The following is a 54,538-nucleotide window of genomic DNA, read 5'->3' on the forward strand; positions in this document are numbered from 1 at the left end:
GCAGCCGACAGCCTGCTGATTAACGGAACAGAAGATGATGAGAGCGTTCTTCAGCAGCTTTTCAGCAAAAGACGTCAGGATACACTTCAGTTAAAAGAAATCAACCGGCCAAAAATCCCTCTAAAAGATACGATACCCGCTAACCGGAGACCTCAGAGCCCTTCTCCCAGGAACTCCAGAAATAATAAAGCTAATAATTGATCTAATATCTAATTTTGAATCATGAGGATAGAAATTGACGATAAAACTTTTGATATAATGCTCGAATATGAGCAGATCAAAAAAAGGATCAGACTCCTTGCCATTCAGTTAAATGTTGACTACGAAAACCGCATTCCCGTATTTATCGGAGTTCTGAACGGTAGTTTTATTTTTCTGGCAGATCTGATAAAAGAAGTTGACATTCCTTCAGAAGTCAGTTTTGTGAAAGTTTCTTCCTATAAGGGCGATAAAAGTACCGGAAGAGTCAAAGAAGAAATTGGTTTACAAATGTCGCTTAAAGACCGGGATGTAATTATTGTAGAAGATATTGTAGATAGCGGACATACCATGGAATACCTGCTTAACATGATAAAAAAAGAGGATCCGGCTTCGGTAAATGTTTGTACCCTACTGCTAAAACCCAACTCTGTAAAGACTAAATTTGATGAAATAACTTACATAGGTTTTGAGATTCCGGATGATTTCGTGGTAGGATACGGATTGGATTACAATGGTCTTGGCCGTAATCTTAAGGATATTTACAAGGCAGTTTAAGACATAAATTGTACTTTTGTTGGATATTTAAATAGAAACCATCTTGATTTTGCTAAAACCCGCAGGGTATGATTATCAAGTTATGATTGCCCTGCCGGCAGGCCTACCTGCGGTAGGCAGGCCTGTCTACCGACAGGTAGATTCATCACCTTTAAAAAACAAAAAATAAATAAATGAAAATGACCATTCACAAGGAAGGCTATACCTCGATCGCGTTATGCATTCTCTTTATTTTTGTTCTGAACGCTCTTGTTCATTACTATCTGCCTGATGTAGTTTGGTTCACCTGGATCATCTATATTTTATCATTTGCATTGTTTGCGATTGTACTTCAGTTTTTCAGAAATCCGGCGATTACTGTCATTAAAAACGAGCAGCATGTGATCTGCCCCGCTGATGGAAAGGTTGTTGTAATTGAAGAAACCGAGGAAAATGAATATCTGAAAGACAGGAGGATACAGGTATCAGTATTCATGTCGCCGATTAATGTTCACGTCAACAGAAATCCTGTTTCAGGAATCTTCAAATACTATAAATATCACCCGGGTAAGTTTCTGGTAGCCTGGCATCCAAAATCATCTACAGAAAATGAAAGAACCACGGTAGTGATAGAGAACAAAGCAGGAGTTTCTGTTCTGTTCAGACAAATTGCAGGCGCACTTGCCAGAAGGATTGTTTGTTATGCACAGGAGGGTAAGCAGGCAGTTCAGGGGGAAGAATTCGGATTCATCAAGTTTGGATCCAGAGTGGATGTTTTCCTGCCATTAGGTACAGAAATAAAAGTAGGATTGGGTGAAACCGTAAAAGGTGGAATCACCGTTCTGGCACACCTAAAAAATAAATAATAAGCAATTATCATGAAAAGATTAACAGCAATTTTAAGCATTGTATTTTTAGCCAGCAGCCTTTCAGTATCTGCGCAGAATGAGCCTAAGAAAGAAATGAAAAAAGGTGAAAAGATGGAATGTAAAATGGGTAAGGGCTGCAAAATGAGCTGCTGCTCAGGTAAAGAAAAAAAAGAGGATAGCAGCACTTCAAAAAAGAACTGATTAGTTTATAAAAAAGCCCCGTTATGTTATTCATGTCAGGGTTTTTTATATTTCTAATTATTTAAGGCAAAATCACCTGCATTCGCTTATATTTCAAAGCAAAATTGAGCCTTTATTAAATCCCCTTCTTAACCTTTCCTCCCTCTATCGCCGGGAGGGCTTGTCACTTTTATAGGCTAAAAGTAACCAAAAGCCTTTTTCAATCCCTAGGTGCCTTTGGCCACAAACCAACCGCACATCAAAAAACAGTGATCGCTGTCTTTGGGGGATATTGCCAAATGAAAGCATCCCACATATGATCCCAAAGCCCAATGCTCGGTATTGCTTTTTGATTGAATCTAACTCTGTTTTTTTGATTTTGCTGGCACTTGGGATTGAATTGTCCTTCGGTACCTCATGTATGATATGAACGTTTATTGGAATCGTGCTTCGGCTGACAACCATTCATCACTTACAGGTATTGAATCTTGCAGAGAATGGCCTTCCGGGATTTGGCAGTAAAGGCGCGTTTTATCCTTTCTTCTAACGATCATACCGCACAGGCATCAAGCAATCCGGAGAAGTGTTGCAGAAACATTCATACCTCACTTGCATAAACACGTCTTGGAGTGCGCTAACAGGATAAAATGTGGATTTACAACAAATACCGGACAGCCGCGGCGTTACTCAAGTTTTTTATGTCTTTTAATTGCTTTCGTGGACTCGCCGCTAAGGGCAGCTCGGCATTGATTCTTTTCAGCTGAAGGAAAAGAATTAGGCCCAGCGGCCATGAGCGAAAGATTTTCATCATGATTAGTCATTTGCATTTAACCGGAAAACAGTAGATTTTATTCAGAATTAAATTTGATAGCCCGACGTCGAAAGTATCGTATATGAAAAATATCATAGACATTTGAACCCTTCCGGGTAAATCTACTACCCAAAAATTCCTTAGAATACTTGGATTACGCTAAAGAGATAAAATGTTCATCTACAATACCGTGACAAAGTCTTGCACGAAATATTGCAACAAGATTCTGAATTATATGAAATACTGAAAATGAGGCAATTTATTATTCTCCCTTTACCGGCTTCCCATCTGCATACTCATGATAAACAGTTTGTGTCGGGAATGCAAACTCTGCTTTATTTTCTGCAACTATCTGCATAATCTTATAATTGATATCCTGACGGATGCGCATATAATCGTTATAATCAACAATCTCTATAAAATAAAGCACCTGAATATTCAGGGCTGACTCGCCAAAAGAATCGAAGGTAACCAGTGTATCATTACTGGTTGAATCATGTTCATTTACATAGGTTTCAATCTGCTTTGATATTTTAAGCATGACATCAGCCGGAGTATCATATTTGAGGGAAATATTGAACTTCATTCTGCGAAGATTTCTGAGGCTTAAATTTTCAAGCGGACTATCCACCATTTTCTTATTGGGAATAATCACCAGGGTTTTATCCAGAGTACGTAAGAGCGTGCTTCTGAAACCCACCTTTTCAATAGTGCCTTCAAATTTATCAATCCGCACCAGATCGCCTACCACAAAGGGCTTATCAGCAAATATGGTGAATGAGCCCAGAAGGTTTTGCAGCGTATCCTGAGCAGCAAGTGCAACTGCGATACCCCCAATACCCAAACCGGCAATAATTGTAGCTACATTCAGATTAAATACAGCCCTGAGAACTACAAAAACTCCAAAAATGATGGTTATGATCTTCGATAATTCCTTGATGAAAGGAACCATCTGATCGTCTGATTTAGATTCTGTTAATGAAGCCTTGTAAAGGAAAACATAGGCCATAAAATCGATAATCCGCAGAACAATCCAGAATAAAGCTATAATGAAAAACAGTAAAAACAGCTTATCAAGTACCTGAATAAGAGTCAGTTCGTAAACCGAAGGAAGCTTATTAACAAGGGTAGTCCGTTTAAATATGACTTCCTGAAGCGGATAATCCAACTGATTAATTGAAAGATACAGGACAGAGAAAAGAATAAGCAATTCGACCGGACGCAGCAGAAGATCAACAAAAATTTTAGGATCAGTATCAGGGTGCAGACGCTTAAACAATCTGAACATCAGACTGCTCAGCAGCCTTGAAAAGATCCGCTTCAGCAAAAGTCCAAAGATCAGGATAGATGCAAAAAGAATATAGTTATGAAGACTGTTCCCTAAAAATTGTTGTGCAAAAATCTCTGTGTTCATAAAAGAAATAAACAAAATTCTGTTTGATAGTTAATAAAGTACTGAATTATAATTGAATTCCGCAAAGAGCTGAATCCATACTTTTCAAAAATGAGCGCAAAAAAAAAGCCCCCCGGATAGAATCCGGGAGGCTGCAATCTTATAAATAAATTACACTCTTTTAGATTTGATACGAGCAGCTTTACCGGTTAATTCACGCAGGTAGAATAATTTCGCTCTGCGAACCTTTCCGTGATTGTTTACCTCAATCTTCTCGATATTTGGAGAGTTTACAGGGAAGATACGCTCTACACCAACTCCGTTTGACATTTTACGAACAGTAAAAGTCTCATTTACACCAACACTATTACGCTGGATAACTACACCCTGATAAATCTGGATACGTTCTTTATTTCCTTCGCGAATTTTATAGTGAACACTTACCGTATCACCGGCCTTGAATACAGGAACTTGCTTTTTAACTACTGCCTGCTCTTCAACAAATTTTACTAAATCCATGATTTTAAGCTCTTAAAGTCGATTTTTAGCCCGTAAAAATCGGACTGCAATATTAGGAATAATTTTTTACTTAAAAAAGTAAGTTTGAATATTTTAACTGATAAATTTATTTAGAAGGCTCTGTATCCAAAGTAAATAAGGGATTATTACCTTAATTGAATACGAAATATATTCCATTCTTATAATCTCAGGTCTTACCAACAAAACCTAAAATTATTCCAGCAAATCAGGCCTTCTCTTTCTGGTGCGCTCCAGCGCCTGCTCATGCCTCCATTCATTAATAGCTGCCTCATGTCCGCTCAACAGAATATCAGGCACCCTGTGACCTTTCCAGTCGGCCGGACGGGTATAAACCGGTGCATCAAGCAGGTCGCCCTGAAATGAATCTGATAATGCTGAGGTCTCGTCGTTTAGCACCCCCGGCAATAGTCTCACGATACTGTCGACCAGAACTGCTGCCGGTAATTCACCTCCAGAAAGCACATAATCACCAATAGAAATTTCCCTGGTCACAAAAATATCCCTGATCCTTTGGTCAATTCCTTTATAATGCCCTGCCAGAATAATCACATTCTTCTTATCCGAAAGTTCATTAGCCATTGTCTGGTTCAGGGTTTCGCCATCGGGAGTCATAAAAATCACTTCATCATAATCCCGTTCCGATTTCAGTTTTTCTATGCAATTTGCAAAAGGCTCAATTCCCATAACCATTCCACTACCGCCACCATACTGGTAATCGTCAACCGATTTCTGCTTATTGGTTGAATAATCGCGGAGGTTATGTACATGAATTTCTGCAAGTCCCTTTTTCTGAGCCCTCTGTAAAATAGAATGGGCAAAGGGACTGTCAAGCAGATCAGGTAATACAGTAATAATATCAAAGCGCATTCTGCAAAGATAGAAAGGAGAATTGAGTATTGAGATATGAGTATTGAGATATGTGAACTGAGTGCAAATACTAAACCGCTTCAATTTCGAGTAATAAAATTTAAGAAATTCTGAAAGAGGAATTGACATAGCGGGATAGATAAGCACGCTTCATTTATGAAATAAATGAATGTTGGAATTAGTCTTTGATTTGGCGTCTTGGCGAGCAAAAAAATAAAACAGTGAGTAGAAAATAACATGTCATGGGTAACACGCTACTCAAATCTTGCATTATCTGTAAATTAGGTAGCGTTGAGAAATCCAAAACCTATAAGCACTACGCTGCATCCATTCAATGGCCTGGAATCGGTTAGGGCCCCATAGGTTTAAGGTCTTTTCTTCATCTTGTTGATCCAGATGAGTGTTCCTGTTACGGGCAAACTGGTAGCAATCAGGCAGGCCAGAAAATAAATAATCTTTGATAACTTACCGTAAACATCACCAACATGCAAAGCCTTGATGGAAGCGGAAACCCGTTCATTCAATGGTTTTTCTGAAAAAATCTCGCTTTTTATAAGTACTGAAGTATACTGATCCAGATAAATTTTATCTGATGCAACAGGAGCAAAAAAGCCAGTTTTTGATTTATTCACCAAAACCGCATCAGCAGAGTCGGCAGGAAGGCTGATCAGCAAATCGCCCTCGTAATCAAGTAACTTATCAGCCGACTGAATATAATCTGCAAGCAATACTGATTTTACACCCTGAATGGAGGCAATATCTGATTTCGGCGTTTCTGGTTTCAAAGCATCTTCAGACTGGTAAGTTCCCAGCGACTTCCTCAAACCGTTTCTGTACCATTCGAACGACCATTGCGGTCCGGTAATACCCATCAGGAAAAGAAAGATACAACTGTAAAATCCAAGACTGTTATGGAGATCATGGTTTATTCTTTTCCAGTTAGCATCCCATTTAATTTTCAATCCCTGCTTCCACGACTGTATTCTTCTGGGAAACCAGATCACAATCCCTGTTATTACACCGAGTGTAAACAAAATTGTGGCTGTTCCGGTAATATAACTGCCCAGTTTCCTGTTGGGCAATTCCCCGATCAGAGGTTCTTCAATCCTGTCGAGCAGAAGCCAGCGATGAAGGCTGAACATGATCTGCATAAAATCAGTAAGTCCATTTTTATCCTTACCGCTGCCCAGAATTTTTCCGGTATACGGATCTACCATGTACTGAATTCCTCTGGAAGGAGGACCAGCCTTTTCTCCTTTAGCCTTATCTTTAGCTCCACCACCACCGTCCGGCTTATTCTTATCGTTCATCCCACCAGGCTTACCTTCTTCAGGCATTTTTACGGTTAAAACATAAGGCCGGCCAGGATCTGCAGGAATTTTAACTGATAATACCTTTCCGCCTGTTTCACGCTTTACAGCATCAATCAGTTTTTCTGCAGAAAGTTTCTCTGCTCCGGCTTTATAACTCACATGATATAATTCGGGTGCAGAAAGTTCTTTGATCTCTGTGTTAAATACGTAAACCGTACCGCTTAAACAGATCAGTAATACAACGATACCACTTGCTAAACCAAGCCAGAGATGAATGTCATTAAAAAGTTTACGCAGTTTTGGCCAGGCTGAGTGGTTTTGTCTTTGCTTCATATTTAGTTGAAGGAATATTTATTGATCAGAATTTATAAGAAAGTGTAGTTAAAAACTGACGGGGAGGTATAGGGTTTACGCTATAATTCTCGTGAACATAATAGTTGAGTTCGTTGGTAATATTTGAGAGCTTTGTCAATAACGAAAATCTTTTCAGTGAATATCCCATAGAGAAATCAAAAGTGGTGAATCCCGACACCGGGATCAATCGGGTTCCAATCTGCGTCTGCCCCACGGTATTATTCCATCCTGCATTCCGCTCGCCAATGTAATATGCTGAAGCACCCAGTTTCAGGCCTTTAAGTTTAGAAGAATTGAAAGTATAGAACACAGTTCCGTTTGCGGTATGCGCCGGATTGCTTACCAAACGCTCTCCTTCAATATAGCTTCCTTTACGTCCGGAAGTTTTGGTATACCGCATATAATTAAAACTGTAACCGCTCATAAAATACAATCCCGGAACAATGGTTCCTGCCAGATCAAGCTCAGCACCGTCGCTGGTAGTCTGGCCGGTAAGTTCCCTGATATTGGTATTGGTATTTATGGTTACTCCATCAGCCAGAAACTGTGCCTGCTGAGCCAGATTATTATTGACGATTTTGTAAAGGGAGAAGTTGGCAGTTAATTTACCCTCCAGAAAATCATTTTTTATCCCCAGTTCAAACTGATCCACAATCGATGGTCTCAAAGCCTGATCATACACGTCAATTCCGGTATTCACTGTAAAATTGTTTGAATAACTCGCAAATAAGGCTGTGCTGGCATATGGCTGATAAACAATACCTAATTTAGGCGAAAGAGCCTGATCTGCTTTTGCGGCAGTAGCACTTTTAGCTTTGGTGCCTTTAATCAGATTATAAACATCAGCAACCATCGCCTTTTGGTATGACCATCTCAGGCCTGCCATCACTTTAAATTTTTCTGAAAGGCTGATCAGATCCTGAGCATAGTACCCAAGACGATAAGTAGGAACCTCCGTTCTCAAAGAATCCTTTGCAAAGGGCATATCAACACGTGCCTGATATTTATTCGGATCAAGCAGGTTTATCTTATCGTATGATGTTTTTAAATTAAAGGTATGACTTGTATTCAGATAACTGTCGGCATCAGTACCAACCAGTACCTGATGAGCAATTTTACCGGTATTCAATTTGCCGGTTAAATTTGCCTGAGCAGAATAATAATCTTCTGCCGTGTTTGATCTGGTTAAATTACGGCTCCAGTCGCCAAGGGCATCCGCCTGAATACGTTCTGTGGAATAATAATCGCGTTTAAAATTCTGAAATGAGCCGATCACATTAAGCTTCCAGTTTTTATTGATCTGATGATCCACATTCGCTGAAACAGTACTTTGATTTACCCTGTTAAAAGCCCACGGAGCATTAAAAAAGCTCGAACGGGAAATTGTAGTCGGAATCTTTCCGTCTAAAGACCCGATTCCAAAATCAGGGGTTAAACTGTATTTCAGATAATCTGCCTGAAGCAGGATATTGGTCTTCTCTCCAAGCTTATAAAGAAGAGAAGGATTTACATAATAGCGATCAGACTTCACTCCATTTCTGAAGCTTTCATTATTCTCATAAGTTCCGATCATCCTGAAAGCCAGATTTTTTGTGATTCCCCCGTAAATATCCCCAACCGGTTTATACGAATGATAGCTGCCTCCCCTGAGAGAAATCTCTCCTCCAAAATCAAATTCAGGACGTTTGGTTACCAGATTAACGATTGCTCCGCCGCTCACGTTTCCATATAGCATGGCAGCACTTCCTTTCAGCACTTCCACCTGTTCCAGTGTGCTTACTTCAGGAAGTGAAGCGGAGTTAAATCTCGAACCATTTTTAAAATAGTTATTACTTCCAAGACTGTAGCCACGGGCAAAGAAATTTTCTGAAGTTGAACCCCTGCTTGATCCCATGGCCACACCGCTCACATTCCTGATCACATCACTCAGCTTTGAGGCCTGTTGGTCGCTGATTACCCGGCTGCTGACAATGCTTGTGCTTTGAGGCAAATCCATCGGTTTGATTCCTGATTTTCCAATGGCAGGAACCTGCAGGTTATTTCTTCCTGCCGTAATTACAACTTCTGCCAGATGCTGTGAACTCTCTGAAAGAATAAAGTCGATTTCAGCTGTTTCTCCTTCATTTAAAGTGACAGATTTTTCCAGAGTTTTTAATCCCACAAAAGAAACTTTGATGATATACTTTCCTGCGCGGATATCAGGGATAAGATAAGTTCCGTTATCCGCGGAGATTGTACTCTTATTTAAACCCTTTATTCCAACATTCACGTAAGCCGCAGCCTGTCCGTCTGAACTGATAATCCTGCCCTTCACAGACGAAGAATTAGCTTGTGCCATTAATTTATGAGAGCCAAAATTGCCCATAAGGACCATTAAGGCCAGTAAAAGTATTGTTCCGGAGAGTTTCATTTTTATTATTTTTATTTAGACTGATTTTAAATACTGGACAAATCTATCAATCCAAATTGAAAAACAAAAATTATTTAGAATTATTCTAATTAAGATCGGAATGATTATCCGGAATGATTACATGTATGATTTTAAATATATAATTATCAGATATTTACGCGTTGGGTTTAACCAAATCAGAAACCCAAATAATAATTTGAACCGATCCAATACATGTTTCCGCTTGGAATCTGATAGAAAAAGTTAAAGCCTGCATGAAAACCTGCTATTGCACAGGCATTTTAGAATAAATTGGACCAGCATGGTGATAGCAATAACCAAAGAGGGACATTCGCTTTGCGTTCAGAGTGGCAAACTGCTGAGCAAAGCAAAAAGGAATGACTTAAAAAAATAACACAGACTAAGGGTAATACCTTTCAACTAACATAAACACAGAAAAAAAGCATTTAAAGCCTGGCAGCGATAATTGATGCTGCCAGAATAACCTCTTAGAAACCGGTTGTTGTAGTAATAGTAGTAGTATCTACCGTACCTCCGCTACATGGAGTAGTTGATACATTCTTCTTAAACATAAAGACCATTTTTGATTTGATCAGCTTGGTCGATTTTTTCGTCTTTTTCATAATTTACCATTTAGTTTTTCAGAAGTTAGAAAGACCATTTTGAAAAAAGAAATTTATTACACCAAGGTAGATTAGCTGTAGATGAACTTGTATATTGCAGCTAAATGGATGAAAATTCAGATCTAAATACTGAGAGGTTTTGGTCTAATACTCTAAAACATATATTGGGATGGGCAATTTTTATTACCTATGAGATAACCTATATATATCTTATGACAGGGAGTGCCGACCTTAATAATTACGCACTGAATTATACCTTAAATATCCTCCTCTTTTATTTTAATGCACATGTTCTTTTTAAATACACTACGGGTAAATTTAAGGGGGCGGCATTTATGACTATCTTACTTGTAATGCTTGAGATTATTCTCTTCGTCATGATTAAATTCCCCATAAATCAGCTGATCCTGGGTGAGGAGTTCATGCCAAAATCAGCTGATGAATTTAAAAAAGCAGCCTTTAGTAATGCCATGCGTACCTTCTATATTTTAGGTTTCAGCACTGCATATTGGTTTGCCATGCAAACGATAAAACGAAACCGCAAGATCAGCGAACTTGAAACCCAAAAACTTATTGAACAAAATGAAAAAATAACTTTACAGAAAAACTTACTTCAATCCCGCAATGCCTACCTGCAGGCTCAGGTTAATCCGCATCTTCTCTTTAACACCCTTAATTTCATGTACAATGCCTCGGCAAAAGTTTCAGAAAAACTGGCTGAAACGGTGATGAATCTTTCTGATATGATGAGGTATGCACTTACTACGATCGATAAGGATGATAAAGTCTCATTAAATAAAGAAATAGAGCATATTCATAATTACTTTCGCCTGAATCAGGTACGCTTTGATGAGAAACTGAATATTGATTTGATTGTGCAGGGAAACCCCGATGGTTTACGTATTATTCCCCTGGCCCTGATCACCCTGGTAGAAAATGTGTTTCAATATGGTAATTTACATGAAGCTCAGCATCCGGCCATAATCAAAATCAATATTCAGGATGGAAAGTTAGAGCTGGATATCAAAAATAAAAAGCGGGCTAACCGGCGTATTCATGGCCATGGAACCGGAATTCCAAATCTTAAAGAGCGACTGGATATCTATTATCACGGCCGCTACTCGCTTGATATACAAGATGAGGAAAGTACCTATGCTTTAAACCTTAAATTAACTTTAAATGAATAAAATGATGTTTACCTGTTATATTGTCGACGATGAACCTCATGCCATTGAAACTCTGGCATCTTATATTAAAAAAGCTCCCGGACTGGAATTACTGGGTTCATCAACCAACCCTCTGGAGGCTCTTGAACTGATCAATACATCTGTTCATCCGGATATTACATTTCTGGATATAGATATGCCCCAACTTTCAGGCCTTGATCTTGCCGGATTGATCAGCGATCGCACAGCAGTAATTTTTACCACAGCCTTTCCGGATTATGCACTGGGTGCCTTTGAAAAAAATGCTGCCGATTATCTGCTGAAACCTATTTCATTCGAGCGCTTTCTAAACTCAGTAAAGAAGGTTAGCGGACATATTAAAACGCAGATACCGACTCCTGAAAATGATCATATTTTTATTAAAACCAATATAAAGGGTAAGGTAACCCGACTTAATTTAACAGACCTTATTTACGTTGAATCTATTAAAAACTACGTGATCATCTATACCGCTGATGAAAAGCTCATTACTTATTTAACAATGAAAGAACTTGAAGCTGCACTCCCTTCTGAAAGATTTTTCAGGGTTCATAAATCGTACATTGTCAATGCAGACAGAATTAAAACCGTGAATGGTGTTAACATTCTGCTTCAGAATAATATTCCGATTCCCCTCGGGCAGATATATAAAATAGCTTTACAGGATTATATTAATGCAAAACTGGTGAGTTCATCCCGTTTGACCTGATCCCATTTCTGGCTTGTTCTGACAGGTAATAGCGAAGACACAGATAGTAAATCACGAGTTCCTTTTTACGCTGCTCTGTACTGAAAATACGATTCATGTGCATGTGCAGTAAATCAGAGGCGAATTTTGCTTTGCGCGAAAATTCATTTTCGTCAAATTCGGTGTCAAGTGCACAGAGGTTCTTTTCAAAGGTTCTGAATTTATTCCTCTCGGCAGCAGTCAGAAAGCCCTGACCGACAGACATCAGTTCACGAACCTCACGCTGATGTTCACGATATTTTTTATTCAGATCATCCCGTAATAATTTCTCATGCCCATGTTCACTCATCAGATTATTACAGATATTTTCAAGAAGTTTAATACGGTAAGGTAAATGAATGGCAAATGCATTCAGTATTAAATCTGCACCAAGTATAGCAAATCCAACAGTACGTTGTTTCTCAGGGTCATTATCCAGATGCATTGCCACCAGTTCGCTGCTGTACATAAATGAACACTCGGCGCTTTCCATAGTTTTTACTCCGTAACGCTCAATTTCCCTCTGATAAGTATCCAGCAGAACACGCGTAATTATTCCGCTATGGATTAAAGGCTTCAATAACTGGTTGAACAGGCCCGGCATTTCACGAATAGCTTCCTTTGTCACTTTCAGGCGAATACGCAGGTGATCGCCCTGATCATCGTATCTGATAAAAAACCATTGCTCAATGCTACCCTTCTTCAGATATTTTTTAATTAAAGGATACAGTTTTCTTGTCAGCAAATAATCAGCATTCTGCGGGGCACAGTAAATCTTAAAATAAAGCCACTCATCTCCGGGTATAAAATCTCTTTGTATATTTTTTAAATCACAGGGGGAAACACCTCCATGGGTATAGCTTGTTCCCTGACAGGTCAGACTGGCTATAAACTGATGGACAAACACTTCCTCCTGGTCATTTCTTAGGACTGCATTCTTCTCATCCGGCATATAGAATTCCTCCAATCTGATCTCATCCAAATTTCCAGTTTCTGATAAAAACAATTGTATAGCTGAAGGATCATCTCTGTCAAATACCAGATATCTGTCGGCATTACTCAGCGCAAAAAACCGGTTGATCCCCCGTCTTTCTGCTAACTGTCTGAACTTCTCATAAGCAAGCTTATCCGTAGGATCGGGGAGATCTTTCTTTCTTAATAACCATTTTGCCGGACTCAGTATGCATTCTTTAAACTCAATGCGGGGATAATAATCAAGACCCGGCAAGATGTTTTCTACATGAAATCCAAGATTGTATGCAAGACCCTGATATTGCAGATCACAAAGAAACCGGAAAACCGGAAGCTCACTTCTTTTATGATTATAGGCTGTACTTAAACGCGGTATAACCCTTTTATTAAGACGTGCAGAGCGAATGATCACTTCTCCGCGATAAACTGACACGTACAGATCATTCAAACTGATTATCTGTTCCGGCGGAAGAGTAGAATGAACAAGAATTGGAATCTCATAGTCTCTGATATGTGCACGGGTATTAATATTTGCCGCATGCTCATCCGTAAAATAAGCTATTTCCGCAAAAATTACCTCTTTGTTTTGCAGCTGTTCAGCTTTTGCCAGTTCCCTTGCCTGATTCCGAACCCGTTCGTCAAATGGAGTAAACCTGCCTGTTAATGAGGTAGAGCATACCCCGCCGGCTTCCTCAATAAAAACCTTACCCTCAACCATCCTGAACATCACTGAAATACCCGGAGCATATTTTTCTGAAGCGTGATCAGGCAGCTCCTTAAGATCCTGTTCTGTAATTAAAACAGATTGATTTTCTTTAGCCGACCATAATATCTTACGCATCAAAAATTCCTGCACCGGCCCCCATACTATCTGCTTCTCTGCTGAGCTTGTTGAAAAGCTTATTCCCTTTAATAAATCAACATTATCCAGGCTTTGTTCAAGTTGACCGTAACCGATACCTCCTTCAGGGTCTAATGCAAGGAGTAAGGGTATTTCACGATCTTCAAAACGTGCAGTATATTCCTTTATGAACCGGCTGATTGATCCGACTCGTACACTTTGCCGCATTATGCTCAGACAGTCAAGTCCGCTCAGTATGATCTCCTGATAACGCTGATCCAGAGATCCTTCCACGTCCCTCTGAAAATTAACATAGAAAGGATGCCTTATATCCCCGCAATAATTCAGAAACGGGCCTACGCACTTATCCAGTTCAGCCACATTCACCTTTTCCAATGACAGAGGCTCATCAATGGCAGAGGCAAAATCAGCAAGTTCAGAGCTTCCGGATAGTTTAGCGAGCCGGTTCAGATACCCTTCACCGGTAATGTTTGCCTGCAAAGAGTTTAAAAGCAACTCTTCAACAATCATTCCCTGAAAAAGCTCTTCTGCTTCTTCATCTGTTGTCTGTCCATTTAAAAAAGCGTGAAATTCACTTTTTCTGATTCCTCTCTGAGCCCTTCGCAAGAGCCTGCAAAGCAGCTGATCTTTCTCAATAGCAGCGATACCACGAGCTTTCTGAGTACCTTCTCCATCCTCTATTGTTTTAATATACCTCAGTTCTTTCCCAAAGGTGTACACCCCGGGATTTGAATAATAAACCAGATGATCGCTTTCTATCATACCCTCAGCGATTCCGCTCAGAGCAGCACTCAGCCTGAAATCAGTCCGGATATGCAGTTTCTCATCGGCATCAATACGTATTCCATCCCCGTTTTCTGACCAATCCAGTACAGAAAATGCCGAGCACATTCCAAAAGGTGTAGGTCTGTAGCACATTCGGTTAAAATATTTGAACAGACTCTGACAGATGCGTTCACTCAGCCGGTCGCAGCGAAAATCTTTTGATTTAACCTGTTGATAAAGTTCAATACTGGCAAAGTATAAAGCTGAACGAAAAAATGAAGTATCCAGCATCTCCTGCAGCTTCCCCATTCCAAAAGCATTCGCGCTGAAGGATGGCGACCTTAAGAATAAAGACGTACTGAACCGATAGGGAAGCATGGTCTAATATAAACCATGATCAAAGGAAAAAACAAATCATGAAATTCTAAAAACAGCCTTTTTGAGGTCATTTAGGCTGTTTTTATCGTTCGCATACCGCCGTTCATCTATCCGATCAGGCTATGTAAATAGCGAATAAGATTGTATGAACTTTTTAGGTTAATAATGCCTGAGAGTTTAAAACTTCCGACATAACAAAGCATCAGACTCTTTGCAGAAGTACAGATTTTAACAAGTCAGGAGTAAGTGGTTTATTCAAAAAGAATTTTACATTCTTAAAAGTAAAGGCTCTTCTTTTTTCTTCCGGATCGATAGATGAAGAAACCATGATAACATCCGTATTAACTCTTCTTTCCTCCAGTGCCTGAAGAAACTGCCAGCCATTCATAACCGGCATATTAATATCCAGCAAAATCAGATCCGGCAAGTTCACTATCATAACATCAAGTGCCGACAAAGCCTCTGTAAATGTTTTTACCGTAATATGACTCCAATGATTAGCCAGCATTTTTTCATGAATCATATTCACAATAGGGTCATCATCAATAAGCATAATGGTATCGATTTTTTTTTCAGATAATTCCCTGATTTCCCGTTTTGGAGTATTATCTTTTGTAATTAAATCATTTAAAGCATAAATAATAGAATCCAAAGACTCAGCCTGCAGGCTGATATCTCTCAGCAATTTTTTAATAACACCGGGATCATAATCCAGGCCGTTAGTTTCATTAATACTTTGAGAAAGACTAAGAATATTACTGAGCGGGGCACGTAATTTATGTGATGTTAAAAAAGAATACCTTGATAAAGCCCTTTGCTTCTGTCGAAGCAAGGCCCTGTTCCTGTAATTATTTTGAATGACAATCAGTATATATGGTATGCTTTCGTCAAAGCATACAGGGTTCATGGTTAATTTTAAATTAAATGATTTTCCACTAGGGAAACTTAGAATTCGTTCAAAAACCAAATGTTCTGATTGAAGACAGCAAGACAAAAGGGTAGGAAAATCAGATATTAACTCTTTTGGGATAAATTGATCTAATGGCTGATTACAGGCCAACTTTTTATTATATAGACCTTCCCAAACTGATGAAAGATTTTTATTAAAACTTATAATCAGCTTAGAAGGATTGATAAGAAGATAATAATCCGGGCTCTTTAAGAATTCCATAGGAGATAGGTGTCATCAAATAAATTGTAACAGAGCTTCCTGCAATTAATTTAATTTACAGGAATATTTTTATAATAATGCTTTTAAATTGGCGTATATTTTAGATTAACCGATAATACAATCCTGCGTAAAAACAAAAACTATCAATACCCAAATACGTATTCAAATAAAGATAAAAAATAAACGTTATGCAAGAAATTCTGTCAAAACAAAAAATTGGCTTGAGAATACGTGGACTAAGAATTGAAAATGCCTTATCGCAAGAATTCATAGCAAAAACAATGGGATTATCACGTAGCAATTACTCTCAGATAGAACTTGGGAATCAATTTCCCTCATACGAAGTTCTTGTAAAGATTGCTATTTTTTATAACAAAACCTATGACTGGATAATTCATGGTGAAGATTTTGCAATAAAAACAAGCAAAATCGATAAATTAAAAATGGACAAGCTTATTTCAACTGACTTTCAGAATGCGTTAAAGGGAACGGATGCAGACAAAATTTCCCTGGTCAAGAATTCTGATTATTATGACTATGTATGTTCAGCAAAAATTCAGAAATATATAGACCAGCTAAGCACGATAGAGATCCCAATCGGGAAGAGGGGAAAAAAGGATAATCAGCCTTTATTCCGTGCATTTGAAGTAATTGATAACGGAATGTCAGGAGTACTGCAAAACGAGGATATCATTATTTGTGAAAATATTACCAAAGTGTCGGACTTGAAATTCAATGATATTTATGTTTTAATTACTCAAGAGGATATTATCATCAGGCGTGTGGTTAAATGCCTGGAAGACAATAAAATTTTAATTTGTAAAGCAGATAATATGAGTTATCCTATCCGGATAATTCATCTGGATAAACTACAGGAAATATGGCATATCAGAGGAATTTTTTCTACAAAATTTACCGGAATTGTAGAGAAAATTGAACATCAGCTTGAAAAGTTTGAAAAGTCTATTACAGATTTAAAAAAAGAAGTTCAGCAAATAAAGAAAAAAAGATCAAAGCTGTAAGCTGAGCAGTATCTCTATGCAGTTTAATCGGTCTGCTTTTTTGAGAACACCTTAAACCAGATGTTTTATACCCACCCGGGTAAGGACAAAGTGTAATGGCAGAGTTGATATCTTTCAACCCTTTCCCGCCATGCCCAAATATTCGTTTCATCTACCGTATTTCTCTTTGTAAATAGACTAAAAGTCATTTGGTGTAATACCTTTTAATGTGTCCTGATGGGCTTATAAATTCGTCCCCTTCTTAATAACAGGAATTATAGCAGATCAGACTGACCATTAATACCATTGAAAAACAGTTTCAGAACATCATGAACAAGAAAGGATTTCGCCATTTCTGCATGAACAATCTCTCGTTCCGTCCGGTCTTCCCTGTCTGAATCAAAAATTCCTCTGTTAAAATCAATCATTATTTCTTAATTAAAACAAAGCCCTGCCATGGATTATGAAACTTACCAAGAGAAAACAAATTATTTACTCGAAATGATCACGAAAGGTCGCCTGATATCTTTATCGGAGGCTGCCGGTAAATTCGGATGTGCCACCAGAACAATCAGTCGAATGCTAGCCCGTTTGCGCAGACAAGGCCATCCTATCCACTATGACCGGTCACTCAGAAGATTTGTATTAAAGGATCAGAAGTCTGCAACAGACTTCTGATCCTTCAGATTCATTTACACATATTTCAGGCCGGTTAATATTGATCACCTGTTCTTCAACTGCTATTCAATATATCTTGCCACCTTATAAACAGATTTTACCAACCGACGTTTTCTGTACACTCCATCACCTTCCCGACTACCGGAACTATTTGTATTACCTTCAACCGTAATCAGCCAGGGGTCTTTCCACTGATCTACAAAACCGGCATGGGCAATACGGTTCTTTTCAGGGAAAAAGAGAGCGAAGATGTCGCCGGTATCAGGAATGATCTGATCGCTATCTGCTTGCCTCTTACCGCTTATTTGTCCGGCAGGATAGGCCTGGGCTTTACTCCAAATGATCTTAGATGAAGGAAACAAATCCGGGGTCCAGCCTGAGCGGGGATGATCAACCCCGGCCTGCCCGTAAACCCAGCAAATAAATGCAGCGCACCAGGGCTGTCCTCTGCTCAAATCCACATATCTCAGGTATCTTTCAACCTCCTTACCTGCATTAATACCCTGTTCCCGAACACCCACTTCCGAATCATAAATCCTCTTAACTGCCTGTTGTCTAAGGCTCCTGTTGCTTACAGGTTGTCTGTTGTCATTAGATAGCCCTCGGGTAACAACTAAATAATCGCTGCCAAAGTGGCTACAAATGAATACAGTAACAAGAGATAAAAGCCCAAATAAATAATTACTTTTTGCCATGCTGATAAGGATTTAAAGTTTTGTTCAAATTGCTCTTCAGAATAATCGGCCAGTACCGGCCAGATGATATTGATAAGCCACCAGGTCACTGCCTTAAATGCAAGCAGCGACAGAATAGCCATAATCACCGCGCTCAAAGCGCCGGGATCAATGGGAGCAGATGTAATGTCGATCCATCTGGATAACCAGGGGAAACACAGGAACAAAAGCAGGGCTGAAAAAATACCAAGATGTTCCCTTTTAAACATACTCTGCTGAATCTGCAAACTTATAAGCTCTTTCATATCAGTTCTCTTCTAGTTCATCCTCTGTGTTGCTTGTCTGATCTTCTTCCTCATTTTGGGAAGCACCCGAGCTCTTAATCATCAAACTTTTAAACAGTCTGATCAGCAAACGGGTCAGCTCAAGAATCTTCTCCGGACTCACACGACCTTTCAGGTCCTTTAACGAAAACGCATCTTTAAGCACCCCGAACAAATGGCCAAACTCTGCAATAGACAGAAAGCCCAGTATCAAAGCGATATGCCAGCGGTTCAGACAGGAATTCTCCTTTTGAAGAAAATTGTTGATCGCAATCTGACCGGCTCTGCGATGAGCAGGAAGCTTTTCAACAATGAGCTGTATAGCCTGACGTTTAAACTCAGGCAACATTTTATTGTAAACTGTGATTTGATTTTTCATGATTTAAAATTTGAGTGAATAATGGTTTAAAGAACCGCTCCGCATGCGGAGCGGTTCATGCAAATCAGCCGCTTAGAGGATTACTTTCTCCAGCACAGTCCGGTTACCCGGAAGATCAATAGCCGTAAAAATGATCTTCGAACCCGAAACATCTGCATTTACAGCTGTACAGGTATAGATCCAGTCAAGACCGTTCAGCGACTGTACCGCATCTCCTTCTTCCAGCAGACTGTCATCCGGATTCATGATCTGAACTTTTACCTCATTGACCCTGAAATCGTCAATTACGCTCACACTGATCTCATCACCAATTGCACCAGTGTAAGTCGAGAAATTCACGTCCTCATAAAACTCAGGAGCCAGCTGGTAATCCTTAAAAGCCCTGTTGAAAGCACTTTGCCCCAGCCTTGCCACAGCCTGATAAGCCGCTTTCATCAGTGGATCAAGAATTGCATTTTTGGCATACTGAGCCGCCTTTTTAAAGCGATTCTGTATGTCCAGCTGTACCACAGTTGGCGGTTTGCTGAAAGGCCTTGGCCGGTCAGCTACAATCGTTTTGTTGGCTCTCTGGCGGAACACCAACAGATCACCGATCAGGCCGCTTAGCCCGTGGGTGACTACATTGTTTTTAGATTTTGCCATCATTAAAATTTTAAATGGTTAATAATTAAATTTCAAGCCTCCTCATCTGTACCGGTACGCGGTGCTTGAGGTCAAACCTAAGTGTAGATTTTATAACTTCCTAACAATCAGATAGTCATGATCTAATTTGAACCCTTATGATCTCATTTGACACCATAGTATTGAGCAGAACAAGGTTGAATTCACAGCTTTTTGATCAAAAAAGAAAGGGATATTTGGGGGAAAAGTCAGAGCTATAGTTAGAATAGTATTGGAATAGTGTTAAAGTATAGTCAGAGTTTTCGGACTGATATTACATCGTCATGTCTATTCGGCAAGCCTCATTTATTGGAAAATTACTATAAAGCATTACCAGACCTTAGCAATCCACTTCAACTATGTTTTAATGACTAATACAGAATTAAGTCTCATGAAATTTTCTGGATCATGTGTGCGGTTTCTAAACTATTATAACTCATGAAACATCCCGCTCGGCCGCTAGGCCTATTTCCCTTTTTTCTTGATAAAAAAGGAAACAATGCCGAACCGCCTTAGCGGTGAGACCACGAAGGCCTATAAAAACAATAAAAAATACTGAGTAAAATCAAGAAATGACCCCTCTCAAAGATCGGGGCAGGCTTCGCTTTCCACCGCCGAGGGCCATACTCCCGGCCCGCCGTTCTTTCATCCCTCCGCACAGAAATTCTGATTCAATGCTTATCAATTTCCTTTGAAGATGATCTGAAGGGTACTAAAATGAGCGCCAGATGCTTAGGAAAGTTCATCCATCAACGGCTGCGTGCAGGCAATGCCGCAAAAAAAGTACTTGAACGTTCGTGCAATTGCATAACTTCTATAATTCTTACCCTTGTTGATTTTGTACGGCAAATAAACTAATGCATTCCATTTGTGAACTGCGTCATGTCGACGAGCGAAACCGATTTTAAAGTAATTACTGAATATTCCGCGAGGAGAGATCTTTTGCTAAAAGAGAAGGAATTGACATGGAAGGCAAGGAATTTTTCTCCACAAAAGAAGAATACCCATATCCTGTTTTCATACAAAGTATAATGACCTCACTATCACTTCTTCTTTGAAAGTACTTTCTGCACATCCTCCGTGTCATACAGATCCTTTCTCCCCAGAGTTTCCGGAATAAGAATCCGGTCCTTTTTTAAACGATATAAGGTTGATTTACTGATGTGGAACATTTGCTTTATATCACAGGAATCCAGCCATTTTTTTGGTCCGCCCCGTTCAAGCAGCATATCCAGTGTCTGCTGAATACGCATTTGCCCTCGCTCAAGCTCCATAAGCTTCTGAAAAATCTGCTCCTGGTCCATAAAAACCCTGTTAACAGTTTCAAGTTCATGGGGTAAAAATTAAAGCGAGCGTTTATCTGATCAAAGAAAATAGTTCATCGCGACAAATTTTGTCTGCATGACAAAAGAATTTTGTTTCTGTTTTAAAAAAGAAATTAAACTCAGTCGGATCATGGATACCGAACTGCTCTTTCAAAAAATCTATGCATTCAGCTCGCCCCTGCAGGAGGAGAAAGAATTACTGATCTCCCTGCTGAAGGAGGAGGAGTATCCGGCCGGAAGGTATATCCAGCGCAAGGGTAATCCCGCTGATAAACTCTGGTTCATCAGGAGCGGATTTATTATGGGCTATTACCCTTCTGAACCGGTACATCAGGTTTGCCTTTTTTCAGCAAAGGGTGAATTCGTTACCTCTGCTTCGGGTTTCTTTCTTCAGAGTTATTCTGCCAAAAACCTGATCTGTAAACAGGAAAGCAGCTTATTATGCATCCGGTACAAGGAGCTGCAGGAACTCCGTAAAATTCCGTCCCTGTCCAGGGCTTATGAAGGTATTATGGCTCAGTACCAGGCAGAGGGAATGCGCAGAATAAGATCCGTTTTATACGATCCGCCAGCCCTGAGACTGCAAAAACTGCTGAATCGGTATCCGATGATTCCGGATGTTGCTAAACCGATAGAAATCTCTTCTTACCTCGGTATCAGCCGCCGCACCTTATACCGGCTTTTATAAATCCCGCCTTGTGCCATTTGGCAAAAAAACAATTCTCTTTCATGCTGAACTTTAACCTAAACCAAACAGGCTCATGAAAACAAGATTCTTTAAGCCGGAAAGCTATGTACAGCTTATTTCCTGTCTGCTCATCCTATTATGGGTTTATGCAGCAACAAGTAAGCTGATTAATTATGAACAGAGCCGTATGCAAATGATGAATCAGGTATTCCCGGATTCGATAAATGGGATATTACTTTGGGCTGTTCCTTTAATAGAACTACTTATCTCAGGACTACTGTTGTTTCACGGAACCCGGAAGGTTGGTCTTTTTCTATCAGCAATTCTATTATTCCTGTTCAGCGGCTATGTTTTACTGGTTATGCTGAATGTATTTGGCCGCATCCCCTGTTCCTGCGGGGGGATTATTGCTAAGCTCGGTTGGGGTCAACATCTGGTATTTAACCTTATTTTCCTTGGATTAGCGCTAATTGGTTTCATGTTTTATGATAAGGAAGGAGGCGGTATGGGAAAGGATTTATGAGTGAAGATGCTTGAGGCTGTAAAGCAAGAGCTTAGAGCAAAGAGAGAATAAACAATAATTCAATTATCAAAGTTTTTTGTTTGCTTTTTGATGTATAAAAGCATTCATATTATGAGAAAAATAAATTTTGGAGTATTGGCTCTTATATTGGGGCTAACACTTGCCATCACAGGTAGCGCGTTTAAACCAGTAGCGCAAAGTGAATGGGGGTTTGATCAGGCTACACAGCAGTATTACGACCTTAATAACTTACCAACCGGCGCTACATACAATTGTAATCTTTCAAGTCAGATTTGTACAGAGATCTATGATGGGGATCCAAATTCAGGCGGAACTTATATCAGGGATGAAAAAGTAGATGGCACGTTTGTATTAGTACCGTAGTAGAAAATAAAAGGAGGTTTCGGCCTCCTTTTATTGTTATTGTTCATTATCTGTTATTCTGTGGCCATCCATAAACTTCAATCTCATTCGCCGGAATAGAAAAAGTGTACCGCAAACTTCCCGGCAGTAACTGGTATAACTGACCATTGCTTTGTCTTTGTAAAGTTACCTGGAAAGAAGGATCATCATTTAACCGGCGAAGATCCTGCCATCGCAAGTCCCGGCCCACGAGCTCTTTACGTCTCTCATCCAACACTATTTTCAAAGCCTCAGCCGGTGTTCCAGCAGTCAGTGGCTTAAATGTGCCCTTTTTCCAACGCCTCTCTAAAAGTTTATTCAAATCCTGTACTCCCTCCTGTATCTTGCCGGTACGGACTTTTGCTTCAGCAGAGATGAGGTAAACTTCATTAACACTCAGACCTGAAAAAGTGGAACCAGGGTTAATTGGACCCGCATACGACCCTTTAAAAGTGAACTGGTTATTGCCCCTGCTTAAGAAAAATAAGCCTTTCCTTAAATCATCGGCATGATACATTTTATATAATGCGGGATCAACAAAAGTTAATGCAGAACTGAGATAGCTGTAACTAAGAAGTGGTGCATAAAAAAGAACCTCGGCATTGCTATTAGGCAATACCACCGGAAAAGGTTTCACAGAAGCAATGCTATACTCGTTATAATCAATCAATGCGCTTTTTAGTTCAAGAGAACTTGCTGCATATTTAGCGGCCTGATCATAATCTTTCATCGTTAGCGCAGTGCGGGCAAGTAAAGCCAATGCAGCTGCCCGGTCTGGTCTGGTTTTCACTTGCTGGGTAACTGGTAAAAGCTTAGCCGCTTCCTGCAGATCTTTTAATACAAGATCATAACCTTCACGTTGCGAATTCCTGATTAGTGATTGCTTGATTTTTGATGAAGTGGATATTGGAACGCCCGGAAGCTGGCCTGATTTAACAGGATCAAAAGGGTCGCTGAATAACTGAAGAAGATTAAAATAGGCATAGGCTCTGAAAAACAGCGCTGTGCCCCGGGCCGTATTCCAGCCGGGTTCTTTTTTATCTTCAGCTGTTAAATCGTCTAAGCCCTCGAGTGCTACATTACTGTAAAAAATATGCTGATATGGTACGTTCCAGTCAAGCAAGGCTGTACCTTCTTCAATTTCTTTGGCCCAAATGTAGGCGTTTCGTTCTACCGGAGTTCCGAATGCATTATATCCTGCATCCGTGATGTAAAAATCATCCGAACTTAAAAAGCCTATCCCAGGTGTTCTGTTCATTAACTGGTAATTATCGAGCAAAGCCTGTAATTCAGTAAGTCTTTGAGGAATCAGCAAGGCTTTATCTGACTTCTTATCCAGAAAATCCTTATCGCAGCTGACCAGCATCCCGGCCAGCAAGAGAAATAGTTTAAATTTTATTTTCATTTGAATGATCTTAAAGGGTGAATTTTAAACCAGCCGCAATAGTTTTTGGGAGAGTGCCGTCCTGGTAATCGGGGTCATAGGGTGCATTGCTTGCTTTCCATAATAGTCCCAGATTATTTGCATAAATGTATAGCTGAACTGACTGGAAAGGCATCTTTGGCAAATGCCTCTTTTGCAAAGAATAGGTCATCTGGAGGTCCTGCAAACGTATGTGATCACCACGCTCTACCAGCGTTTCAGAAAACTGGTAAATAAAATCCCGGTTAACGTTTGTGGTTAAAGACACCGAAGGGACTTGTGTATACTGTTCATCGCCTGGCTTTTGCCATCGTTGTGCAAAGTCACTGTGCCTGCCCAAGCCCATATTATTTCCATAAATAATGGAATTCCGGCGATAATAGTATCCGGTACGATAACTTATATTGGCAGAAAGGGTTAAACGTTTCCAGCCTATCTGATTTCGCCATGATCCAAAAAAAGAAGGCCTTGCCGGACCATGATATAAAATATCATCAGCTTTCAAACCGGCCATAATTCCATTGTAGTTTTTGCTTATCTGCCCGTTAAAATAACTCCTTGGATCTCCGTTTGCAGGATCAAGCCCTGCTGAGCGCAGACTGTAAACTGCATAAAGAGGGTGCCCTTCAAAAGGAAGATTCCCACTGGTTATTCCATCCCCGGATTGCAGGTAAGAACGTAAGGGTGCAAACACTTCATAAGCTGTCACCTTTTCATTCACAAGACTGACCCAAAAGGTACTCTGTATGCTAAAAGTTCTGCTGTTATATATATTCGCATTGAGCTGTGCGTCAAGACCCTTTGTCAGGGTCGCAGATGTGTTTCCCCTGAACTGAGTAATCCCTGAACTTGCGGGAACAATCACACTGCCTATTAAATGCTCACCTCTTTTAGTATAAACTTCTATAGTTCCAGTTAAACTATTATTCTTCAAGCTAAAATCCAGACCTGCATTCCAGATCTTCACCTTTTCCCAACTCAGGTCTGGATTTGGTGGATTTGTAATCTGGGCATAAGGCAATCGAGTCAGACCATTACTGCCACTATTAAATAATGCGGTAGTATATGCTGTTACACTCTTATCTATATTACCATTATAGCCGTATGTACCACGTAGCCTTAAAGAGGAAAATAAATTCGGAAAAGGGAAAAAACTTTCCTGTTCCAGGTTCCAGCTTAGTCCGGCTGACCATAATGGTAAGGCCCGCTGATTAGCTGAAACTCCAAATAAATTACTCTTATCTATACGGGCACTGCCAGACAAAGTGTACCGTTTGTCAAATAGATAGGCCGCGTTTACAAACCAGCTTATAAAACGGTCTGTACGGTCTGTCTCATTATCAACATAAGGGATTGACCTTGTGCTTGTAGGTAAGTTAAACCGTTTAAAGCTTGTTACATAATCAATCCGAATACCTGTTGCATAATCAGAATTATAACCATAAGTACGCGATAAAGCACTTTGATTATTCAGATCTTTCATTTCATATCCAGCTATTGCATTAAGTTCATGCCTGTCATTCCACCGCTTCTCTGTACTGATTTGCGTTCGCAAGGTATGGCCAGTTTGCTTGTATACATTTCGATCCAATATCCCACCGGCTGGTATGTTTCTGATTAAAGTTCCATCAGGAAGAATTTCAGTAAACTGGTTTACTAAATCCCTCGCATCAAAACTTTGATTTTTTTGCAAATATTTCTGCAACTGATTGATTTCGCCATATTGGTATAGAACTGAAACATTTGCCCATGGCCTGACCTGGTACCGCAGGCCTGAATTCCATCTTACATCATTCATCCTGGTACTATTATCAAAGGCATTTAATTCATCCAGGGGCCGGTACTGCCAATCCAGAATACCTGTGCCCCCTACGCTTTGAAGATATTCTTCCCTCAGGTCTTTGGTTACAGACAGTGAATTCCCCTGATCGTCTGCTAAGCGGGCATAAGGATATATGGCTTGTCCTGCAGACCATATTAAAGTGCCCGGATTATTTAATCTGTTCAGGCCGTTGACATAATAAAGAGAAGCATCCCATTTCAGTTTTTGATTCAAAAATAACATCTGATGCTTCAGGCTGGCGGTTATACGTCCATCAGTATTTCCAACCTGTGCCGCTCTTTGCCTATCATGTCCTGCAGAAAAGTAAAATGACTGGTTATTGCTTCCGCCCTGCAAATTAACTGCGTATTGCTGATTAATAGTGGACTGGAAATAGTAGCGATCCAGCTCGTTTCTGACATCATAGCTTTTTAAAGTATTTAATGACGTGTTTAATTCAGCATCTCCTATTTTACCATCCCTGCGCGCAATCAGTAATTCCACCACGGGCGAAAGTGCAGGTCTGGCCAGTGAAGTTTCTGAAGCATTATAAAACCCGCGACTGAATAAGGTACGTTCTGTTTCAATAAAATCATTAACGCTCATCTTTGGCGCTTCGAACAGATCGGGTTTTTCCCCGATAGTTAAATTGTTGTTGAATGACCATTGAAGCTCTCTGTTAAAATTTCCTTTTTTAGTTGTGATCACAATAACGCCGTTTCCGGCACGGGCACCCCAGATAGAAGCTGCAGCGGCATCCTTCAGAATGGTTATACTTTCAACATCATTCGGATTCAGGGAGTTAATATCTCCGTCATAAGGAAAGTTATCGATTACAACCAGTGGTTTGGCATTTGCAAAAAGCGTGCTTTGCCCCCTGATACTGATATCATTTGAGCCTGAACTGCTCCTGCCACGGTTAAAAATTAATCCGGGTGCTACATCTTCCAAACGGCTTAAAATATCAGAGCTAACCCTGCGGTTGAGCAGCTCTTCATTAAGATGAACGAAGGAGCCTGTGGCCCGTTCTTTTACCAGATTTTGATACCCGGTGCTGACTGTTACTTCCTGGATAAAAAGGCTGGCTTCTTTAAGACTGATTATGAGATCTGATCTATTTAAGGCGTCAATACCGAGAACCTTTTTTTCATAACCTATAAAGCTAATTTCTATTTCAGTCAGTTCTGAAGATGCATTTAGCTTAAACATCCCATATTCATTTGTCTTTACTATAATTGCAGATGGAATCAGTTTAATACTGGCGCCAACCAGTGGAAATCCATCTGCAGCAGAAATTACCTTCCCGGTAATTAACTGCTGGCCCTGCATATGCAAGCTCATACAAAGCATGACGGTCATGATAATATACTTTCTCATATTATAAGTTCTTGCTTGTTTTTTCTTTGATTACCAGGACTTCTATCATTCGATTTGCAGGCTTAAGGCTAAGCCCATACGGCACAATTGCTTTGTTGATACTTTCAGGATCTGTCAAGTCTGCCCGAATCTCCAAATCAACAAAGCCTGTAATACCCGTAGCATCAAGAAGAGGCAGTTTGCTTTGTTGCAAATAGTGACTATCAAGGCGGCCAATAAAATGGTTCCAGTTTCCATTCTGTAAAAGCGCACCAGAACGGCTCATCTCGTTCACAGACTTTCTTCCTCTCAAAGCTGAAATATTTTCACCCTTACCCTCTAATACAAGAACTGGTAGCAGGCGTTTTTCTACAGTTACCTGAAGGCCGGGAAAGTATAGATCCAAATCCTGGCGCATGGCAGTAAAAGCAGTAGAAGGGTCAACATCAGGAATAATCAGTTCATAGCAGTATACATTACCCTCACGCATCCATTGTAAATATGCATTCCCTTCTTTATCGCTATGAAATGCTGCCGGTTCATTTACCTCAAGAATCACCTTGTTCGTATTCAGAAAATTTTTGCCTTCACCATAAGCAAGACTAAATAAGCTCAATAAGGACTCATTACGAACCGTGATCCTTGTACCTGTACTGTCTCTGTAAAACTTATATCCCGGCCATAGTCCTTCAGTATAATTGCTGATAAGCCGATGGTATTTAAGAGAAGAGCCACTACCTCCATTTAATTCAATAAATAAGGGTCTTTTAGGATCGTACGCCACCGGTTTCATTTCCTCTTTAGTTACTAAGCGCTGGCTTTTCCCTACTATCACCCCCTTAATTCTTTCAGCAGTTACCTGATCATAGCTTGTTATAGCAATCACCTTGCCTTCGGGGCTAATCCATACAAAATGCGGTAAGCTTCTATGAGGAAACATGGCATGCAGCACCTTATCTTGAACTACATCAGGTAAGCTGAATGATTTCTTCTGCTGAAGCTTTGCAAGGAAGGGTTCTACTATATTTGCAGCCTGGTAGGTAACGGGCAGGAAAACTACCTGCCCTTCAAAAGCTCTTTGTAAACTATCCATTCTGGGAATCATAGCTATACATGGAGCACACCAGGTTGCCCAGAAATCCAGGATCAGCAGCTTTCCCTTAAAATCTGAAAGCTTTGCACTGCTGCTTTTATAGTTAATAATGTTGTTAATGGTAATGTCAGGCACCTTATCCCCGATCTTCAGGGGCTTGGTCTGAGCCTGAGCAGCACTGCTTAAAAAAAAGCAATGCGCGGCCAGGACGATGAATTGTATCGTTTTTTTCATTTAATAATTGATTAGTGGTTATAAAAAAATACTTTGCTGTCCCGTCCCGGTTTTCACCGGGATCGCCGGGATGACAGTCTTGATAAGGAACGTGTCATTGTGCGAATGCCTCTGTCATTGCGGCGAAAGCCGCAATCACTCCGGATGCCTCTTAAACGAGGCATACATGTCCTTCGCCGATACCTTATCCCTGTACGTACCCTCATCCCCTATCGGCTTATCCAAATGCTCCAGCAATTCATACAAGGCCGGCATCAGATCTTCCAAAGCCATAAAATAATCGAACAGCTCTGCCTTTTCTGAATAAGTCATGCCCGAATAATTACCGCTGATGATTGTGCTGAGTGCACGGTTAAGCTGTACATTACCGGAGCAAAAGCTATAGACAGCGCAGAAGTATTTAAGACTGCGAAGGGCGGTTTCTGGGGTTTTGGATGAGTTATTAGTTTTTGCACTCATAGTTGTTTGGTATTACTATGAGTCTTTAAGCAGATGCCAAAAATAAGGCGTGGAACCCACTTATTGCCTAGAGGTACTGGTATACCCGGGAACAAATAAGTGAGCCCACGCCTATGGCGTGAGCATTTCACTTATCCTCTCGTTCCCTTTTGAAATTACCAGTTTCCTAGACGAGACTCTAAGTGCGAATGCTTCAATTAGTTATTATGAAGTCCGCTAAATTAAATTATATCAAATTCATTTTATTCTATTTAATATCTAATATAAGAACAAAAATATTATGTCACAATAGTGTGTCATAAATAAATGCAATTCTTCCATTAATTAGTCAAAGAAATGGAAGGCTCGAAAGAAATATCATTAATTGATCAATATGTAATTGATTTCGTAAGAAAGCTTCGCGATGAGAAGAAGTTGAGCCAAGAAGAAATTGGAAATATAATTGGGGCAAGTAGAACTTATATCACCAACGTTGAGAGTACAAAACACCCAGCGAAATATAACCTAAGTCATATAAATTTGTTAGCAGATTACTTTGACCTATCTCCAAGAGATTTTTTACCAGAGAAATCTTTATAGGTAGTTAATAAATGGACTACAGAACATTAGGGGTATTTGAAATGTTTGTAGTCAGCGAATTTAATTCTGATGTTTTAATAATCTGCTTAAAGGCTTTATTGATAATATTGCCTTTTATATAAGTTATTTTTTTTTAGATTAACCTAATTGGCGTTATTGAATAAAGGAGTGTATCGAAAGGAATTACTCCTAGCGGCTACGCTAATGCACTTTTAAATCAAGGTGCTGGTTTTTTATGAGTGCAAAATAGCGAATTATTACTTTTGGAACTTCTGGAACTTGACTCCTTCAGCACCGATACTAAATGCTTTTGTTGGACTTAAATTAACACGTTTTACCAATTTGTTTCTTCTGTTAAAAGCCTCCTTAGTTCCTATAGTCTGCCCGGACTTTGTAATCAAATAAGTGAATTCCCACTTTTCTTTTTTGTTATATATAAAGTAAATCTCGGAAATATCAATATTCTTCTCAAGATCAGATACTTGCTTATGAATTTTGGAAAGCTTTGAGCTTGAGATCGCCTTTAATATTTCTATTGAGCTATCGGATCTTATTTGAAGTTCAATATATGGCACACCGGGAATTTCAAAAATTGTGATCAATGATTTATTCTCTGGTATCATTACTTTACGGAGAACAGCGACCGAATCGGCAATACTATTGACCAATTTCTTTGCCTTCACCTTGCCTGTCTCATAAATATCATCGGCAATATCATCAGCAAATCTTTCCCCTATCTTCTTTAAAAACGGCTTCAGGAGTGGATAAACTACAGAATAATATGTTCCTATTGTAATAACGATTTGAGGATCAAGTATTAAACTTTTTCTTATACTGGCCTCAAGAGCTATAGGTTCATCATACAAACTTTGCAATTTTGCACCTATCTCATTAAAGGAATCGAAACTTTTAAAGTTATTCTTATCAGCGCTGATTCTTACTTGATCAAGCATCTCGTTACGTTGAATAAACGTGATTGGTAGTCCGGCATCTTCAATAATTAAACTATTATTCCAACTGACGATAGTTTTATTATGGAAAGCAATAGGCTCCACAAGAACATGATAAAGATTTGATTGTAGTTGAATTTCAGCATTATCAAAATATCCTATTGGTGGCAGGTCTCTACGATGATTTATTAAATAGCGTAGTTTCTGATTTCCGTTAACGGTGTTTACGTAGTCCTCCAAATGCTGTAAAGGGATGTAATCTCCGTGTCGATCTACCGTGGCGGATCTGATGATAACTTTTTCTCCCATATGCCATAATTAATTACATAAATATAGTAAACCCTTGGTGGACTTTGCCTATACTATTGCTAACACAAAATTACTATATTGTATCTAAATCCTTGGTTAGTGTAATTGGAGAAATAAATTATATTCTATAACCACTCAATGGCATTATTTCAATTAACCGCTCAAGAGTTATTTTATAAACTCTTCAACTCTCATACCCAGGACGAAATTGATGCAGTTATTAACGAGAGTCCTGATATTTTCAAACAAGAAAGCTGGGCTCCTCTTGGTGGAAATGAAAATAACTATGGCGTAATAGAAAATCAGCAAGCTTCTCCAATTGCCGCATTGATAGAAAAGATCACCAATTCTATCGATGCCACCTTGATGAAGAAATGTTATGAAGCTGGTATTGACCCGAAATCAGATGCCGCTCCAAGAACAATGGATGCCGCTCGTGAGAAATTCTTTCCGGATTACAAGAACTGGGATTTAACTGGCCATAGAAAAAACCAGGCCAAGAACATACAAATACTGGCAGATGGCCCTAAGCTGAACCCATCCATCACCATCTATGATAATGGGGAAGGGCAACATCCTGAGGCTTTTAAAAAGTCTTTCCTATCACTCCTAAGTGGCAATAAAAATGAGATCCATTTTGTGCAGGGTAAATATAATATGGGCGGAAGTGGTGCTATTATATTTTGCGGTAAAAAGGGATATCAGTTAATAGCTTCCAGGAAATATGATAAAACAGGTGATTTTGGTTTTACACTGATTAGAGAACACCCCCTGAGTAAGGCTGAAGAAGTTAAAAAGAAAAATACCTGGTATGAGTATCTCAAAATCAATGATCAAATACCTTCATTTAAAATTGATAAACTTAACTTAGACCTGCATGAAACCTGGTTTGAAACCGGTACAATCATAAAGCTTTATTCTTACGATCTTCCATCAGGCAGCCGGTCTGTTATATCAAGAGATTTAAACCAAAGTATTAATGAGTTCCTTTTTGAACCTGCCTTGCCTATTTTAACCGTTGACCGGAAATATCGCTACCCTGATGACAGAAATTTAGAGCGAGACCTTTATGGTTTGAAACGGAGGCTTGAAATTGAAGATAATAAATACATTGATGACTATTTCTCTGAAGATTACAATGAAGATCCCTTTGGAAAATTTAAAGTAACCTGCTATGTATTCAAGACACGTGTAGACGACAAAAATATTAAGGAAACTAAAGAGTCTATACAAAGGGAATTTTTCAAAAATAATATGTCTGTCCTGTTCTCCGTAAACGGACAAGTGCATGGGAATTTCTCTTCTGAATTTATCACCCGATCCTTAAAGTTCAACCTGCTTAAATACCATTTACTTATTCATGTTGATTGCACACAGATGAACTATAATTTCCGAAAGGAATTATTCATGGCTTCACGTGATCGGTTAAAAGAAGGAGATGAAACTTCCCAATTGAGAAAATTTATTGCCTCTAAACTGGGTAATGCAAAAGGCCGGCTTGCGGAGATTGAAAAACGAAGAAAGGATTCCATATCCGTAGATTCAAAGGATACACAAGAGATGCTCAAATCCTTCTCTAAGAATCTGCCGATGGACAGCGCTTTAATGAAGCTGCTAAGCCAAACCTTCAAGCTCGAACAAAAAGATAATAAACCTCAAAAGAAAGAGGCTGAAAAGAAACACCATAAAGAAGAAAAAGAGGCATTCAGACCCCAGCGGTTTCCCTCGTTCCTTAAAATCAAAGCATCTGCAAATAGTGATAAAACAATTATCAATTTACCTCGTGGACAGGAAAAGATTGTTCACTTTAAAACCGATGTTGAAAATCACTATTTCGACCGGATCGATGAGCCTGGGGAATTAAAAATTGGACTAGTAAGCCGGCAATCCAAAACCAATGACACAACTGGGGGTAATGCAGCAGGTAAATCAGAAAAAATTGAAGATATTTTTAATATAACAACTTCAAGTCCGCATGAAGGTACTGTACGTCTTAACCTCACAACAAAGAACGAAGTTAAGGTTGGTGATGAAATAGAAATGAAAGTCACTTTGACAGGTGCAGGGGAAGATTTCGAGGAATTATTTTGGGTTAAGATTGTAGATCCGGAACAAAAGAAGGAAGAAATAAAAAAGGAAGACAAAGAGGATGATCAGAATATTGGTTTACCTCCATTTGTATTGGTATACAAAGAGCCTAAAGAAGGATTCCTGATTTGGGATGAAGTTTCTGAAGGTTTGGATGGCGAAATTGATTATGAAACGGTAATGGCTCCGCAAGTTAGTGGTGGGAACCTGGATAAAATCATTATTAATATGGACAGCCACGTTCTGAAGAACTTTAAATCAAAGTACAAAGATCAAACGCAACTGGAGGTAGCAGAAAAAAAATATATATCATCCGTATACTTTCACACTCTATTCCTTTACACGATCACCAAAAACAGGAAGTATTCTATCCACCAAGGTGAGGACGCTCAGGATAAGGAAGTTGATCTGGAAACGTATTTAAGAGACCTGTTTTCCAGTTTTTATTCAGAGTTTATTTTGAATTTCGGAAGTAATGATCTATTGCAAATGATCGGTGACTAAAAATGGGTAAAAGTAAAAAATCACCAGAAGCAACTACCTTAATCGATTACATTGACCGGCAAGCCCAAAAATGGAATCTGCGTGTAGAATACAAAACCGAGAGTTCAATAACTGTATGGACTAGTCCATTTATTGGTATTCATATTAGATTTTGGATAGAAAAAAATGATTTATTCTACTTTGACTTTTATTGCCGTACGTCATCATGGCACTACAATGGTGAACGTACCGATTTACATGACGCATTCAGCCTATTCTTTGCTATTTACCTTAAGCGATTGTCCATTTGTACTACCAAGATTGTTAGTATCCTTAATCCCGCAACGGACTCTGATAGTGAAATATACGGCAATTATATAATTCCAATTCAGATTGATCCCAGTCTTATTGACATTAAAACTTTAGATAGAAAGCGATTAGATGATCTTGTCGGTTCACTATTCACATTCGAAAAGTATATATGGAGGGAATACAATGGTTGCCCCTGTAAAGAGTGCAAAGAGCGCCTAGGATATACATTTGATTACCGGTGGGAAGGTGTTAACGTAAAGCAGTTTGAAAAGTTAAAATCCATCATTGGTTTTAATGAGCGGGTTAACTACATAGAACGTACGCTGCCGACTTGGTTTTATTACAGAAATTTCAAAAACCAGATTTCAGTAATAGAATCAGCAGAAATTATCGAATTTATTAGCGCATTAGCTGTTTCCGATGAAAAAAAATTAGAAGGTATTAATGGTGATTTAGTTCAGTCTTTAAATTTTTGTCATTTTTTTGAATTAAAAACAAAAAGAAAAATTTTTAAGCATTTCAAATCGTTAGAGGGTATTGAGCCAACAATTTTATTTCTGGAAAACAAGATCATAGGGATAGGAGAAAAATACATCTTGAGTATTGATCGCGAGTGCGGTTTCAATGAATTCAAAACGGAGCGCGAAAAGGTTAGAGAACGTCATAATGCAGAATTTGACATGCTTTTTCAACCTTCCAAATTAGTTTGGGCACCCATCGTCAAGGATGAGGTATTCGAGAATTTAATAAAGGATTTATTAGAGCGCGAGCCAAACGTATCAAGAGTTAGAAAGTTAGCTCACACACGAGAACGAGACGCAGGTGTAGATCTTGTTGCAGAATGGCATATTCCTAAAGGTGTGGTTGAGCCGGGGGAAGATCCCTACGTTAAGTTAAATGTAATTGTCCAATGCAAAGCATACAAAAGTGGTGTGGGAAAATCTGACGTTCAAGACATTCGCGATACTGTAGAACATCGCAACTATGATGGTTATTTCTTAGCCACATCGAGTTACACTAAAATGTCCCTCTCCGATCACTTAGACAAATTAAGGGTGTCTGGGAAACTTTGGATAGACTGGTGGACTTCATCAGAAATCGAGGAAAGACTTCGAAAACACGAAAACCTAATTCGTAAATACCGCCACATTCTCAGCTTTGAAACCTCATGATTGCCCATAAACTCGATGCGGATTAAAGCTTGGCTTATAAGCTTCTAGTCTCTTTTTCTAATTGTAGATATTGCGTTCTACAGTATCACTAATTGCCATATAAGTATACACTGTATTCTTTCTTACCGGCTACAATAATTGCACGAGTGACTAGTATTAACTTACTATTTTTTCTATAATAATGTCTAATTAGTTTATCTAGTCTCTAATTAACTCGAATAGTATCTCTAATTTTAGTCAGCTCAAAAGTTCGCCTATGAATGAAAGTCGAGAATGGAAATTACTCATTCGGGAGATAGGAAAACTGAAGAAGTTTCAAGCAGCCCAAAAATACCACAACAATAACAAAAAGGATTCTAAAGATTGTTAAGAAATAAGAAATGTACCTATTTATAGCATTAATTAGACTATCAAAAAACTGTGAGAAAAAATTCAAGTATTAACACTAAAACGCGACAAACAAATTAAAAAAATAGAAAATCTTATCGATTTCATTTTTTTGAAGCAACCAATTCAGCAATTATTTTCGTAAGTTCTGCATGATTATCTTTCGGGTCATAGGTAATTATATTGATATTAAAATCTTTACGCCAGCGCTGTTTTTCTGTTGTACTTATTTCATCCTGGTTTATGAATGCATAGTGATCTGGAGTCCCCCCATGAAATATATGATGAATGAATCTTAAAACTAAAAGTAATTCTGGATCTTTTAGAGAAGCGCCTAGAAAAAGAATGTTATTCATTGAAAACATCGCCTGCAGTACACTTTGGTATCCCATCTCACTATAAAGGACCTTTCTATAATCTTTCTCTGTTAATATAATCTCCGAAGGAGCATCGTCAGCGCTACCATGAGCCTTTAAAATGAAAAATTCCGAATTGGTCATTTTGTAATTTATGGTTGCCGCATTTTTATACGTAAATTTTGGAGGGACGTCAGAATACTTAGTTATATAAGCTTGTTCTATTAACTGATCATAATTCGTAGTAACAATAAATCTTGGGTTGAGATCCATAGCCATGAGAAGAGCTTCACTGGGAATATACTTTTTGTCAAAAATTTCCTTAATGTACTTTTCGAACCCACCCGCCAATGTCTCACGTAGTTCCTCTGCTACCAGAAGATATTTGTCTGGATTGTCGATTAATGTAAGTAGTTCCTTTTCTCGCTCATCGTTGATTGCACCTATGTCTTTTGACTTTGAAGTAAGGCTCAATAGCAAATCCTTCCAACTTGGCAATCCTGAAGCTTGCGATAATCCAGCACCAATAAAAAGTCCGAATGCCCCTTTATTGAAATGCTCTATAAGCTGATTCGTGAGTTTTGATACCATTACTGAAGAGTAAAATTAGAATCGTTGAAAAATTTAGATTGAAAGACGCGATTTCGGACTTTGAGGTTTTCCTTCAATGAACCTCCAGTTTTAAACGCAATAATATAATCATAAAGGTCCTTATCATAAATATCTGATGACTTGTCCTCTATTAACACTTCGGGAGTTTTATTGTACTTTACCCTCTTTGTTTCAAAATCCCTTAAAGTATTTGCGAACTCTTGAGCTTTTAAACCTTTAAATGCTCCGATATTTTTGTATAACAAATAAAAAATGTCCACAAAGGCCCATTTATTCTTAAAAACACCCTTAAAAAAAAGATTGATTTCTTTCATTAATGTCAAGATCTGATCAGCTTTTTGCAATAAATCTTGAAATGAAACTATTGTTGCGTTCGCAAACTCCAAATAAAGGTTCTTCATATCTACCCCTTTAATATTTCTCATGCAATCGTAGTGACAAGCTGTAAGAGCATTATCTAAATAATCTTGATGTTTGTATCTGCCATTTTTTATTTTACATTCTTTCTCATTGAAAAATTCGTGTACGTTTGCTAATGCAATTATTGCAAAACCGATGTTGGACGCTATTGCATGCCGCAACTCCACTGAATTTAGTTTTTCGCCCATCTGCAATCTTGCGAATAGAGTTCTGATTTCCTCTTGTGAATAATCAGTTACTACTGCGAGAGAAATTGGAAAGTTTAAGAGTTTATCTTTCAAGATAGGGTTTTTCACAATCTCTGTAAAGCTATATCCTTTAATATTTACGCCCTCAATTATACTGTCGTCTAGTTTATATTCAAGATTTGCAAATTCCCAAATTGCTCGCATTCTTTGTTGACCATCAATAACTTCATATTTAAACATCTGGCCTTGACTGACGTAAAATTTAGGCAAGTCATACCCTCGAAGAATACTATCGATTAATAATTTTTTCTTTGGAGGGAGCCAAACAGAAGTCCTTTGGTATTGTGGTTTGGGATCAATTTGATTCTTTAAACTGATGACTTCTTTAATGGTGATTTGTTTAGGGGAGATTTTCATGAGCTTAAATAAAACAAGCCGCACAACCTTCTTCTTCAGCATCCAGAATATCTATTAGCTTATTTGAGCGATGGTTTTTAACGGCCGTTTGTTGTTTGAGTAAAAAGTCTTCTTTTATCTGTTTGATACGATCCGGATTAATTAGTTCTTCCAAGCGTTCATCCTGCATCCAGGTATAACCATCTTTTTCATATTCCATAGCCAGAAAGAACTTTGCCGGGTTCTGCTCATACAACCACACCCATTCTATTTTACGCTGGAAGAAACAAAAGAAACAGCCGGAGCGGCTACGGTTGTATTTACCGGTCTGTCCGTTTATCTCATAAGGAATTTCCTCATAATACGCAGGAACCCCCACTCCACTTTCCTTTAAAATTCTGAAAATATCATCCCTAATTAAAATTTCCTCATTATTAAGTAAGGGAAAGTTATCTACTAATGAAATCGGGAAAGACGACTCTTTTAACGACTGGAATACTACATGGTTAAATTCTTTTATCCCCAGGCCCATTAAGGCTCTTTGCTTCTGGGATTGGATATAAGAAAGCGACAAAGGTGTTTTAAGAATATCTATAGCTCTTTGATACAGGTTATTGGTTAACTGATCTTTATATAATACTCTCAGCAAATGCTGGTTCTCATTTTTAAGAACCTTTGATATAACTTCTTCACTCCAGATATTTTCCCGGAAAGGAAAAATTGATTGGACATGAGGCTTCGTTGATATATAACCCTCACGCTCTTCATCACCACGAATACCCACATAGGAAATTACCGGGGTGTTACCTATATAATTCTCAAAGGGCTCAATTTTCAGTTTCTGAGTGCACCAGCGGGCATTGGAAGATGGAAGATAACCTCCGTACAAATTATGGTAGAAATCAAAAGGGTTATCATGATCTGCAGTTTTAGCATATAGCTTTTGAATGGATACACCCAGCTTGGATTCCAGGTTCCTGATAAGCTGGTATGTTTCATCCAGTTCCTTTCCTGTATCGCAGGTATAAAACTCGATATCCATTTCAGGATACAGGTTTTTCATATAGATGGCTAAAGCGGCACTGTCTTTACCTCCTGAGATACCCAATACATGCCTGACCTCCTTATTTTGCATCTTTATCTAATTCTTTCTTAAGCAGATTAGCCAATATAGCGATTTTTTCAGAATGATTTCGTTCATCAATTAGCAAAGTGATCTCATTTTCTAGTGAACGGATCTGTTCTGTTTGACCTTTTGGAAAACGTATGAGTTTCTGTTTGATCGAACTTCCAGGTGAGGATAGTTCAAATTTAAATACTTCCTCCTGCTCCAGATTGACCTCCCTGAGGGCAATGTCATTTAAATTATCTAATTCATGGATCAGGTTCAGGAAGCGTTCCTGCAATTGGTCTACATCCTGATCTGACAAATTATCTAATGTTTTACCGATTGTTGCCTGGGCTATTGAGGAAAGCCATGCTGTCCGGTCTTCCAATGGAGAACACAGCCTGTCATAAAAAGTTTTCTGATACGGTAATAGCAGATATTGTTTCAAAGAACGCTCGTAACGTTTTCTGAATTGTTCCTTATATTGAATAAAAGTATAAGGCAGGCTCCAAATTGAATTTATGACAGATTCAAAATAATTCAATAATTCATCGTATGCATTTCGTAATTCCCTGATTGCAGTTTGAAGATCAGCACTAAATGATTTCAAAAGTTCTGGTGTCTTATTTAATTGCACCATGTCATAGCCTAGGGCATTCGGAAAGTCTTCGAAAAAAAGTTTCTCAGGATCTTCAGCTTCAGTCAGTGCCTTTCTAATCATAAGGGTTTTTCTGCTCAGCTTTTTTGTACTTTTAGCATAGGGTTTAAGCTCTTTATAGAATTTAACAAAAGGTGCTATTGTCTTTATGAAAGCCTTATTAGAGGTTTGTTTCTCTTCACTAAGAGATAATAGCTCCCTGTATTGATTAAATAAACTTACCCTGATTCCGTCAGTATCAAATGATTTGATGTTATACTGAGCCGGATTTTTCACCAGAACCTCCAATACTTCCGCATCTAGTTCCGGTATGAAACCATTTTTACCGTAGAGTGCAAAATCTTCGCTTTTAATCAGGAGATAGATCGGTATCCAGAAATCTAAAAATCCTCGCTTTAGTTTGAATTTTCCATGTTCCAAAAGATCATAAAACTCTTCCAGGTTTCGTTTAGACCCTCTGCTGCTTTGTACGAATTGGTTACAAGCTTCAAATAAAGGTATAAAATTACATGGATCATTCGCCGGGTCTGTTATTTCCTGCAGAACCCAGCCATTCTCGGTTTTTCGATGAATACCTGTTTCAAGTAATAACGATAAGTAAATACTTTTTTCCGGAGGAAACTTTTCAATATTTAACCCCTCTTTATTTTCATTCTGAATGATCGACTCTAACAAATTTTTTCTTGCCGTTGAAATGGCCGCAGACAACTTTGATTTGTTTGCTAATTCGCTAATAAATATTGGAGTTAAAGGATAAATTTCTTCAACAATTTCCGAGAGAAAACCATTCAGGTGTTTACTATTTCTAAAAATCTTCTCATTTCCCCTGTAATACCATTTCACAGAATCAGGGTCATAAAAGCCTTCATACAGAAAATGGTTTAACAGGTTTTTTTGAATATCGATGATCGAGCTTAATTCCCGCTGAATAATTCTGTCATTAGGATATTTAGCCTTCGCTATTTCTGCCTTCTCAACTTCTTCAATAGCATGCTGTATATCTTCAACCCTTAAAAAATGAGCATATAGAATGGCGTGTTCGTTCGCGGCCGAAGCTTTTCCTATATCAGAACCCTTAATTTGTTCATTAAAGATCAGGTTGATAAATCCGTCAACCTGCCCGGCGGGTTTAGAAGCAATATAGGGCGTATCAGTTATTTTATATTCGAAAACCCGGGGAGTACCCTTATCAAAATATGCCTTCTTAGCTGATACCGGTGCTAAAGGGAAGTAACTGTTTAAAAACCCTACAATGTTTTTAGACCGGCTTATTTCTAAGCCAGCCTCCTGTATGGCGTCATCAATATCAACAACAGTAGTCTCAGAATAAAAATACCTGTGGGAATGTTTATTAAAAGCTATCAGGTTTCTTTTTTGGAGGTCTTCAATAGCTTCTAAAACACCCGTTTTCTTGCTCGTAAGCTCTATATACTGACTAAGGAAATTCTTTTCAAGCTTTGCCCCTGCATGGCTGAAAATATTCAGAAGTCCGATCGTTTTTATAAGCGTCTGGTACAGCGTATGTTTTTCTTCCTCAACTTCCCCCTCTACTCTTTCCAGTGAATTCTTAATTTCTGCCCATTTATTATAATGGATATTGGCCTTTGAGTTTAAGAAAGAATAAAGATTGTAGTTCAGGTAGTCATAAACATTCGCTACCGAGTAGAAATTCTGCTGTTGGACTTTAGATTTAAAATCCTCCAGGCCATAAAAATTATTAGTACCCAAAAATGTGAACAGGGACCGTTCATTTTGCCCGTACTGCTGTAAGGCTAGTACAAGGATACTGGCTGAGAGTAAATCGAGAGGATATATTTTTTTTGCTATATCCTGATCAAAATAATCCTTTAAAGGAAATGCTTTGGCAACTGCTATTACCTCCAGCAAATTCGGGATATAACTTTCAAGATGATCGGGAAGGGTAGCATTTATCCTTTTGCTTGCCAGTAAAAGAAGTTGCTCAACAGGCTCATTAAAAGTTAATTCTCTGAATCTGCCTTTTACTTTATTCCATTCATTACGCTGCGTATTGTTTAAATTAATAGCATAGGCAGAAAAATCCTGGTGAAGCGTGGTGATAAAGGCCGCTTCACAGTCGGAATTATTAATCAACTCTGCTATTTGCTGTAGAAAGTATATTTCCTGTTCAGCGCCGTTTACAGAAGCAAATTCTAAAAATTTACCAAACTCATCAATCATTAAAATGACACCTCTGCCTTTGGAATTTGCTCCTTTGATAAGTTTTTCCAGATCGTTGAGGATTTCCTGAGGTCTGCTCTTTTTTGAGCCTATAAGCAATTTAACACTATCAATAATAGAATTATAGCCGCCAACTAACTTTAAAATATCAAACCGTTTATATTTCTTCCAGTCTGTACCCTCTACAAAAAGCTTTTCTTCGTTTAAATGATATTCGAGTGCATTGAGGAAAGAAGATTTACCGGTTCCATACGCCCCGATTAAATTAATGGATCGCAAGCCGGAAGTGTAATTATTTACAATAGCATCAAATACTTCCTGGACATTCGGAGTAATAAGATATTGAGAAACATCAAAGCTGTTAATCAATATGTTCTGTGAGGGTGAAAAACTCCTAAGCATAATACCGGTTTAAAACTTCCCACTTATCTATTTGTCTTTTAACCTGTAACACACGGTTACCGGCCGTTTCGTTATAATTATATTCATCTGGCCGTACTTCTGCCAACTCCTTCAATTTCTCTTCAAGTCCCCTTTCTGTCATGCAGAATATATTTCCCGGTGAATTATTGCCTTCCAGTAGATCCTTAAAGCCAATAGATTGGATCTGACAGCCATAATTATCTAAAATAGCGAAACAAAATATCTCTAAAGGCAGATCATCTCTGCTTTCCCTGATCACCCGGAACCACTGGGTTGTCTTTTCCGTTAAGGCAGGTCTTGTAAATGGCCTGATCAGGTTTAATTCTATTAACAGGTTGGCAGTTTCATCTTCGATGTCGGCTTTCCCGTCATCAGAACGATGATAGGTACGTAAAAAGACATTCACATCAGATTCGTAAGTCTTATCGCTTAAATATTTCTGATCATGTTCTTCTGTCTTTCTTTTTAAAAAAGAAATTAGCTGTTCCCTGGTAAATTCATTCTTCTCTTTTAAGAACTGGTTAAAGAAAGAATTGCTGATAAATACCCTCTCATTTTTGATAATCGAGTAATGTAAGAGCCAGAGAGATGCACTATCTTCCAGATATGGATCGTATGATCCGAAAAGACGGGTTCCCAATTCGGTTGGCTGTTCTGATGTTGTATCCAAGATATTGAAACCTTTAAGCCAGAATCTTATAGCCGTAACCATATTCTTACCCACACCTAACCTCACCACGGCATCTTCCTGGGAAAAGGATTGCCCTTGCAGTACGAAATCATATCCCTTCTTAAGCCATGAATGCCTGCAAACGAAAGTTTCATGTCCGCTAAATCCTATTCTCATAAATAACAGTTAAAACGAATTAAATTGATTTTTTAAAAGTTTTCAACATCCTTTAAGCATTAAAATCTGCTGGTCGCATGCGGTTCGAATAGCAAATCACTACTTTTTGTGTGAATAACTAAAAATCATTTTAATAAAATCAAAACTTATTTTTGTTAAACATGAAAAGGAGCAAAAAGCTCCCTTTCCCAATTTCAATAAAGAAACAATATTCAGGCAAGAATATTGGTATTTGCAAACCCTGGAGCTGATCTCTTCGGGGTTTGTTTTTAATATACAAAACTATTGATTTATGCTTTATTGCAATGGAGAATTTACTAACATCTCCACCCACCATTATTTAAATTCAAACCTATCCAGGAAAATATTGATCTAGTATTGTCTGCCTTAAAATCATATTTTGAGATGGCTTTGATATGGCCTCAAACAGATCAGGATCAATGATGGCATAATCCAAAGCTTTTTTAAGGCTTTTGAGACTCCTCATTTCAAGTTTCATTTCCATAATCTTCTCATAGCCTGATTTAGGAATTAATTCCCAGAAAGGTTCTGATTTTAAATGATAAAAGGGGAGTGCCATATTGCAGTGGTGCTTAGTAGTAACCAAAGATTCCCAAGTACTTTTAAATGTCCTGACTAATTCAGGTGTTACTCTTATTTTGTTGTCTGGATAGAAACCCAGTTGTATCAGTTCCAACAAGGATAGTAAGAGGACAGGTTTATGAGGAGCTTCTCCATGAGCGTGATCGATGCGGAGGGTTTGGAGTAGCAGGATATATTTATCGAGTTTTGAGTGCATCTAGGCTTTAAACAAAGTATGATTCCTTTTTCACAAGAGAAGATACAGTTATTTGATTGAATCGCAAAACATAGGCCTTTTGTCCATAGTGTTTCCTATAGTCCGATAGAGTTAAGTGCTGAATCTCTACGGATAATTCAATGAAATCCCGTACATACGGGACAGACTCCTATGGAATGGCATCGGTAATGTTCCAAAGCCAAAGTTTAAGCTTTTGTGTTTCTCCTGACAGAGCGATAATTGAACAGTTTTGAGCTCAAAGAATATAGCTTGAATACCTAAGGGTGGGTATCCCTAATAAACCAACACAATTATGATAAAATGAAACAGGAAGATACTGTTTAGGCAGTATGCAATGATTGTAACCTTTCTTTAAAGGAATTGGCAATGACCTCTTTTATAAAAGGGCTTGCATTTTGAAATGTGGTATGCTGTTTAACTTTTGGCAGATCAAAGTGAAAAATAAGCTTCGCGAAACATTCATCAGCAAACGAATTGGAAAAATTTCTACTCCGGCAAAGTCAAAAATGATATTCTCATTATTTTCAATACCCTCTATAATAGTATTACGCACAGCGGAACCAGCCCTGCGGGTGTCTAATTGCTTACCGATATGTGAAAACATGATGTGCATATATAATAACATTAATTACCAAAAGGCAGGAGGTCATAGAACATTAATAACCCTACTTTACAAAAAAACGAAGATTAAGCTCTTCAACAAACTGAAAATCATTGATCCATCTGACACCCATATTATTGCAGACATTAGGAATCTTTATCCTCTTACTGTTAGCTGCCGTCTCCAGGTTCTCTTTGGTTACTACGCAGGCATTATCATTAATAGCGTGAGCAATTAGCCAGGGATCAGCCAGGGAACGCTGGCGGGTATTGTCTACCAGTAACTTATGGTCAGGATTCGCAGCATATATTGATCTGAGGGCCAGGGCTATTGATTCATTTATTGTTTGAATAGGTATTTTTGAAGTACTCAACCACTGTGACAACTCATCATCTGTTTTAGTAATTTCATCAGCTACTGCTTGCGGTAGAAAAATCCGGTTCTGATTACCGAGCTCATTTAACATATCCCAATAACCCTCTGTCCGTAGTATTTCCATCAATTATCCACTGTCCGATAGAGTTAGCGCAGCGCTCTACGGATAGTTCAATGAAGAGGCTGTCTCATAAGTAATTTTTAGCAATATGTCGCCAAATTAAATTTTAATGCAGTCTTTAAAGAAACTTAAAACGGCAATTTTCGATCTGAAAATTGCCGTTTTTTATTGGATGGCAGTATTTAATAGGGAACTATCAAAATTTAATTCTGTTTTTTAAACTGTGATTTGACTTTTGATACAACCTCTATGAAATGGCAGCGGTAATTCTGTAAGACATGCCTGTTTCGGATGATTCGGGTTTAAAACCCGCTTTGATCAGGGTACAGCATGTGCAGACTAGGATCCCGAACAGCGAATTTCCCTGCTTTTAAATAATACAAGCTAACTATATTTAGAGCTTCTTTTTTGATTTAAACCTAATTAGCTCATCAATATCTAAACTCGTAATCTGTGTTGCCTGTTTATAATAATTTGACAAAACCTGGTGATCGACGTCAACCAGAATAGACCTGGGCAAAAAGCCGATGTCGCAGGCATTCCTGATCCGGCTATATTCCTTTTCGGTAGCATACAGATTAATCATGGTCAAGCCGTGCTTCGAACTCATTTCTTTCCATTTTCCCCGGTCTGTATCTACACAAATATTTACCACCAATATGCCTCTGGACGCGTATTTTTCATGCAAACTTTTCTCTATAGGAAACTCCTTAATACACGGGGCACACCAGCTAGCCCAGAAATTGATCATAAGGAACTTACCCTCGAAATCCGACAAAAGCACGCTGTCTTCATTTATATCAATTAATTTTATTCTTGGCATTCTCTTTCCAATAATGGGATATTTATGTTTTAACATAGTTATAGAATCCACTGCCAATTTGTACTTCTCATTAGAGAACACCAAACCGGGGAAAATCTTGTTGTATTCAGATCCAGAGGACTTATAAACAAACGACATCATTTTCATTTTAATAGCATCCCGCGTCTCAGACAACGGAACTAATTCGTCTAAAGTCATCATTTGTTTAGCAAGTGAATGAGATTGGTCCGAATGCTTATAGATGTAAAATCCGGCGTAGCTCAGAAATTCAGTGGATAACTTGTCTATCGAAATATCCAATGGCATCTCTTTTTCAAATCTGAAATACGATGTATCGACCGGAATCTTCTGGCCTGATTTAAATTCTTTGTCAAATAACACATTATATTTCCTGAATGCGCCGTTATATTTTAGTCTAAGCTCCTCGTAGGCCCTAAAAGCCTCAGGTAATGGATCCCGATAAGCGCGGAGATAGGAAAGCCCAATATTTGTAAGAGAGTCTGCAATAGCTGGAAATTTGTTCATATCAACTCTGGCTCCTGCTATATAATAAGGAGTTGATTCTTGAACCCAGCCCTTAAAATGGTTGTGATAAGCTAAATAATACTCATTTTCAATCGTGAGATCTCCGGAAAATTTTACATCCATGTTACCCCTCCTAATGCTTTTTATATCGCACACAACGCGCTTGCCGGGCGCATTCCGTATAAAAAAATCATGAGAAAAAAGCTTAATGAAGTCGGGGTAAGCCAAAGAGACTACTATCGTATCTGAACTACCAGGAGGAATTTGCAGAGCCAACGTTTCTTCATAATATGGCAAATAATAATGTGCTCGCCCATTTAGTTTAAGAGTATCAGACGTTGAATTCTTAAGAATTGTGTAAGATAATTTGCCCGTCAAATCAACCAATGATTTAGCCGGCGGCTGACTAAAGCCAACATTATATAATAAGATAAAGATTATTAAACAAACCGAAAATACTCTCGTCATATCACTGCTTTTAGTGGAAATTGAATATATGAATATATTACGGACCATCAATGCCTTAAGCTATCCTTTATCAGATTGGATGGTGGGGAAAACCCTTGTATGTCTATTGAATAAATATGTTTATATATCTATTATGCCTTTGTATCCCATAATTAGAATTTTGGTAAAATGACGTAGTTTAATAATTAGATTACATGTCAAACCTCAGCACCATGAAAATTAAATTAGGAATAATACTTATAAAATTGAGGAAAGAAAAAAATCTCACGCAGCGCGAGGTAGCAAATGCCCTGTATGTTAGCAGAGCAACATATTCCTACTGGGAAAACGATGCAAGTGAAATGTCCATGTCCAAACTGATATTACTTTTGCACACCTCCAACCCAGGGTAAAATAACAATTTCGGGATAATAGGCTTTCAGGGTTTTTACAGAATTAATGGCGATTTCGGAAAAAGCATATTCGGGCAGATGGCCATCTTCACCATAAGGTCCTGCGAATAGATACGCATATTTGATCTTATTTTTTTTCAGTGTTTCTGCATATTCTTTAATATGCTTATTACTTAATTTTTCATCTGTACTGGGCTTATATCCTCTTAAATAAATACTCTCGGTCCAGACAGCATTTTGCTGACCGTACAAGTGCTTCAATTTATCTTCTTTGGATTTACATTGTGTTAATGCAATTAGAATCAACGGAAATAACAGGTTTGTCAATTTTGTTTTCATAAATCATTCATCTGTCTATCTCGGTGTTACTACCAAGAAAGCTTTTAGTAAATAATGATGCAACCATTTCAATGAAATCGTATCAGCTACATCTTTCTTATTTGCCATCAAATACATTCAGGTAAACTCAACAAATTGTCAGGCTGATCACCATCATTCTCTGTTTTAATATACTTATTACCCTGAGCACTTATGGCTACAATTACATTAACAACATGGCCATTTTTGCTGACATAAAACGACCATTTGCCTGATTCAATACCTGATATGGCATCTTGCTGAGTAAGATGCCACTTGGTTCCGTTAGGATTTAAACCACCGACTCTTTCGATTCTTTCGTATGCACTACTTCTGTTCGTTTTATTAATACACTTAATTTCATGTCTGCTTGCCATACTTATTTTTATCTAAGGTTATTTAAGATTTATTTCTCCTTTCCATACAATCCAGGCACCTCTTCCAATTCAGCACTAAATCCAAAAAGATCATCCACACTTTCAATTTCTTTCTTCATAAACTTCTTATCCGCACCCGGAATCTCTACATACTTCTTCCTGCCATTGAAGTAGAGCCTGCAAAGTGGTTTACGATTGTTATCATCCAGCAGAATAGCACAATAAGACTGGGCATCGCGTAGAAAGATCCGTTTCACGTCGGTTTTACGTCGCAGTATAGATTTTATAATCAGATAAGCTTCTATTTCTTCCTGAGTGGTTTCAATGTTTACCGCAGCGGATCCCTGACCGGGTACCTCCGTAAGTGGCCCCGACTGTTCAGTTTCCGTCTTCAGCGCAGTTTTAAGTCTGTCGTTTATTGAATCGCTTATCAAAAGATTAAAGGCCCTTTTAGTGATTGCAGTAAACTGCTCCAATACTTTTTGAGTTACCATAGAAGGATAGGCTTTCTTAGCAAAATAGCGTACAAACTCTTCTGAAGGAGCTGCCATTTCAACACTGAGAAGGTTCCTTACCTCGTTCAAATATTTCAGCTCACTTGCTGTATTGGTAATATTCTCTACATCAAAATAAGATTTATGGAATTTTTTAAGCTCAGCAATTTCATTATCCTTTATCTCTGTAATCTTAAACTCAAAGAACGGTTTCTCATCCATCCGATTTGGAGAAATCAGGTCGGTATAGAAACGGAAATTGATCCCATTGGTAAGCAGCCCGAATTTGGCTTCAGTGGTATGAAAATAACGGAAGAGCTGAGAGTTATGCGGATCGAGCTTTTCAGAATAGTGCTTACACTCGATAAGCATGATGGCCTGTCCCTCCTTCAAAATGGCATAATCCACCTTTTCACCCTTCTTTATACCCATATCAGCTATAAACTCAGGATTCACTTCAAATGGGTTAAATACATCATATCCCAATAACTGAATAAAGGGCATGATTAATGCATTTTTGGTGGCCTCTTCGGTTTGTATTTGCGGACAAAGTTTTTCTACTCTTGAAGCAAATTGGAGTACCGAATCTTTAAAATCCATATTCTGATCTGTTTTGATTTAAACTATTGTTGTTCCTCCCGCATCACGCTACACATTTTCTACTGTCACTTCTATATGCACTATATTTTCCTGAAAGTGTCCTAATAACATTCCAAGCATTTTCTCGTGGTAGATTGCATAATATTCCTTCGTATAGTACGTGCCGGGAAAATAATATCAAAGCGCAGTTCGCCCGGCAGTACCCTGGTATGAAACCAGGCCTTCCCTGCGTAAGGTTCTAATGCATAAGTAAAAAGATCTCGCTTTTCATGTTTTAACCAACCTTTAATCTCTGCTCGCATGATATTATCCCTTAATGTATTTAATAATAATTCGGGAAATATGGTCCTGATAATGATCGCCATAATATAACCGGATGATAATAATCTGTTCTTTTCTGCAAGCATGGGATGATCTGCAATTCTTTCCGGTACTTTGCAAAAGACTGATATATCCTCCTTATGATTTCTTTGTTTTAATTCAACCTGATTATGCCGGGAGGAGAGGGCTGAAACCCTCTTCCCCGATCGGCACCCCACTCAATTCTGTCAGCTTATTCTTTGGTTAATCTAATTCTTTAAGGTCTGCACCGTGAACAGGTTCCATAGCCCGCAGCCACCGCTTTCTTTTTTGAAATACTGATCTTGCTTCTGCTGAGATAACCGCATCCGCCCCGATGGTATTTAGAGCCTGTATTGGTTACATAAACAGTTACCTCCTGCCTTACATGATAAGCTATGCTTTCAGAAGCTTTCAGAGGCTGGAAAGGGCCGCATAACAGAATAAAGCCTGTCAGCAGCATGAGCATTAATTTGTTCATAATTGGGGTTCAGATCCTTAAACCTAAAGAGAATAATTATCCAATCCAAAAAAAATATTTAATAATATACTGATAATCAATATATTAAATATATAGAATAAGCCTGTTTATATAGGAAGTATATCTGTTCACCTATAGCATACGGTTGTTGGTGTAATAAATTAAAAATTACTTTTTCGGCTGTAAAACCTGGATGACAACCCAAAAGGATTCGGATGTTTCTCTAACCTTAACTGTTTTGGATGAGCATAAAATATTTTCAATCTGTCGACTACATTTAATTTTTAACCACTCATCTGTCCGTAGTGTTTCCCACTGCCCGATAAAGTTCAGTGCAGTATCTCTTCGGATAATTCAATAAAAAAGAGTCTTAGGACCCGGTTATGAAATAGCACCGGAATCATTCAGCTGTTCTGCAAGACATGCCAATTTGAGATAATGTGGGTTATAAACCCATTTTTACCGGGAGTAGGGGGATGTGCAGGCTAACATTACGAACGGTAAACAATAGAACTTTATATTAAAAATGCAGCTAATTAATGATCGGGCAGTGTTGCCTTAGCAGCTTGATACAAAGCTGACTCGCAGGAAGCGGTGCGGCCCGACCCGCCGATTTTGTGTTGGAAGTGAGGAGCCATCGTCTGGCTGTTGATAATGACAATTAAATCTTCAAGACCATCCTGACAAAGCAAAGCATCCCCATCCCGGCCTTTAACATTGGAGATATGGACAAGTTCTTAGTTTAAACCTTTTAGAGCAAATGTAAATTTTGCGGGCATATCTGTTATTAGTAACTAACTCGCACAATACCGGTAAAAATAAGCCTTGATCTTTGTGGAATAATTTTATTTATAATAGAAAATATTTAATTAATTCATAATCATAATAGAAAATATTTATAATACATATCGTATTCAGTGCTTATAATGGAAAAAACTTGCTTTCACAACAAGGCCTGTATAACCGAAAAAATTTATACTATGTCATCATAATGGAAAAAATTTAATTAAATTTAAATGGAAAAAATTTAACAATCAGTTGTTAATTACAGATTATAATGGAAAAAAATATTCCCCTCCATCTTCAGGACATTGTGTTTGGATCATCTGATCCTGCCATCTCCCAACAGATCGCTAAGCATATCCGGGAGGGCAAACTGAAAAAAATTGCTCCCCGGATTTATACAGGAAAACTGACTGATAGCGCGGAAGAAATAATTAAACGGAACCTGTTCAGTATCCTTGGTACACAATACCATGGTGCAGTACTCAGTCACCGGTCAGCATTTGAATACCGGCCCACAGAATCAGGAATATTGTTCTTAACCTATACCTATACCAAGAAGATAAAGCTGCCCGGTGTCACTCTCAGCTTTATGGCAGGATCCGGTCCAATTGAAGGCGATACGAAGATGTTCGAACTATACGTTTCCCAGCAGGCTCGTGCATATCTGGAGAATATGCAGGTATCCCGCAGAACGGGTGCTGATTCTAAAACACTGCCTATTAAACAAATAGAAGAAAAGCTGGAAAAGATTATCCAAATCAATGGGGAACAGGAAATTAACCGCCTTCGCGACCGGGCCCGGGAAATTTCCGTACCGCTGGGTATGGACGCCGAGTTCACCAAACTAAATAGATTGATCAGCGCACTATTAGCCACGCGAACACACAAAGAGCTGGCTTCCCCGGCAGCAAAGGCACGCGCGCTGGGTGCTCCTTTTGATATCGAACGAATCAAAATCTTTGAATCCTTATTTATCGATCTACGCGAACGGCCGCTTATCCGAAGACCGGATCAAAATGCCTCCGACATCTCCTTTAAAAATTTCGCCTTTTTCGAGAGTTATTTTTCCAATTACATTGAAGGTACTGTATTTGAGATTGAAGAAGCTAAACAAATCATCGCAACTCAACAGCCGCTTCCAGCTCGCAACGCGGATTCGCACGACGTGCTGGGTACCTATCAGATTGTTTCAAGCCGACAGGAAATGCACGTGACGCCGCGCGATAGCACGCAACTGCTGGAAATTCTTCAGTATCGTCACCGGATCCTGATGTCGGCCCGTCCGGATAAAAATCCAGGCCTTTTTAAAGACCGTAACAACTTCGCAGGAAATACCACCTTCGTCGACTACCGCTTGGTGCGCGGCACTCTCATTAAAGGCTTTGAATTTTACAAGGCACTGGAACATCCCTTCGCCCGCGCTGTGTTCTTAAAGTTCATGGTCAGCGAAGTCCATCCGTTCCTGGACGGAAACGGAAGGCTGGCGCGGGTAATGATGAATGCAGAACTGGTGGCTGCTGAGGAATCCAAAATCATTATTCCCACAGTTTTTAGAGAAGACTACGTTGGGTCACTTCGTCGCCTGACCCGACAGGGAGACACAGATACCTATATCCGGGTAATGGTCAAAGCGCACCTGTTCAGCGAGCAAGTCTTCGGAGATGATCGGGACGAGATGGAAAATCACCTTCGGGCCTGCAATGCATTCTCGGAACCGGAAGAAAACAAATTAAAAATCATTGAGCGGTTATGAAAAAATCCGATCAGCTACAGGGAAAAAAGAACCAGCTGTCCGTAGTGTTTCCATCAATTACTCACTGTCCGATAGAGTTAAGCATAATGTCTCTTCGGATAAGAATTAGCACCCTTAAATTATTTACCACATCCTTCTCTGACCTGCACCTCCTCCTCCAAATTTCCCAAAAGGAAGGTTAAAACTCAATTTAACCTTAATAGCACCATCCTTGTAAGGAGAGGTTTGAGATTTAAAATATTTAACCGGATTATACTCTGTAAATGAATATCCTCCAAATAGTCCAAGGTTCTCAGTTAACATATAACCAACTCCAACTGTGCCATACACCTGTATGGTTTTCTTAACTGTAACTTCATTTATTGAGTTGTTATTGAATAAATAATATTCACCATGCAGAAAACTCACACTGAGAAAAGGTGCCATCCCCAAAAAGTCAGATTGTGCATGTATGCTGCCCCCTACATAGGTTTGTTTGTGACCTACATCTTCGGTTAATCTCTTCAGCAATCCCCCAACCAAAAACTGATCTCCATTCTCTGTTTTAATACCAGCCATTAATGAAGTTTGATAAGAAGAGGTTGAGAGGGTACTGTATCCGATTTGACCAGCCAATACAAAATCATTGTTTTGCCCGACTGTCAGTAATGGTAAAAATAAGAATGCAGATAAAATAATCTCTTTAAATACGCTTAGCTTTTTCTTCATGTTTCAACTTTATACCCTATCAATGAAACAGGATTCGAACCTGTGTCATCCGGCAAATAATCCCCCTCAGGTTCAAAGAGCGGCGAACCTGCTTTTGTTATTTAATCTAACAGACTGGTACTGATCGGCTGATGCTCTTAGCGGGTTAGGCGTATATTTTTTTAATGGTTTAGGTTAGTAAACATATTGAGAAGAACTCAAACCCGCAAATAATTTTGAATACAACTATTTGATTTACAATATATTAACTATACACAATGGTCGCATTTATATAGAGAATATAGCATTTCATATAGCTAATAAATTTGTTGGTATATAGAATGACGTAAGTGGGAAACTGGTTTTTTGTTTGCATTTAGGAAGAGCTAAGCCGCTAAGGATTATCCCGGAAAACTAAGTTTCCCCATCGATATAGAAGGCACTCCCGGATGCTTACCGAAATCTGTTTTACCTCCGGCAACAGCTTCATTGGCCAGCAATGCAAAAAGAACGGCTTCCTTGGCATCTGGCATAATGCCTAAATCGGAGGTAAATTTGAGCTTTTTACCCAGCTGCTGCTCAATCATACCGCTTAACAGAGGATTATGCATACCGCCTCCACTGATATAAACTTCATAAGCTCCTTTACCCTCTACACTTTCCAATATAGCCTTCACAATACTTCCGGCGGTAAATGCCGCAAGGGTAGCCAGTGTATCTTCATTGCTAATATGATGCTGCCCCGATTTTAGGATTGCCTGATTCAGATAGCTTAAACTGAACAGCTCCGGACCGGTGGTTTTAGGATATCCGGATTGAAAAAAGGAATGATCAAAAAGTGCATTCAGGAGTTCCTGATTGACCTGACCCCGGGAGGCAATTTCAGCATTATTATCAAAATATTTTCCCGGATAGTTCAGCTGAACAAACTGATCCATTAAAGTATTCCCAGGACCTACGTCTGAAGAGAAAAAGTCAGTTGAAAACTGAGCAGGAAGAAAGGTAAAGTTGGATATACCGCCAATATTCAGCATGATGCGGTTTTCATCCCGGTTTGAAAACAACAGATAATCGCCGTAAACAGCCAATGGAGCGCCCTCACAACCTGCTGCCACATGTTTCTGTCTGAAATCACTGAGCGTAATGATTCCGGTTTTCATAGCCAGATGATCGCCATCCCCAATCTGAAGGGTAGCATTGGAGTACGCATCCACCTGACGCTGATGTTTAGGTGCATGATAAATGGTTTGACCATGACTGGCAATCAGATCGATCTCTGAAACGGAGATTTTCCATTCATCCAATGCCTCCAGAACTAATTCAGCATAGTAAGAACCAATAAATGCGTTAAGAAGGGTAACTTTTTCAAGATCTGCAGTTCTTTTGGCAAAAACCGATTTAAGATCTTCCCTGAATTCGGGTTTATATTTTGTCCCTTTAAAATTTCTTAATCTTACCCGGGTATCGAGACCGCTGCCACTGAATTCACACAAGGCAATATCCAAACCGTCAAATGAGGTACCCGACATCAAACCGATAATATTCCTGACGGGTTTATTAGCTATTTTATAAAGTAACTCAATATTAGTATTCATACCGGTAATATCTGTTTCTTATCCCCCAAAGGCAGTTAAACCCTGTCGCAATGGGTACAATCATTATCTGCTTAAATCTAGGGAATAAAAAATCATTGTTGTCCGGTTAAATTTGGAAATTTATTTCATTTTTTTAAAGTAAAGCCACCTATATAGCCTTTCCTCCCTCTATCGCCCAATGTCATTAAGTTAAGGATATTCACAATGTATTCTTTCGATTTTTAGTCACTTTAGGCTTCATT

50 protein-coding genes (1 of these 50 only partly in view) are annotated in these 54,538 nt (G+C 38.8%); 15 read left to right on the plus strand and 35 right to left on the minus strand.

The features are described from left to right. The 4 genes from P2W72_RS06450 to P2W72_RS06465 all read left to right on the plus strand — a co-directional run. Positions 1–201: the final stretch of a transglycosylase domain-containing protein gene (locus tag P2W72_RS06450; RefSeq protein WP_276360167.1), read on the plus strand. The gene continues 1,917 nt to the left of window position 1, outside the view; the window shows 201 of its 2,118 coding nt (coding positions 1,918–2,118); its start codon lies beyond the left edge, outside the window; the stop codon is at positions 199–201. 21 nt (positions 202–222) lie between these two features. Then, entirely contained in the window at positions 223–756 is a 534-nt protein-coding gene (hpt, locus tag P2W72_RS06455) for a hypoxanthine phosphoribosyltransferase (protein ID WP_276360168.1), read from the plus strand. Positions 757–935: 179 nt separating this feature from the next. Further along, positions 936–1,601, plus strand: a complete 666-nt coding sequence (locus tag P2W72_RS06460) for a phosphatidylserine decarboxylase family protein (RefSeq protein WP_276360219.1) — start codon at positions 936–938, stop codon at positions 1,599–1,601. 12 nt (positions 1,602–1,613) lie between these two features. Further along, positions 1,614–1,805, plus strand: a complete 192-nt coding sequence (locus P2W72_RS06465; RefSeq protein ID WP_276360169.1) for a hypothetical protein — start codon at positions 1,614–1,616, stop codon at positions 1,803–1,805. Positions 1,806–2,857: 1,052 nt separating this feature from the next. On the opposite strand, the gene P2W72_RS06470 is transcribed toward P2W72_RS06465, so the two are convergent. The 6 genes from P2W72_RS06470 to P2W72_RS06495 form a co-directional block, all read right to left on the minus strand. Continuing rightward, positions 2,858–4,009: a mechanosensitive ion channel family protein gene (locus P2W72_RS06470; protein WP_276360170.1), complete on the minus strand. Its 1,152-nt coding sequence runs from the start codon at positions 4,007–4,009 to the stop codon at positions 2,858–2,860. A gap of 150 nt (positions 4,010–4,159) precedes the next feature. After that, positions 4,160–4,507 carry a 50S ribosomal protein L19 gene (rplS, locus tag P2W72_RS06475; RefSeq protein WP_276360171.1) on the minus strand — a complete coding sequence of 116 codons (348 nt, stop codon included), beginning with the start codon at positions 4,505–4,507 and terminating at the stop codon, positions 4,160–4,162. Positions 4,508–4,720: 213 nt separating this feature from the next. After that, on the minus strand, positions 4,721–5,395 hold the full coding sequence (trmD, locus tag P2W72_RS06480) for a tRNA (guanosine(37)-N1)-methyltransferase TrmD (RefSeq protein WP_276360172.1): 675 nt from the start codon (positions 5,393–5,395) through the stop codon (positions 4,721–4,723). Between the two features lie 365 nt (positions 5,396–5,760). Next, the gene (locus P2W72_RS06485) at positions 5,761–7,041 is read right to left on the minus strand and encodes a PepSY-associated TM helix domain-containing protein (RefSeq protein WP_276360173.1); all 1,281 of its coding nucleotides are present in this window, start codon (positions 7,039–7,041) and stop codon (positions 5,761–5,763) included. 25 nt (positions 7,042–7,066) lie between these two features. Further along, positions 7,067–9,472 carry a TonB-dependent receptor gene (locus P2W72_RS06490; protein ID WP_276360174.1) on the minus strand — a complete coding sequence of 802 codons (2,406 nt, stop codon included), beginning with the start codon at positions 9,470–9,472 and terminating at the stop codon, positions 7,067–7,069. Between the two features lie 488 nt (positions 9,473–9,960). Continuing rightward, on the minus strand, positions 9,961–10,095 hold the full coding sequence (locus tag P2W72_RS06495; protein WP_276360175.1) for a hypothetical protein: 135 nt from the start codon (positions 10,093–10,095) through the stop codon (positions 9,961–9,963). A 212-nt stretch (positions 10,096–10,307) separates the two neighbouring features. Between P2W72_RS06495 and P2W72_RS06500 the strand changes: the two genes are divergently transcribed. Both P2W72_RS06500 and P2W72_RS06505 read left to right on the plus strand, forming a co-directional pair. After that, positions 10,308–11,282 carry a histidine kinase gene (locus P2W72_RS06500; protein WP_276360176.1) on the plus strand — a complete coding sequence of 325 codons (975 nt, stop codon included), beginning with the start codon at positions 10,308–10,310 and terminating at the stop codon, positions 11,280–11,282. Position 11,283: 1 nt separating this feature from the next. Further along, the gene (locus P2W72_RS06505; RefSeq protein ID WP_276360177.1) at positions 11,284–12,009 is read left to right on the plus strand and encodes a LytTR family DNA-binding domain-containing protein; all 726 of its coding nucleotides are present in this window, start codon (positions 11,284–11,286) and stop codon (positions 12,007–12,009) included. Here the strand turns inward: P2W72_RS06505 and P2W72_RS06510 are convergent. Beyond that, complete coding sequence (locus tag P2W72_RS06510) at positions 11,972–15,004, minus strand: lantibiotic dehydratase (RefSeq protein WP_276360178.1); 3,033 nt, start codon at positions 15,002–15,004, stop codon at positions 11,972–11,974. The genes P2W72_RS06505 and P2W72_RS06510 overlap by 38 nt on opposite strands. Before the next feature lie 202 nt (positions 15,005–15,206). After that, the gene (locus tag P2W72_RS06515) at positions 15,207–15,911 is read right to left on the minus strand and encodes a response regulator (protein ID WP_276360179.1); all 705 of its coding nucleotides are present in this window, start codon (positions 15,909–15,911) and stop codon (positions 15,207–15,209) included. A 452-nt stretch (positions 15,912–16,363) separates the two neighbouring features. On the opposite strand from P2W72_RS06515, the gene P2W72_RS06520 reads away from it, so the two are divergent. Next, the gene (locus tag P2W72_RS06520; RefSeq protein WP_276360180.1) at positions 16,364–17,197 is read left to right on the plus strand and encodes a helix-turn-helix domain-containing protein; all 834 of its coding nucleotides are present in this window, start codon (positions 16,364–16,366) and stop codon (positions 17,195–17,197) included. A gap of 254 nt (positions 17,198–17,451) precedes the next feature. Here P2W72_RS06520 and P2W72_RS06525 read toward each other — a convergent pair whose 3' ends face one another. Then, a complete protein-coding gene (locus P2W72_RS06525; RefSeq protein ID WP_276360181.1) occupies positions 17,452–17,604 on the minus strand; it encodes a hypothetical protein in 153 nt (50 codons plus the stop codon). Positions 17,605–17,632: 28 nt separating this feature from the next. Between P2W72_RS06525 and P2W72_RS06530 the strand changes: the two genes are divergently transcribed. After that, positions 17,633–17,854, plus strand: coding sequence for an HTH domain-containing protein (locus P2W72_RS06530; protein ID WP_276360182.1), 222 nt, complete (start codon positions 17,633–17,635; stop codon positions 17,852–17,854). A gap of 62 nt (positions 17,855–17,916) precedes the next feature. Here P2W72_RS06530 and P2W72_RS06535 read toward each other — a convergent pair whose 3' ends face one another. From P2W72_RS06535 to P2W72_RS06555, 5 genes are all read right to left on the minus strand, one after another. After that, a complete protein-coding gene (locus P2W72_RS06535) occupies positions 17,917–18,549 on the minus strand; it encodes a peptidoglycan-binding protein (RefSeq protein WP_276360183.1) in 633 nt (210 codons plus the stop codon). Then, positions 18,468–18,833 (minus strand): hypothetical protein, encoded by a 366-nt coding sequence (locus tag P2W72_RS06540; protein WP_276360184.1) that lies wholly within the window; start codon positions 18,831–18,833, stop codon positions 18,468–18,470. Before P2W72_RS06540 ends, P2W72_RS06535 begins: the two co-directional genes overlap by 82 nt. Position 18,834: 1 nt before the next feature. Next, a complete protein-coding gene (locus tag P2W72_RS06545; RefSeq protein ID WP_276360185.1) occupies positions 18,835–19,230 on the minus strand; it encodes a hypothetical protein in 396 nt (131 codons plus the stop codon). A gap of 72 nt (positions 19,231–19,302) precedes the next feature. Further along, on the minus strand, positions 19,303–19,872 hold the full coding sequence (locus P2W72_RS06550) for a hypothetical protein (protein WP_276360186.1): 570 nt from the start codon (positions 19,870–19,872) through the stop codon (positions 19,303–19,305). Positions 19,873–20,933: 1,061 nt separating this feature from the next. After that, on the minus strand, positions 20,934–21,164 hold the full coding sequence (locus P2W72_RS06555) for a hypothetical protein (RefSeq protein WP_276360187.1): 231 nt from the start codon (positions 21,162–21,164) through the stop codon (positions 20,934–20,936). Positions 21,165–21,345: 181 nt separating this feature from the next. On the opposite strand from P2W72_RS06555, the gene P2W72_RS06560 reads away from it, so the two are divergent. The 3 genes from P2W72_RS06560 to P2W72_RS06570 all read left to right on the plus strand — a co-directional run bounded on the left by P2W72_RS06560 (position 21,346) and on the right by P2W72_RS06570 (position 22,810). Further along, the gene (locus tag P2W72_RS06560; RefSeq protein ID WP_276360188.1) at positions 21,346–21,903 is read left to right on the plus strand and encodes a Crp/Fnr family transcriptional regulator; all 558 of its coding nucleotides are present in this window, start codon (positions 21,346–21,348) and stop codon (positions 21,901–21,903) included. 73 nt (positions 21,904–21,976) lie between these two features. Continuing rightward, positions 21,977–22,426 (plus strand): MauE/DoxX family redox-associated membrane protein, encoded by a 450-nt coding sequence (locus P2W72_RS06565; RefSeq protein WP_276360189.1) that lies wholly within the window; start codon positions 21,977–21,979, stop codon positions 22,424–22,426. A 111-nt stretch (positions 22,427–22,537) separates the two neighbouring features. Further along, positions 22,538–22,810, plus strand: coding sequence for a hypothetical protein (locus tag P2W72_RS06570; RefSeq protein ID WP_276360190.1), 273 nt, complete (start codon positions 22,538–22,540; stop codon positions 22,808–22,810). 46 nt (positions 22,811–22,856) lie between these two features. On the opposite strand, the gene P2W72_RS06575 is transcribed toward P2W72_RS06570, so the two are convergent. From P2W72_RS06575 to P2W72_RS06590, 4 genes are all read right to left on the minus strand, one after another. Then, positions 22,857–24,233: a RagB/SusD family nutrient uptake outer membrane protein gene (locus P2W72_RS06575; protein WP_276360191.1), complete on the minus strand. Its 1,377-nt coding sequence runs from the start codon at positions 24,231–24,233 to the stop codon at positions 22,857–22,859. A gap of 10 nt (positions 24,234–24,243) precedes the next feature. After that, a complete protein-coding gene (locus P2W72_RS06580) occupies positions 24,244–27,450 on the minus strand; it encodes a SusC/RagA family TonB-linked outer membrane protein (RefSeq protein WP_276360192.1) in 3,207 nt (1,068 codons plus the stop codon). Position 27,451: 1 nt separating this feature from the next. Then, positions 27,452–28,756, minus strand: a complete 1,305-nt coding sequence (locus P2W72_RS06585; protein WP_276360193.1) for a TlpA disulfide reductase family protein — start codon at positions 28,754–28,756, stop codon at positions 27,452–27,454. Positions 28,757–28,891: 135 nt separating this feature from the next. After that, the gene (locus P2W72_RS06590) at positions 28,892–29,215 is read right to left on the minus strand and encodes a hypothetical protein (protein ID WP_276360194.1); all 324 of its coding nucleotides are present in this window, start codon (positions 29,213–29,215) and stop codon (positions 28,892–28,894) included. A gap of 336 nt (positions 29,216–29,551) precedes the next feature. Between P2W72_RS06590 and P2W72_RS06595 the strand changes: the two genes are divergently transcribed. After that, positions 29,552–29,794 (plus strand): helix-turn-helix transcriptional regulator, encoded by a 243-nt coding sequence (locus P2W72_RS06595; protein ID WP_276360195.1) that lies wholly within the window; start codon positions 29,552–29,554, stop codon positions 29,792–29,794. A 257-nt stretch (positions 29,795–30,051) separates the two neighbouring features. On the opposite strand, the gene P2W72_RS06600 is transcribed toward P2W72_RS06595, so the two are convergent. Next, positions 30,052–31,053, minus strand: a complete 1,002-nt coding sequence (locus tag P2W72_RS06600; RefSeq protein ID WP_276360196.1) for a hypothetical protein — start codon at positions 31,051–31,053, stop codon at positions 30,052–30,054. Between the two features lie 138 nt (positions 31,054–31,191). Between P2W72_RS06600 and P2W72_RS06605 the strand changes: the two genes are divergently transcribed. Together P2W72_RS06605 and P2W72_RS06610 are read left to right on the plus strand one after the other, a co-directional pair. Beyond that, a complete protein-coding gene (locus P2W72_RS06605; protein ID WP_276360197.1) occupies positions 31,192–33,645 on the plus strand; it encodes a hypothetical protein in 2,454 nt (817 codons plus the stop codon). A 2-nt stretch (positions 33,646–33,647) separates the two neighbouring features. Next, complete coding sequence (locus P2W72_RS06610) at positions 33,648–35,108, plus strand: restriction endonuclease (protein ID WP_276360199.1); 1,461 nt, start codon at positions 33,648–33,650, stop codon at positions 35,106–35,108. A 491-nt stretch (positions 35,109–35,599) separates the two neighbouring features. Here P2W72_RS06610 and P2W72_RS06615 read toward each other — a convergent pair whose 3' ends face one another. The 14 genes from P2W72_RS06615 to P2W72_RS06680 form a co-directional block, all read right to left on the minus strand. After that, complete coding sequence (locus P2W72_RS06615; protein ID WP_276360200.1) at positions 35,600–36,442, minus strand: SIR2 family protein; 843 nt, start codon at positions 36,440–36,442, stop codon at positions 35,600–35,602. Then, positions 36,442–37,530, minus strand: a complete 1,089-nt coding sequence (locus tag P2W72_RS06620) for a DUF262 domain-containing protein (protein WP_276360201.1) — start codon at positions 37,528–37,530, stop codon at positions 36,442–36,444. The genes P2W72_RS06615 and P2W72_RS06620 overlap by 1 nt, the downstream gene beginning before the upstream one ends. Continuing rightward, positions 37,493–38,602, minus strand: a complete 1,110-nt coding sequence (locus P2W72_RS06625) for a phosphoadenosine phosphosulfate reductase family protein (RefSeq protein ID WP_276360202.1) — start codon at positions 38,600–38,602, stop codon at positions 37,493–37,495. The genes P2W72_RS06620 and P2W72_RS06625 overlap by 38 nt, the downstream gene beginning before the upstream one ends. Continuing rightward, a complete protein-coding gene (locus P2W72_RS06630) occupies positions 38,592–41,834 on the minus strand; it encodes a hypothetical protein (protein WP_276360203.1) in 3,243 nt (1,080 codons plus the stop codon). The genes P2W72_RS06625 and P2W72_RS06630 overlap by 11 nt, the downstream gene beginning before the upstream one ends. Beyond that, complete coding sequence (locus tag P2W72_RS06635; RefSeq protein ID WP_276360204.1) at positions 41,827–42,702, minus strand: DUF4007 family protein; 876 nt, start codon at positions 42,700–42,702, stop codon at positions 41,827–41,829. Before P2W72_RS06635 ends, P2W72_RS06630 begins: the two co-directional genes overlap by 8 nt. A 352-nt stretch (positions 42,703–43,054) precedes the next feature. Continuing rightward, complete coding sequence (locus P2W72_RS06640) at positions 43,055–43,501, minus strand: hypothetical protein (RefSeq protein WP_276360205.1); 447 nt, start codon at positions 43,499–43,501, stop codon at positions 43,055–43,057. A 397-nt stretch (positions 43,502–43,898) separates the two neighbouring features. Next, positions 43,899–44,126, minus strand: coding sequence for a hypothetical protein (locus P2W72_RS06645; RefSeq protein WP_276360206.1), 228 nt, complete (start codon positions 44,124–44,126; stop codon positions 43,899–43,901). A gap of 61 nt (positions 44,127–44,187) precedes the next feature. After that, entirely contained in the window at positions 44,188–44,622 is a 435-nt protein-coding gene (locus P2W72_RS06650; RefSeq protein ID WP_276360207.1) for a DUF4411 family protein, read from the minus strand. A 391-nt stretch (positions 44,623–45,013) separates the two neighbouring features. Continuing rightward, positions 45,014–46,090, minus strand: a complete 1,077-nt coding sequence (locus tag P2W72_RS06655; protein WP_276360208.1) for a TlpA disulfide reductase family protein — start codon at positions 46,088–46,090, stop codon at positions 45,014–45,016. A gap of 707 nt (positions 46,091–46,797) precedes the next feature. Continuing rightward, complete coding sequence (locus tag P2W72_RS06660) at positions 46,798–47,088, minus strand: hypothetical protein (protein WP_276360209.1); 291 nt, start codon at positions 47,086–47,088, stop codon at positions 46,798–46,800. 185 nt (positions 47,089–47,273) lie between these two features. Beyond that, complete coding sequence (locus tag P2W72_RS06665; protein ID WP_276360210.1) at positions 47,274–47,561, minus strand: DUF3892 domain-containing protein; 288 nt, start codon at positions 47,559–47,561, stop codon at positions 47,274–47,276. A 29-nt stretch (positions 47,562–47,590) separates the two neighbouring features. After that, the gene (locus P2W72_RS06670) at positions 47,591–48,655 is read right to left on the minus strand and encodes a type I restriction endonuclease (protein WP_276360211.1); all 1,065 of its coding nucleotides are present in this window, start codon (positions 48,653–48,655) and stop codon (positions 47,591–47,593) included. Positions 48,656–48,756: 101 nt separating this feature from the next. Then, positions 48,757–48,957, minus strand: coding sequence for a hypothetical protein (locus P2W72_RS06675; protein ID WP_276360212.1), 201 nt, complete (start codon positions 48,955–48,957; stop codon positions 48,757–48,759). 275 nt (positions 48,958–49,232) lie between these two features. Next, positions 49,233–49,475 carry a hypothetical protein gene (locus tag P2W72_RS06680; RefSeq protein ID WP_276360213.1) on the minus strand — a complete coding sequence of 81 codons (243 nt, stop codon included), beginning with the start codon at positions 49,473–49,475 and terminating at the stop codon, positions 49,233–49,235. 1,057 nt (positions 49,476–50,532) lie between these two features. On the opposite strand from P2W72_RS06680, the gene P2W72_RS06685 reads away from it, so the two are divergent. Then, positions 50,533–52,014, plus strand: a complete 1,482-nt coding sequence (locus tag P2W72_RS06685; RefSeq protein ID WP_276360214.1) for a Fic family protein — start codon at positions 50,533–50,535, stop codon at positions 52,012–52,014. A gap of 123 nt (positions 52,015–52,137) precedes the next feature. Here the strand turns inward: P2W72_RS06685 and P2W72_RS06690 are convergent, their stop codons facing one another. Both P2W72_RS06690 and P2W72_RS06695 read right to left on the minus strand, forming a co-directional pair. After that, complete coding sequence (locus P2W72_RS06690) at positions 52,138–52,722, minus strand: hypothetical protein (protein ID WP_276360215.1); 585 nt, start codon at positions 52,720–52,722, stop codon at positions 52,138–52,140. A 380-nt stretch (positions 52,723–53,102) separates the two neighbouring features. Continuing rightward, positions 53,103–54,296 (minus strand): anhydro-N-acetylmuramic acid kinase, encoded by a 1,194-nt coding sequence (locus P2W72_RS06695; RefSeq protein ID WP_276360216.1) that lies wholly within the window; start codon positions 54,294–54,296, stop codon positions 53,103–53,105. Positions 54,297–54,538 lie beyond the last annotated feature (242 nt).

Source organism: Daejeonella sp. H1SJ63 (assembly GCF_029360775.1).
GTDB lineage: Bacteria > Bacteroidota > Bacteroidia > Sphingobacteriales > Sphingobacteriaceae > Daejeonella.

Excerpts from the sequence above, each read along its gene's own strand:
- hpt (WP_276360168.1), top strand. The coding sequence starts at position 223 with ATGAGGATAGAAATTGACGATAAAACTTTTGATATAATGCTCGAATAT.
- P2W72_RS06460 (WP_276360219.1), top strand. The coding sequence starts at position 936 with ATGACCATTCACAAGGAAGGCTATACCTCGATCGCGTTATGCATTCTC.
- P2W72_RS06465 (WP_276360169.1), top strand. The coding sequence starts at position 1,614 with ATGAAAAGATTAACAGCAATTTTAAGCATTGTATTTTTAGCCAGCAGC.
- P2W72_RS06470 (WP_276360170.1), bottom strand. The coding sequence starts at position 4,009 with ATGAACACAGAGATTTTTGCACAACAATTTTTAGGGAACAGTCTTCAT.
- rplS (WP_276360171.1), bottom strand. The coding sequence starts at position 4,507 with ATGGATTTAGTAAAATTTGTTGAAGAGCAGGCAGTAGTTAAAAAGCAA.
- trmD (WP_276360172.1), bottom strand. The coding sequence starts at position 5,395 with ATGCGCTTTGATATTATTACTGTATTACCTGATCTGCTTGACAGTCCC.
- P2W72_RS06485 (WP_276360173.1), bottom strand. The coding sequence starts at position 7,041 with ATGAAGCAAAGACAAAACCACTCAGCCTGGCCAAAACTGCGTAAACTT.
- P2W72_RS06490 (WP_276360174.1), bottom strand. The coding sequence starts at position 9,472 with ATGAAACTCTCCGGAACAATACTTTTACTGGCCTTAATGGTCCTTATG.
- P2W72_RS06495 (WP_276360175.1), bottom strand. The coding sequence starts at position 10,095 with ATGAAAAAGACGAAAAAATCGACCAAGCTGATCAAATCAAAAATGGTC.
- P2W72_RS06500 (WP_276360176.1), top strand. The coding sequence starts at position 10,308 with ATGACAGGGAGTGCCGACCTTAATAATTACGCACTGAATTATACCTTA.
- P2W72_RS06505 (WP_276360177.1), top strand. The coding sequence starts at position 11,284 with ATGATGTTTACCTGTTATATTGTCGACGATGAACCTCATGCCATTGAA.
- P2W72_RS06510 (WP_276360178.1), bottom strand. The coding sequence starts at position 15,004 with ATGCTTCCCTATCGGTTCAGTACGTCTTTATTCTTAAGGTCGCCATCC.
- P2W72_RS06515 (WP_276360179.1), bottom strand. The coding sequence starts at position 15,911 with ATGAACCCTGTATGCTTTGACGAAAGCATACCATATATACTGATTGTC.
- P2W72_RS06520 (WP_276360180.1), top strand. The coding sequence starts at position 16,364 with ATGCAAGAAATTCTGTCAAAACAAAAAATTGGCTTGAGAATACGTGGA.
- P2W72_RS06525 (WP_276360181.1), bottom strand. The coding sequence starts at position 17,604 with ATGATTGATTTTAACAGAGGAATTTTTGATTCAGACAGGGAAGACCGG.
- P2W72_RS06530 (WP_276360182.1), top strand. The coding sequence starts at position 17,633 with ATGGATTATGAAACTTACCAAGAGAAAACAAATTATTTACTCGAAATG.
- P2W72_RS06535 (WP_276360183.1), bottom strand. The coding sequence starts at position 18,549 with ATGGCAAAAAGTAATTATTTATTTGGGCTTTTATCTCTTGTTACTGTA.
- P2W72_RS06540 (WP_276360184.1), bottom strand. The coding sequence starts at position 18,833 with ATGAAAGAGCTTATAAGTTTGCAGATTCAGCAGAGTATGTTTAAAAGG.
- P2W72_RS06545 (WP_276360185.1), bottom strand. The coding sequence starts at position 19,230 with ATGAAAAATCAAATCACAGTTTACAATAAAATGTTGCCTGAGTTTAAA.
- P2W72_RS06550 (WP_276360186.1), bottom strand. The coding sequence starts at position 19,872 with ATGGCAAAATCTAAAAACAATGTAGTCACCCACGGGCTAAGCGGCCTG.
- P2W72_RS06555 (WP_276360187.1), bottom strand. The coding sequence starts at position 21,164 with ATGGAGCTTGAGCGAGGGCAAATGCGTATTCAGCAGACACTGGATATG.
- P2W72_RS06560 (WP_276360188.1), top strand. The coding sequence starts at position 21,346 with ATGGATACCGAACTGCTCTTTCAAAAAATCTATGCATTCAGCTCGCCC.
- P2W72_RS06565 (WP_276360189.1), top strand. The coding sequence starts at position 21,977 with ATGAAAACAAGATTCTTTAAGCCGGAAAGCTATGTACAGCTTATTTCC.
- P2W72_RS06570 (WP_276360190.1), top strand. The coding sequence starts at position 22,538 with ATGAGAAAAATAAATTTTGGAGTATTGGCTCTTATATTGGGGCTAACA.
- P2W72_RS06575 (WP_276360191.1), bottom strand. The coding sequence starts at position 24,233 with ATGAAAATAAAATTTAAACTATTTCTCTTGCTGGCCGGGATGCTGGTC.
- P2W72_RS06580 (WP_276360192.1), bottom strand. The coding sequence starts at position 27,450 with ATGAGAAAGTATATTATCATGACCGTCATGCTTTGTATGAGCTTGCAT.
- P2W72_RS06585 (WP_276360193.1), bottom strand. The coding sequence starts at position 28,756 with ATGAAAAAAACGATACAATTCATCGTCCTGGCCGCGCATTGCTTTTTT.
- P2W72_RS06590 (WP_276360194.1), bottom strand. The coding sequence starts at position 29,215 with ATGAGTGCAAAAACTAATAACTCATCCAAAACCCCAGAAACCGCCCTT.
- P2W72_RS06595 (WP_276360195.1), top strand. The coding sequence starts at position 29,552 with ATGGAAGGCTCGAAAGAAATATCATTAATTGATCAATATGTAATTGAT.
- P2W72_RS06600 (WP_276360196.1), bottom strand. The coding sequence starts at position 31,053 with ATGGGAGAAAAAGTTATCATCAGATCCGCCACGGTAGATCGACACGGA.
- P2W72_RS06605 (WP_276360197.1), top strand. The coding sequence starts at position 31,192 with ATGGCATTATTTCAATTAACCGCTCAAGAGTTATTTTATAAACTCTTC.
- P2W72_RS06610 (WP_276360199.1), top strand. The coding sequence starts at position 33,648 with ATGGGTAAAAGTAAAAAATCACCAGAAGCAACTACCTTAATCGATTAC.
- P2W72_RS06615 (WP_276360200.1), bottom strand. The coding sequence starts at position 36,442 with ATGGTATCAAAACTCACGAATCAGCTTATAGAGCATTTCAATAAAGGG.
- P2W72_RS06620 (WP_276360201.1), bottom strand. The coding sequence starts at position 37,530 with ATGCTGAAGAAGAAGGTTGTGCGGCTTGTTTTATTTAAGCTCATGAAA.
- P2W72_RS06625 (WP_276360202.1), bottom strand. The coding sequence starts at position 38,602 with ATGCAAAATAAGGAGGTCAGGCATGTATTGGGTATCTCAGGAGGTAAA.
- P2W72_RS06630 (WP_276360203.1), bottom strand. The coding sequence starts at position 41,834 with ATGCTTAGGAGTTTTTCACCCTCACAGAACATATTGATTAACAGCTTT.
- P2W72_RS06635 (WP_276360204.1), bottom strand. The coding sequence starts at position 42,702 with ATGAGAATAGGATTTAGCGGACATGAAACTTTCGTTTGCAGGCATTCA.
- P2W72_RS06640 (WP_276360205.1), bottom strand. The coding sequence starts at position 43,501 with ATGCACTCAAAACTCGATAAATATATCCTGCTACTCCAAACCCTCCGC.
- P2W72_RS06645 (WP_276360206.1), bottom strand. The coding sequence starts at position 44,126 with ATGTTTTCACATATCGGTAAGCAATTAGACACCCGCAGGGCTGGTTCC.
- P2W72_RS06650 (WP_276360207.1), bottom strand. The coding sequence starts at position 44,622 with ATGGAAATACTACGGACAGAGGGTTATTGGGATATGTTAAATGAGCTC.
- P2W72_RS06655 (WP_276360208.1), bottom strand. The coding sequence starts at position 46,090 with ATGGATGTAAAATTTTCCGGAGATCTCACGATTGAAAATGAGTATTAT.
- P2W72_RS06665 (WP_276360210.1), bottom strand. The coding sequence starts at position 47,561 with ATGGCAAGCAGACATGAAATTAAGTGTATTAATAAAACGAACAGAAGT.
- P2W72_RS06670 (WP_276360211.1), bottom strand. The coding sequence starts at position 48,655 with ATGGATTTTAAAGATTCGGTACTCCAATTTGCTTCAAGAGTAGAAAAA.
- P2W72_RS06675 (WP_276360212.1), bottom strand. The coding sequence starts at position 48,957 with ATGCGAGCAGAGATTAAAGGTTGGTTAAAACATGAAAAGCGAGATCTT.
- P2W72_RS06680 (WP_276360213.1), bottom strand. The coding sequence starts at position 49,475 with ATGAACAAATTAATGCTCATGCTGCTGACAGGCTTTATTCTGTTATGC.
- P2W72_RS06685 (WP_276360214.1), top strand. The coding sequence starts at position 50,533 with ATGGAAAAAAATATTCCCCTCCATCTTCAGGACATTGTGTTTGGATCA.
- P2W72_RS06690 (WP_276360215.1), bottom strand. The coding sequence starts at position 52,722 with ATGAAGAAAAAGCTAAGCGTATTTAAAGAGATTATTTTATCTGCATTC.
- P2W72_RS06695 (WP_276360216.1), bottom strand. The coding sequence starts at position 54,296 with ATGAATACTAATATTGAGTTACTTTATAAAATAGCTAATAAACCCGTC.